47 protein-coding genes and 2 pseudogenes are annotated in these 43503 nt (G+C 41.2%); 26 read left to right on the top strand and 23 right to left on the bottom strand.

Features of this window, described 5'->3' with window-relative positions; all coding sequences use genetic code 11:
- Nucleotides 1-245: 245 nt before the first annotated feature.
- From B4F91_RS06645 to B4F91_RS06620, 6 genes and pseudogenes are all read left to right on the top strand, one after another.
- A pseudogene (locus tag B4F91_RS06645) lies at nucleotides 246-485 on the top strand (GNAT family N-acetyltransferase); the annotation flags it as partial.
- Between the two features lie 163 nt (nucleotides 486-648).
- Nucleotides 649-852, top strand: a pseudogene (locus B4F91_RS06640) (GNAT family N-acetyltransferase); the annotation flags it as partial.
- A 56-nt stretch (nucleotides 853-908) separates the two neighbouring features.
- The gene (locus B4F91_RS06635) at nucleotides 909-1328 is read left to right on the top strand and encodes a GNAT family N-acetyltransferase (RefSeq protein WP_286936234.1); all 420 of its coding nucleotides are present in this window, start codon (nucleotides 909-911) and stop codon (nucleotides 1326-1328) included.
- Between the two features lie 612 nt (nucleotides 1329-1940).
- A complete protein-coding gene (locus tag B4F91_RS06630) occupies nucleotides 1941-2264 on the top strand; it encodes a thioredoxin family protein (protein ID WP_054982009.1) in 324 nt (107 codons plus the stop codon).
- Between the two features lie 19 nt (nucleotides 2265-2283).
- Complete coding sequence (trxB, locus tag B4F91_RS06625; protein ID WP_286936232.1) at nucleotides 2284-3234, top strand: thioredoxin-disulfide reductase; 951 nt, start codon at nucleotides 2284-2286, stop codon at nucleotides 3232-3234.
- Nucleotides 3235-3360: 126 nt separating this feature from the next.
- Entirely contained in the window at nucleotides 3361-3951 is a 591-nt protein-coding gene (locus B4F91_RS06620; RefSeq protein ID WP_054982011.1) for a TetR/AcrR family transcriptional regulator, read from the top strand.
- A 128-nt stretch (nucleotides 3952-4079) separates the two neighbouring features.
- On the opposite strand, the gene B4F91_RS06615 is transcribed toward B4F91_RS06620, so the two are convergent.
- Together B4F91_RS06615 and B4F91_RS06610 are read right to left on the bottom strand one after the other, a co-directional pair.
- Nucleotides 4080-4490, bottom strand: a complete 411-nt coding sequence (locus B4F91_RS06615; RefSeq protein WP_286936230.1) for a hypothetical protein — start codon at nucleotides 4488-4490, stop codon at nucleotides 4080-4082.
- A 21-nt stretch (nucleotides 4491-4511) separates the two neighbouring features.
- Complete coding sequence (locus B4F91_RS06610) at nucleotides 4512-4994, bottom strand: DUF2938 domain-containing protein (RefSeq protein ID WP_282448124.1); 483 nt, start codon at nucleotides 4992-4994, stop codon at nucleotides 4512-4514.
- A gap of 166 nt (nucleotides 4995-5160) precedes the next feature.
- Here B4F91_RS06610 and B4F91_RS06605 point away from each other — a divergent pair, with 166 nt between their 5' ends.
- Nucleotides 5161-6045: a LysR family transcriptional regulator gene (locus B4F91_RS06605; RefSeq protein WP_286936228.1), complete on the top strand. Its 885-nt coding sequence runs from the start codon at nucleotides 5161-5163 to the stop codon at nucleotides 6043-6045.
- A 251-nt stretch (nucleotides 6046-6296) separates the two neighbouring features.
- Here B4F91_RS06605 and B4F91_RS06600 read toward each other — a convergent pair whose 3' ends face one another.
- Nucleotides 6297-6881, bottom strand: coding sequence for a TetR/AcrR family transcriptional regulator (locus B4F91_RS06600; RefSeq protein ID WP_054982015.1), 585 nt, complete (start codon nucleotides 6879-6881; stop codon nucleotides 6297-6299).
- Between the two features lie 300 nt (nucleotides 6882-7181).
- Here B4F91_RS06600 and B4F91_RS06595 point away from each other — a divergent pair, with 300 nt between their 5' ends.
- The 3 genes from B4F91_RS06595 (at nucleotide 7182) to B4F91_RS06585 (ending at nucleotide 9008) form a co-directional block, all read left to right on the top strand.
- On the top strand, nucleotides 7182-7733 hold the full coding sequence (locus B4F91_RS06595) for a carboxymuconolactone decarboxylase family protein (protein ID WP_054982016.1): 552 nt from the start codon (nucleotides 7182-7184) through the stop codon (nucleotides 7731-7733).
- Nucleotides 7734-7842: 109 nt separating this feature from the next.
- On the top strand, nucleotides 7843-8574 hold the full coding sequence (locus B4F91_RS06590) for an SDR family oxidoreductase (RefSeq protein ID WP_054982017.1): 732 nt from the start codon (nucleotides 7843-7845) through the stop codon (nucleotides 8572-8574).
- Nucleotides 8575-8765: 191 nt separating this feature from the next.
- Nucleotides 8766-9008, top strand: coding sequence for a hypothetical protein (locus B4F91_RS06585; protein ID WP_054982018.1), 243 nt, complete (start codon nucleotides 8766-8768; stop codon nucleotides 9006-9008).
- A 119-nt stretch (nucleotides 9009-9127) separates the two neighbouring features.
- On the opposite strand, the gene B4F91_RS06580 is transcribed toward B4F91_RS06585, so the two are convergent.
- Entirely contained in the window at nucleotides 9128-10036 is a 909-nt protein-coding gene (locus B4F91_RS06580) for a LysR family transcriptional regulator (RefSeq protein WP_054982019.1), read from the bottom strand.
- 108 nt (nucleotides 10037-10144) lie between these two features.
- Between B4F91_RS06580 and B4F91_RS06575 the strand changes: the two genes are divergently transcribed.
- Nucleotides 10145-10387 carry a hypothetical protein gene (locus B4F91_RS06575; protein WP_054982020.1) on the top strand — a complete coding sequence of 81 codons (243 nt, stop codon included), beginning with the start codon at nucleotides 10145-10147 and terminating at the stop codon, nucleotides 10385-10387.
- Between the two features lie 27 nt (nucleotides 10388-10414).
- Entirely contained in the window at nucleotides 10415-10933 is a 519-nt protein-coding gene (locus B4F91_RS06570; RefSeq protein ID WP_054982021.1) for a hypothetical protein, read from the top strand.
- 117 nt (nucleotides 10934-11050) lie between these two features.
- Here B4F91_RS06570 and B4F91_RS06565 read toward each other — a convergent pair whose 3' ends face one another.
- From B4F91_RS06565 to B4F91_RS06555, 3 genes are all read right to left on the bottom strand, one after another.
- On the bottom strand, nucleotides 11051-12154 hold the full coding sequence (locus B4F91_RS06565; protein ID WP_286936224.1) for a flavin monoamine oxidase family protein: 1104 nt from the start codon (nucleotides 12152-12154) through the stop codon (nucleotides 11051-11053).
- A gap of 3 nt (nucleotides 12155-12157) precedes the next feature.
- Nucleotides 12158-12796: a cupin domain-containing protein gene (locus B4F91_RS06560; RefSeq protein ID WP_286936223.1), complete on the bottom strand. Its 639-nt coding sequence runs from the start codon at nucleotides 12794-12796 to the stop codon at nucleotides 12158-12160.
- Between the two features lie 120 nt (nucleotides 12797-12916).
- Nucleotides 12917-13690, bottom strand: coding sequence for an SDR family NAD(P)-dependent oxidoreductase (locus B4F91_RS06555; RefSeq protein WP_286936221.1), 774 nt, complete (start codon nucleotides 13688-13690; stop codon nucleotides 12917-12919).
- Nucleotides 13691-13859: 169 nt separating this feature from the next.
- Between B4F91_RS06555 and gcvA the strand changes: the two genes are divergently transcribed.
- The 3 genes from gcvA (at nucleotide 13860) to B4F91_RS06540 (ending at nucleotide 16753) form a co-directional block, all read left to right on the top strand.
- A complete protein-coding gene (gcvA, locus tag B4F91_RS06550) occupies nucleotides 13860-14789 on the top strand; it encodes a transcriptional regulator GcvA (protein WP_096042630.1) in 930 nt (309 codons plus the stop codon).
- A 155-nt stretch (nucleotides 14790-14944) separates the two neighbouring features.
- Entirely contained in the window at nucleotides 14945-15466 is a 522-nt protein-coding gene (locus B4F91_RS06545) for a carboxymuconolactone decarboxylase family protein (protein WP_096042631.1), read from the top strand.
- A 57-nt stretch (nucleotides 15467-15523) separates the two neighbouring features.
- Nucleotides 15524-16753, top strand: a complete 1230-nt coding sequence (locus B4F91_RS06540) for an MFS transporter (RefSeq protein WP_096042632.1) — start codon at nucleotides 15524-15526, stop codon at nucleotides 16751-16753.
- A gap of 363 nt (nucleotides 16754-17116) precedes the next feature.
- On the opposite strand, the gene B4F91_RS06535 is transcribed toward B4F91_RS06540, so the two are convergent.
- Nucleotides 17117-18091: a transposase gene (locus B4F91_RS06535; protein ID WP_055254288.1), complete on the bottom strand. Its 975-nt coding sequence runs from the start codon at nucleotides 18089-18091 to the stop codon at nucleotides 17117-17119.
- 172 nt (nucleotides 18092-18263) lie between these two features.
- Here B4F91_RS06535 and B4F91_RS06530 point away from each other — a divergent pair, with 172 nt between their 5' ends.
- Nucleotides 18264-18596, top strand: coding sequence for a gamma-glutamylcyclotransferase family protein (locus B4F91_RS06530; RefSeq protein ID WP_004586271.1), 333 nt, complete (start codon nucleotides 18264-18266; stop codon nucleotides 18594-18596).
- 44 nt (nucleotides 18597-18640) lie between these two features.
- Here the strand turns inward: B4F91_RS06530 and B4F91_RS06525 are convergent, their stop codons facing one another.
- Nucleotides 18641-19312, bottom strand: a complete 672-nt coding sequence (locus tag B4F91_RS06525; RefSeq protein WP_096042633.1) for a hypothetical protein — start codon at nucleotides 19310-19312, stop codon at nucleotides 18641-18643.
- Between the two features lie 107 nt (nucleotides 19313-19419).
- Between B4F91_RS06525 and B4F91_RS06520 the strand changes: the two genes are divergently transcribed.
- On the top strand, nucleotides 19420-20295 hold the full coding sequence (locus tag B4F91_RS06520) for a LysR family transcriptional regulator (protein WP_096042634.1): 876 nt from the start codon (nucleotides 19420-19422) through the stop codon (nucleotides 20293-20295).
- 77 nt (nucleotides 20296-20372) lie between these two features.
- Here B4F91_RS06520 and B4F91_RS06515 read toward each other — a convergent pair whose 3' ends face one another.
- Nucleotides 20373-22454 (bottom strand): TonB-dependent siderophore receptor, encoded by a 2082-nt coding sequence (locus B4F91_RS06515; protein WP_286936288.1) that lies wholly within the window; start codon nucleotides 22452-22454, stop codon nucleotides 20373-20375.
- Between the two features lie 168 nt (nucleotides 22455-22622).
- On the opposite strand from B4F91_RS06515, the gene B4F91_RS06510 reads away from it, so the two are divergent.
- The 5 genes from B4F91_RS06510 (at nucleotide 22623) to B4F91_RS06490 (ending at nucleotide 26849) form a co-directional block, all read left to right on the top strand.
- Nucleotides 22623-23246, top strand: coding sequence for a fused MFS/spermidine synthase (locus B4F91_RS06510; RefSeq protein ID WP_004586267.1), 624 nt, complete (start codon nucleotides 22623-22625; stop codon nucleotides 23244-23246).
- On the top strand, nucleotides 23239-24123 hold the full coding sequence (locus B4F91_RS06505; RefSeq protein WP_286936287.1) for a spermidine synthase: 885 nt from the start codon (nucleotides 23239-23241) through the stop codon (nucleotides 24121-24123). Before B4F91_RS06510 ends, B4F91_RS06505 begins: the two co-directional genes overlap by 8 nt.
- Nucleotides 24124-24242: 119 nt before the next feature.
- Nucleotides 24243-24716, top strand: a complete 474-nt coding sequence (locus tag B4F91_RS06500; protein ID WP_248444255.1) for a MarR family transcriptional regulator — start codon at nucleotides 24243-24245, stop codon at nucleotides 24714-24716.
- A gap of 8 nt (nucleotides 24717-24724) precedes the next feature.
- Complete coding sequence (locus B4F91_RS06495) at nucleotides 24725-25789, top strand: HlyD family secretion protein (protein WP_286936285.1); 1065 nt, start codon at nucleotides 24725-24727, stop codon at nucleotides 25787-25789.
- Between the two features lie 10 nt (nucleotides 25790-25799).
- The gene (locus B4F91_RS06490; protein ID WP_286936283.1) at nucleotides 25800-26849 is read left to right on the top strand and encodes a DUF2955 domain-containing protein; all 1050 of its coding nucleotides are present in this window, start codon (nucleotides 25800-25802) and stop codon (nucleotides 26847-26849) included.
- A gap of 81 nt (nucleotides 26850-26930) precedes the next feature.
- Here B4F91_RS06490 and arfB read toward each other — a convergent pair whose 3' ends face one another.
- Nucleotides 26931-27344 (bottom strand): alternative ribosome rescue aminoacyl-tRNA hydrolase ArfB, encoded by a 414-nt coding sequence (gene arfB / locus B4F91_RS06485; protein WP_024033019.1) that lies wholly within the window; start codon nucleotides 27342-27344, stop codon nucleotides 26931-26933.
- A 193-nt stretch (nucleotides 27345-27537) separates the two neighbouring features.
- Here arfB and B4F91_RS06480 point away from each other — a divergent pair, with 193 nt between their 5' ends.
- Nucleotides 27538-28110, top strand: a complete 573-nt coding sequence (locus B4F91_RS06480; RefSeq protein ID WP_004586261.1) for a hypothetical protein — start codon at nucleotides 27538-27540, stop codon at nucleotides 28108-28110.
- Between the two features lie 89 nt (nucleotides 28111-28199).
- Here the strand turns inward: B4F91_RS06480 and B4F91_RS06475 are convergent, their stop codons facing one another.
- From B4F91_RS06475 to B4F91_RS06455, 5 genes are read right to left on the bottom strand one after another with little or no spacing between them, the layout of a single operon-like run.
- Nucleotides 28200-28946, bottom strand: coding sequence for an SDR family oxidoreductase (locus B4F91_RS06475; RefSeq protein WP_171036111.1), 747 nt, complete (start codon nucleotides 28944-28946; stop codon nucleotides 28200-28202).
- A 10-nt stretch (nucleotides 28947-28956) separates the two neighbouring features.
- Nucleotides 28957-29661 carry a histidine phosphatase family protein gene (locus tag B4F91_RS06470; protein WP_024033017.1) on the bottom strand — a complete coding sequence of 235 codons (705 nt, stop codon included), beginning with the start codon at nucleotides 29659-29661 and terminating at the stop codon, nucleotides 28957-28959.
- A complete protein-coding gene (locus B4F91_RS06465) occupies nucleotides 29661-30734 on the bottom strand; it encodes a phosphotransferase family protein (RefSeq protein WP_286936281.1) in 1074 nt (357 codons plus the stop codon). Before B4F91_RS06465 ends, B4F91_RS06470 begins: the two co-directional genes overlap by 1 nt.
- 12 nt (nucleotides 30735-30746) lie before the next feature.
- Nucleotides 30747-31568 (bottom strand): SDR family oxidoreductase, encoded by an 822-nt coding sequence (locus B4F91_RS06460; RefSeq protein ID WP_286936280.1) that lies wholly within the window; start codon nucleotides 31566-31568, stop codon nucleotides 30747-30749.
- Nucleotides 31569-31577: 9 nt separating this feature from the next.
- Nucleotides 31578-32798, bottom strand: coding sequence for an acyl-CoA dehydrogenase family protein (locus B4F91_RS06455; RefSeq protein ID WP_273609893.1), 1221 nt, complete (start codon nucleotides 32796-32798; stop codon nucleotides 31578-31580).
- 115 nt (nucleotides 32799-32913) lie between these two features.
- Between B4F91_RS06455 and B4F91_RS06450 the strand changes: the two genes are divergently transcribed.
- Nucleotides 32914-33822 carry a LysR family transcriptional regulator gene (locus B4F91_RS06450; protein WP_039037314.1) on the top strand — a complete coding sequence of 303 codons (909 nt, stop codon included), beginning with the start codon at nucleotides 32914-32916 and terminating at the stop codon, nucleotides 33820-33822.
- Between the two features lie 55 nt (nucleotides 33823-33877).
- Here B4F91_RS06450 and B4F91_RS06445 read toward each other — a convergent pair whose 3' ends face one another.
- The 3 genes from B4F91_RS06445 to B4F91_RS06435 form a co-directional block, all read right to left on the bottom strand.
- Entirely contained in the window at nucleotides 33878-34750 is an 873-nt protein-coding gene (locus B4F91_RS06445; protein WP_121638607.1) for a bile acid:sodium symporter family protein, read from the bottom strand.
- A 1-nt stretch (nucleotide 34751) separates the two neighbouring features.
- A complete protein-coding gene (locus B4F91_RS06440; protein ID WP_286936277.1) occupies nucleotides 34752-36737 on the bottom strand; it encodes an AMP-binding protein in 1986 nt (661 codons plus the stop codon).
- Nucleotides 36738-36864: 127 nt separating this feature from the next.
- Complete coding sequence (locus B4F91_RS06435; RefSeq protein ID WP_286936276.1) at nucleotides 36865-37671, bottom strand: class II aldolase/adducin family protein; 807 nt, start codon at nucleotides 37669-37671, stop codon at nucleotides 36865-36867.
- Between the two features lie 90 nt (nucleotides 37672-37761).
- Between B4F91_RS06435 and B4F91_RS06430 the strand changes: the two genes are divergently transcribed.
- A complete protein-coding gene (locus B4F91_RS06430; protein ID WP_024033009.1) occupies nucleotides 37762-38691 on the top strand; it encodes a LysR family transcriptional regulator in 930 nt (309 codons plus the stop codon).
- On the opposite strand, the gene B4F91_RS06425 is transcribed toward B4F91_RS06430, so the two are convergent.
- The 4 genes from B4F91_RS06425 to B4F91_RS06410 all read right to left on the bottom strand — a co-directional run bounded on the left by B4F91_RS06425 (nucleotide 38675) and on the right by B4F91_RS06410 (nucleotide 43054).
- Nucleotides 38675-41059 (bottom strand): TonB-dependent receptor, encoded by a 2385-nt coding sequence (locus B4F91_RS06425; protein WP_288635442.1) that lies wholly within the window; start codon nucleotides 41057-41059, stop codon nucleotides 38675-38677. The two genes, B4F91_RS06430 and B4F91_RS06425, sit on opposite strands and share 17 nt — an antisense overlap.
- A 163-nt stretch (nucleotides 41060-41222) precedes the next feature.
- Nucleotides 41223-41960, bottom strand: coding sequence for a phytanoyl-CoA dioxygenase family protein (locus B4F91_RS06420; protein ID WP_096042645.1), 738 nt, complete (start codon nucleotides 41958-41960; stop codon nucleotides 41223-41225).
- The gene (locus B4F91_RS06415; protein ID WP_024033006.1) at nucleotides 41957-42547 is read right to left on the bottom strand and encodes a uracil-DNA glycosylase family protein; all 591 of its coding nucleotides are present in this window, start codon (nucleotides 42545-42547) and stop codon (nucleotides 41957-41959) included. The genes B4F91_RS06420 and B4F91_RS06415 overlap by 4 nt, the downstream gene beginning before the upstream one ends.
- Nucleotides 42548-42697: 150 nt before the next feature.
- A complete protein-coding gene (locus tag B4F91_RS06410; RefSeq protein ID WP_004588278.1) occupies nucleotides 42698-43054 on the bottom strand; it encodes a VOC family protein in 357 nt (118 codons plus the stop codon).
- A 222-nt stretch (nucleotides 43055-43276) separates the two neighbouring features.
- Here B4F91_RS06410 and B4F91_RS06405 point away from each other — a divergent pair.
- On the top strand, nucleotides 43277-43503 hold a 227-nt coding region (locus tag B4F91_RS06405), incomplete at its 3' end, for a hypothetical protein (RefSeq protein WP_288635438.1).

The following is a 43503-nucleotide window of genomic DNA, read 5'->3' as shown; positions in this document are numbered from 1 at the left end:
TTACAGCCACAGCTACGAGCTTATTTACAGCGCAGGCGCTTATTAAACGTAGCTCGTTTAAAAAAGTTTAGCTAAAAACAAAGGCCGCAGTATTTATTTACTGCGGCCTTTTTGTTTTAAATAGACTTGTAGATTATTAATTTGGCTAATATTGGGTGTATAAAAATCAATATCTTCATTTGATTGATTATAGGTACATACACTGATAGCTTACTAATTGCACAAAGTTGTTCTAAAGGAAAAACATGAATCTGTCACTGGAAGACATCACCGCCGATAACTATGAAGCCATATGCGAATTGGATGTTACTAAAACGCAAGAAGAATACGTAGCGTGTAATATGTGGTCGTTAGTTGAGGCGCACTACAATAGCGGGTATACCTGTAAAGCGATTTACCTAAATGCTCTGCCAGTAGGCTTTTTTATGTGGGTACAAGAAACCCCTACAAAGGTTTCTATTTGGCGCTTTATAGTAGATCAATCTTATACCAACTCCAATAAATAGCTGATCTATTTTACTTGCTAAAACAACCCATTTCTTTGTTTTAAATTTCGTAAAGGGAGCAACCATTTACAGCAATTTACGCCTAGAACTGAATTGTTTTTTCGGCGTAAAATTTAGAACACATACTTAATGGAGTTGGTATTATCAAAATAAAGGCATTGGGCGCAAAGCACTGGCTATGGCAATTGAAGAGATTAAAACAATTTCTAAGCTTGAACAAATCGAGATTTGTTATAACCCGCAAAATCCTGTTGCTAAAAACTTTTATTCAAGCTTCGGGTTCGAGGAAGTGGGCCTCGATGAGGATGACGACGATATGTTAGCGGTAATTAAAATTAGCCGTTAACTCATTTATAAGTAAGCGCTAATTTTAAAGAATGATAATAGTTTTAAGGAAATACTGTGATCATAAGGCCATTTGCAGAGAACGACTTTTTAGCCGTTCAAAACATATATCAGCAAGGTATTGATACCGGCAACGCGACCTTTCAAACTAAAGCTAAAAATTGGGAACAATGGAATAGTTCTATGCTTAACTGTTGCCGTCTTGTTGCAGTTGAGGATGAAAAGGTGCTTGGCTGGGCCGGGTTATCTGCGGTTTCAAGCCGTGAGGTTTACTCGGGCGTTGCCGAGGTAAGTGTATATATTGCAAACCAAGCCCAAGGTAAAGGCTTGGGGCACGCATTACTTTGTGCACTCATTAATGAATCAGAAAGCAACGGTATATGGATGCTACAAGCCAGTATATTCCCTGAAAACATAAGCAGTATTACACTACATACTCGTAATGGTTTTGGCAAGTTGGAAACCGAGAAAAATTAGGACAGCTGCATGGCGTATGGCGCAATGTAACTTTAATGGAAAGGCGCAGCGCCGTCGTAGGCCTCTAAACCTTCAAACAGCATAATAAATACAATGTGCGTTCATTATTATGCTTTTAAATCGCATTTATTATTGAAATTATTTAAGAAAAACTCACAACCTCAGAATGTATATTGCTCACCTTCCCTACTCTTTTCTCAAAAACCATAAATTAATTATTTTAAATTTCAGCTCCTAGCTGCGTTGTTTTTTTACTTTATAACCTATTGCTTTAATTTAAAAAATAAAAACAAAGTCGCTTCAAAATAATTTATGAGTGCGGCTTTTTGAGTGTTAATTTTACTTATTTGTGGAATGAGTGTTCTATAAGTTGTTGACACTCGCGATTCTTGAGTGTAAGTTTTGGATCAATCGATCCACAAGTGTTATGGGTAATGTGTTTTAAGTTGATATTTTTAAGAGTTTGTTCCTCTTATTTTAAATAGCATCTTTTTAAAACACGTTTATAGCTCTGATATTTATTATGCGTAGTTTGCATATATAAATGACCTGTTAGGCGAAATATAGGTGTGCCACTGTGGGTCGATTTTTACTTTTAACTAGGAGCCAAAAATGACTAACCAAGTAATTAAATTAAATGATGAAAACTTTGAATCGCTAAACAAAAAAGACGCCAAATTAGTTGTAAGACTATGGGCTGAGTGGTGTGCTCCATGCCAAATGATGTCGCCTATTTACGAGCAAGTAGCCGATAACCTCGCTGATGAAAATATTATTATGGGTGAGCTTAATATTGATGATTTTCCATCAGTTGCAGCCAAATTAGCGGTAAGAAGTATTCCTACTGTTGTTGTATTTAAAAACGGTAAAGAAATAAATCGCTCTGTAGGTATGATGCCTGCGCCAGAGCTACAAGCGCTAATTTTAAAAGATTAGTACGCCAAAGAGGTGATAAATGAGCACACATCGAAAGTTGATAATTTTGGGTTCAGGGCCTGCTGGTTACACTGCAGCTATTTATGCAGCTAGAGCAAACCTTGAACCATTACTAATTACTGGCCTTGAAGTGGGTGGGCAACTCACAACAACGACTGATGTTGAAAATTGGCCAGGATACCCAACGGGTATTCAGGGGCCACAACTGATGAGGCAGTTTAAAGATCATGCCGAAAATTTTGATACCGAAATAATGCATGACTACATCACACATGTTGACCTGCAGCAAAGGCCATTTGTGCTTAAAGGGCAGCAAACTTACACAGCTGATGCGTTAATTATTTCTACGGGTGCATCGGCAAAGTACCTTGGCCTACAAAGTGAGACCGAGTTTAAAGGTAAGGGTGTATCGGCATGTGCAACCTGCGATGGCTTTTTTTATAAAAACCAAAGCGTAGCTGTGGTTGGCGGTGGTAATACCGCTGTTGAAGAGGCTTTATATTTAGCTAATATTGCCTCGCACGTTACGCTTATTCACCGTCGTGATTCACTCAGTGCCGAAAAGGTTTTACAACAGCGCCTATTTGATAAAGTAGCGCAAGGTAAAGTAACTATTAAGTGGAATAACCAAGTAGATGAAATAGTGGGTGACGCTAACGGCGTTACAGGAATTACTATTAAATCAACGTTACCGGAGCAAGATAGAGAAACACTGAGCGTTAATGGCGTGTTTATTGCCATTGGGCATCAGCCTAATACACATATTTTTAAAGATCAGCTTGATATGAGCGATGGCTACATTAATGTGTATTCTGGGTTTGAAAATGGTGAAACATTAACTAATATTCCCGGCGTATTTGCCGCAGGTGATGTAAGCGATAACCATTATAGGCAGGCAATTACATCTGCAGGTTCTGGGTGTAAAGCTGCACTAGATGTAGAGCAATACTTTACTCGCTTAGGTGCTTAGCACAGCAACTGTATTTAAAACTTATGATATGATCAGCACAATGCCCGACAATACTTAGTATTTCGGGCTTGAGTGTTTTAACTAACAATACACTTATTTAAAATTTACTTACTTGAGGTGATTTATATGGCCCGAACCGGACGCCCACGCCAGTTTAACCGTGAAGATGCAATAAAAAGTGCAATGGATTTGTTTTGGCAAAAAGGCTACGAATCCACTTCTTTAGCTGAGCTACGCAAAGTGTTAGGCAATATTTCATCTGCGAGTTTTTACGCAGCATTTGGCTCAAAGCAAGCTCTATACAGTGAATGTTTAGCACTTTATACCAGCACCTGTGGAGAGACCTTTTCGGAGCTAGAAAACGAGTCGGTTCCTGCAAAAGCAGCGATTAAAAACATGGTGTTTAAAACCATTCATATGCAAACCTCAACTAAGCAACCATCGGGCTGCATGATTGTTTTATCTGGCTTAAACTGCGGCGACGAAAATAAAGAAGTTGAGCAAATGGCACTGTCGGTACGCAACGATATTCGTAAAGCGCTTGTAAAATGCATAGAGCGCGGAACAGCCCAGCAAGAGTGGCAACAAGAAATGCCCGTAGAGCAATTTATGCTAATTTTAGATACCTTTATTAATGGCCTTTCTATTCAATCAAGAGACGGCATTGCACGGGAAAAGCTTTTAGAAGCCTGTGAGTTATTTTTAGATAGGTGGTAATAAGTAGATTGCTTTAAGCGCGTAGAAAAAACAGATTTAACGTAACTAAATTAAATTTATATATAAAAAAACAAGGCGCACTTTTAATAAAAAGTGCGCCTTGTTGGTTTTAGCTACGGTATTTAATGTTAAACCGTTTTAGCAGGTAACTTTGCGGCTGTTATTGCTAAATAAGTGAGCCCAATAATACCTGTTAGTGCACAGGCCGATAAAATATATGGGTCAACTAACAGGTTATCTTTAAATTCAAAGGTGCCTGCTGATATTTTTTTCCAGCCCATAAAGTGCTGATTAGCGGCCACTGTTGCGCCAAAAAAACCAATTACTAAAGCAAAATATTTGCCTATCCAGTGTGTAACCGCAGGCGTTATTAATAATAAGCCTAACAGGCCTATTACTGAGCGCTGCACTCTACAATAGGGGCACGCATACACAATGCCTAATAAATCTGTGCTCCACGCAGCTATTGAAATAACAATAGCTAATAAGCCCACTATTTTTATATGCGTAGAATAGGTGCTTAAATTTAAAATGTTCATAGTCTGCTTTCCTACTTAAAATTATGCTAAAACCAGTGCGGCTAAAAACATGCCTAAGCCAAATATGGTGTGCCCTACAAAGCTTTTTATGCGCGTAACGGTGGGGTTAGGTGTTTTTGCACCGGCCATACCCGCCCCCATGCCTGGCATCATAATAAAAAAGGGGGCAACTATGCCAAACCACGAAACAAGTAATGCAGGTAGTATGGTTGGCAAATCAAGCCACTGCGTGTTTACACACACCATTAATATTAACCCGTACGCTATGCCAATTAGGTAGTGTACAACCCAACCAATACCAAGCTCACCCGGTATTTTTTCGGCCTTAGGTAGTGCAGGCTGATAAAATTGCCCCGATTTCATATGGCCCACCCAGCGACCAACTAATCGCCAATTTGTGGCAGGTAAATCAAAAAACTTAGCGAGTAACCCCGCGTAAATATCTAACACTATTGTGCCCCCTATACCTATTAATATAAAAGTATAGATAGAGTCGCTAAACATAGGCTGTATCTCCTGGTAATACGTTAAATGCTAGGTGTTTTGCTGGTGCGTATACATAACACAACAGCAAAGTGCATAGACTTGAGTATGTAATGTGATAATATTACCAAAACACCATTATGAACACCAATGGTAAAAACTGGTTTTGGAATGAATATAAATCATAATGCTTGAACGTAATCATCTACACATTATTAAAGAGGTTAATCGCCTTAAAAGCGTGACCGCCGCGGCCGAGAGTTTAAACTTAAGCCAGTCGGCTGTGAGCCATACTATTGCTAAATTAGAGCGCCGATTTGGCGTAAAACTGTGGCACCGTAAAGGCAATACGCTGGTGTATTCTCAGGCGGGGCTTTATTTACTTTCACTTGCAGACAAAATGGTCACCGAGTTTGAGCACGCCGAGCGCGTATTACAAGAGTTTGCCCAAGGCCGGCGAGGAATCATGCGTATAGGCATGGAATGCCACCCGTGTGAGCAATGGTTAATGGGCAAAATTCAGCAATTTTTAAAAGCATGGCCAGAGGTAGACGTAGAAATAAAAAGTGCCTTTAGATTTGATGGCATAGCAGCACTCAAAGCCAACGAAATAGATGTGCTAATAACCCCCGACCCCATCAATACAGAGGGCTTAAACTTTAGGTCGGTGTTTAACTACAATTTATGTATTGTCGTGAGCGAGCAAAACCCGTTATACAACAAAGAATTTGTTACAGCACAAGATCTCGAAAACCAAATACTTTACACCGTGCCCGTAGGCTACAACCGCTTAGATGTATACACTCGATTTTTGGACCCCGCTAACGTGCAACCCAAACGCAGAGTACCCATAGAAAGCACTGAAATGATGCTGCAATTAGTGTCTGCCAATCGTGGCGTGGCAGCATTACCCGAGTGGCTAGTGTCATCGCACGAAAGCCGTTTAGGCATAAAAGGCATCCGCATAGGTAATAAAGGGCTGCAAAAAAGCGTGAATGTAGGCGTGCGCGATGACGACTTACAGCTTGATTATGTAAAAGGGTTTATAGAGTCAACCCGCTCAAATGTGTAAATGGCTTTGCTGTTAAATGTAAGGCGGTGAAGAGAATTAATAATTTGGGGGATTAACTTGAGCTGTTAGGTATATGCCAGTGTAGGTCGGATAAGCGAAGCGCCATCCGACACAGTAAAATACTTTGCCAATTATTACAGTATTTAATGTTGTTGAGTAGCTAGAGAGTGCCATTTTCAGAGGATCAGGAGCATGTTGTAGGCCGCCAAGGTTTGATCCTTTAGACCTATATGATTAACCCTTAACTCCTATTAAAAAGGATAATGCGTAAAAATATCGTCTATCATGGCACTAACCTTATTTTTGTCTTTATTAATTTTAGCAAAAGTACGTAAACCTGTTATTTGAATTTGTACATGGGTAGCAAGATCTTCAGCATTTTTATTTTTATCCACCTCACCTAATGTCTGTGCTTCTTCAATTAATTTGACCAATGCTGAGGATATATTAACTAGATGTGCTTTCGTTACATCAATTAAATCTTGATTCTCATCTGTTAATTCTGAAATAGTTTTTGACAGCATACAAATGCCATTTGGAGCACTATTTTGTGACTCTACTATTATTAACTTCATAAAGGCTTTTAGTGCATGAAGTGGCGAATCATGTTCGTCTTTACATTGCTGTAATAGTGACAGGCTCATATCAGCATAGTTAGCTAAGGCTTCCTTAAATAAACCATCTTTATTACCAAATGCTGAGTATATGCTACCGGGGCGAAGGTCTACCGCGTCTTGCAAGTTTCGCATTGATGTTGCATGAAAGCCTTTCTTCCAATAAAGATTGGTTGCCTTATCTATCACTTCTTGGCGATCAAATGTTGTGGTCTTTGCCATAACTTCACCTAAAAACATTAAATGAACAGTCGTTCAATTATAGTTATATTTTATCTTTAGGTAAAGTTAAACTCAGCAGAGGTGACTTCTAATAAAGCAAAAATATTTCAAGACAAATATCCATTTAAATACAATAGATTATATTTACATATTTAAAATAATTGAACGATCGCTCAAATATAGCTTGAACGATCGTTCAGGTGGGTATATAGTTCACTCCATCAACTAAGGGGCTTCAAGATTTATTCCCTTTTTATATAGGGACAACCCCTAAACAACCTATGTCATTGGAGATTAAAAATGAGCAAATTTACATTACACACAGTAGAAACAGCACCAGAAAAAAGCAAAGCAATTTTAGAGGGCGCTAAAAAGCAAATGGGTGTTGTTCCTGGCTTATATGCAGCAATGGCTGAATCACCAGAAATATTAAAAGCTTATACACAGCTACATCAGTTATTTACAGCAACATCATTCAACGCAGAAGAATTAACTGTAGTGTGGCAAACAATTAACGTTGAGCATGAGTGTCATTATTGTGTGCCAGCTCATACTGGTATTGCACACTCAATGAAAGTTGATGCCGCTTTAACTGAGGCGTTACGTAACCAAGAAGCGATGCCAACAGAGAAACTACAAGCGCTTCAAGATTTCACGCTAGCTATCGTACGCCAACGCGGCAACGTAACACCTGAACAAGTCGATGCTTTCTTTGCCGCAGGTTACGCGCAGCAACAAGTATTAGAAATCATTCTTGGGTTATCACAAAAAGTGATCAGCAACTATGTAAACCACATTGCTGAAACACCAGTAGATTCAATGTTTAATAAATTTGAATGGACTAAAAAGTAACGAGTTATAACTGCACAGTTATAGTAAATACTGTATTACAGCCTAATCAATTTTCCGTTGCGATAAAACTTTAGCAATCGCAACGGATACTAAACCAAAGGAATATCAAATGAGTTTTATCATTAAAGACAAAGTAGCTTTCGTTACCGGCGCAAATCGTGGCATAGGTAAAGCCATTGTTGAGTCACTTCTGCAACACGGTGCCAAAAAAGTATATCTTGGTGTGCGCAATCCTGAGTCAACTAAAGCATTAGAAAAGCAATACGGTGAAAAAGTAGCAACTATCCAGACGGATATTTCAAGCACCGACTCAGTTAACAAAGCGGCAGCTGAGGCTACTGATGTCGATCTTGTAGTTAACAACGCAGGTATAATGCTGTCGACTACACCTTTAGCAGAGAATATTTTTGAGTCTTTAGCTAGGGAAATAGACGTTAATGTTTATGGTTTAGTGCGTATCGCTAACGCCTTTGCAAAAGCGCTTGAACGTAATAAAGGTGCGTTAGTCCAACTGAATTCTGTGGTATCGATGAAAAACTTTCTTCAGGAAACCACTTACTCGGCATCTAAAGCTGCATCCTACTCAATCACACAAGGATTGAAAGACGCATTTGCCGAAAAAGGCGTTCAGGTACTTAGTGTTCACCCAGGCCCAATTGAAACAGATATGGGAAAAAGAGCTGGCTTTGATAACTTAGCAAGTGCTGAGTCTGTCTCTGAAGGCATTATAGACTCTCTTGAAAAAGGCGACTTTTTACTCTTCCCAGACGATATGGCTAAGATGATTGAAGGTGCTTACCAAAGCTACGCAGACAATATTATCTTGAAAGATTTTTCATAGTAAATCTTGAGCTAATAGCTAAGGGTTATACGGCTATCTACTCTCAAGCACTGTTATTTTTTTTTGTCGTTATAGCAGAGAAAGATAGAAGAAAATGGACCATGGCAAGCTTTGGTATTATTTCTGTATTAGGACTTAGCTATTTACTTTCTATTCAGTAAGCTGAATTTTAATGACACCTTGGAGCAAGCATGAAAAAAATTCCGCGTAAGTATCAATATCCACTTACTGTTTCTATGGTGTCATCTTCAATGTTGCTAGGAACGTCTGGGGTGATGGCCTATAAAACCCTGCCTGATGAGGCTTCGTTTATCAGTGCATGGATTAACTCTATTGAGCAAATTATCCCTTTTGCAATAATGCTATTATTAGTTGTCGCACCAACGATTAAACTCCTTGTGACGAAAATATTGTTAGAGCCAGAAGCAAAATGAGAAGTTGTACTGACTTTAAGCGCTTATTTTTATCAACGTCATCAATACTATAATAGCCAATAGCGGTCTATTAGACTTATCTTTTTAATGTATTTAGCACTTAATCTGTTCTAGCAAAACTAACTCACTATGGATTTAAATAAGTCTGATGGTTTATCCATTTTTTGAATTATTTTTTCTCTAAATGCGACCACCCTACTAGCAATCAACTGACGATCACTCCATACAATATAAGCTTTGCCTTTCGGGCACTCTACATCGGGCAATACCCTCTGTAGCACTGCGTCTTTTTCAAATTCTAACACTTCTTTCGGTATCAAGCCTATCCCTATGCCCGCTTTAACTGCATTAATCATTAAACGGAGGCTATTTATTGAATACTTAGCCATTACAGGTAGCTTTGTAGTTACACCTTGGTACTTAAATTCCCAAAAAGGTATAGTATTTCCTGCAAGTAAATTATGTTCAAGTAATGACTCTATATTATTGGGAATACCTTGAGCTTTAAGGTATTTGGGTGATGCAGCTAAGACTAGCTCAGTTTGAAATAAGGGTTTTTGAATTAATGTAGGTATATTGCTCGGTGTAGTAACAATCGCGAGATCAATACGTTCATCAATATAGTTTTCAGTGTCAGAAGAGAAACTAATGTGGATTTTAACACCGGGATGTTCTGTCATAAATTCGATTGCTAGATTCTGAAGAAAATAATCAGCGAAAGGCTCTGGACACGATACATAAATCTCACCCGTTAATGTTGCCTGTGTATTAGAAAGGTTGAGCCATTGTTCATCAACTTGTTTGAAAATAGGAGCAAAGCGTCGGTAATATTCTTCACCTGCATTAGTGAGTTGGAATTTTTTGGCATGTCGATGAATGAGTTTCTCACCTACTTTTTCTTCTAACTGACTCACAGCCCTAGAAAGCGTCGGGGCAGAGGCTGTAGCTAAAAGACTAGCCGGGGCGTAACCACCACACTCTACTGACAGGCAAAACCAATATAAATTGCCGAGCTCTTTTGCATCCATAATATCTAATCATTCAAATATGAATTTATAAATTTCAATAATAGCTATTTTTGAAATAAGGGCAAGGCTTTAAAATATGCCCTCTAAATTATTCAAGGTGTGACCAATATGAAAAAATTCCCTCAAAAATTTAAATATCCGCTAATAGCCTCAATGGTTTTACCTTCAATGCTTTTGGGCATGACGGCTATTATGGCCAGGAAAATGGTGTCTGACGATGTCTCATTTATGAGTGCATGGTCATACTCTATAGGAGAAGTTATTCCTTCTGCACTATTGCTTTTAGCTGTAGTTGCACCAACAGTTCGGCTTTTTGTTAGCAAAGTATTATTAGAATCTGAAGAGAAATAATTCACCATAAAATATAGGAAAAATGAAATGGGGAAACAATTATTACTAGAAGTATCACTAATATCGAGTGTATTCGTTATTGTCGGGTTAATGTGGCTGGCGTTACGCCATTCAGCGATGAACCCTTCGGCCATCATGCAAAAGCTATTAACCGGCTTGTTAGCTATTTTTTTAATTATGGCTGGCACAGTAAAGTTCTTTGAGCCGTTCAATACTATGTTTACTAAACAAATAGCTTTGAGTGGACTGCCATTACCCGAGATAGCTAGGTGGGCTGGTCAATTAGGTGAAATTTCAGCAGGTTTAGGGTTTTTGATTGTGCTTACTTTATCCAAGGTTCTAACAAAAAATATAATAAGAAAAGTATTTTATTGCTCATCACTATTAGCGCTATCTATTATGTTTGTCGCAGTGTATGTTCACATGATTCCAGAGGTAACTGCTGAGTTTTTACCATTACAATCAAAGCCTCCAATTCTAACATTAATTGTTATGTTGCTAATTGGGCTGAATGTGTGGATATTTAGGAAGTTTAAAAACGAATAAGTTAATCTGTTTAAATCACTATAATGATGGCTGTTTCTTGAACGCTCATAACCGCCCATCAGCTGCCGTTATGAGCTATCCATTAAAGCACTAAGCTCAAACCTCAGCCTCTACACATCACGCTTTAACATTTTTTAAATACAGCTCAACGCCTATGTTTGCTGCATCAACCGCACCAGCTACATAGCCCGGAAATTGCACCGACCATTCGCTGCCAATACCGACTAAATTTTGATGCCATGGGCCATTTTGCGCGGTTATGTAAGGTGCTGGTGCATGTGTATTCGCAGCATGTGTATCTAAATGTGTTGCTGTGAGTGGGTCTTGCGCCCAGTCTTTAATAATATCGGCTTTGGGTGTAGCGGCTTGTGTGCCAAAAAGCCTGACTAACTGCGCTCTGCAATGGGCGATTAAATCTTCATTACTAATGCGTTTTCGATCATCGGCGGGTATGCCAATAAAACCAAATAATGCGGCTTGGCCTTGTGGGTTTGATGCATCGTGTATTTCTGCCATTGGCCCAACGCTGCTGCGGGCGCTGCCCGAGAGCGTTTGCTTACGCCAAAATGGCGTATCGTACACTGCAATATACTTAGCGTGGGGTGCCATCCAGGTTGCGGTATTTTGCCACTGCGTTACTAAATCGCTTGGCAATGCGGGGGTAAATGTTATTTGGCTTGCGGCTAAGCGTGGTGGTAGCGCAAGCATTACGTGCTCAACGTTTACTTTATTATCGGTTGTGTTTGAGGTGCTAAAGCTAACTTCAATATTACCGTGTTGGTGGGTAATTGTTTTAACCAAAGCGCCGGTCACTATTTGTTTGTTGCTAAGCTTTGCATGTAAGGCATTAATAAGTGTGCCCATGCCACCCTTTAACCGCATAGACGTAGGCGCATGCGTATAACCGGGCATTGCTGTGGGCGGTTGTGTATGTGAGCGCTCTACTAACGTATTGCCTTGCTCGTACTGGGCAAATGTTTCTAGGTTTAGGGTTTTAATAATCGCATTTAATTGCGGCTGAAACTCTGGCCAAAACCACGTTGGGCCAAGGTCAAAGTTATTTGTTGTCGCTTGCGACAGGCTTGTAAAGTCCATAATACGGCCACCTAATTGGTCTCTGGCTTCAAGCAATATGTAATCGGTAATGCCGGATTGCTCTAACTGGTAAGCTGCATACACGCCGCTTAGCCCACCGCCTATAATCGCAATTTTTGTACGCATTATTTAGCCTCCACAGCCTATGTTTTTAAAATTACCTACTTTTAGGTAAATTGTAGCGCTGTTATTTCCCGCAGATATTAACGCTTTACTCGTGCTTGGCAGCCTTAGCCAGCTTCCTTTTGAATATTCTACCTCGTTGTGTATTACGCTGCCGCCCAGTACAAATAGCTCTAAGGCATTATGTGCTTTTAGGTTATCAAATAGGGGCTGTTGCGGGGTTAACTTTACCAGTTTAGTTACTTCGTTATCATCTTGATAAAGCGGGCATATTAGGCGATTATTTTGGGTTATCCACGTAGCCGGATCGTGTGTATTTATGCGCACTGGGGCGGTTTCTGTTACGCACATTTGCCACAGTTTTACAAAAATGGTTGCGCCACTTTTACTTTTAGGTGCATGTGAAGACCCTGGCGGGTTTCGTAAATAAAAGCCTTGTGGGTAGTCGCCCGACTCATCTGAAAAAGTGCCCGAAAGTACCATTATTTCTTCACCACCTGGGTGAGCATGACTTGGAAAAGTAGACTCAGGCGCGTAGCGCACTACGCTTGTTGCTCTGGCTTTTTCAGCGCCTATTCTGTCGAGCATTACCCGCTCAACACCCGCCTGAGGCGATGTTTGCCAACGATATTGAGTTGGCAGCATTAAAGCGTGTTGTGAAAAATCTGAATTGACTCGTATTTATCCAACCTAAATTAAACAAGAGCAATAACATACATTATTGCTCTATAAATTTGCGCCCATCGAGGGCTTTAAAATTACGTATTAATTACGACCAGCCATTACACCGCCGTCAACATCCCATACAGCACCCGTTACCCAAGCGGCTTTGTCGCTGAGTAAAAACGCAATGGTATTGGCGACATCTTCGCTTTTACCTACACGGCCAATTGGGTGGAAGCTGTTAAAGCCTTGTAGGGCATCGTTTATTTGTGCTTTAGGAATAAAACCTTCGTAAATTGGCGTTTGTACAACCGCTGGCGATACTGCATTAACGCGAATGTTGTGCGCGGCTAATTCCATTGCTAAATGTTGAGTTAGCGCATGTAAGCCCGCTTTAGCCATTGAATACGCTGACGATGGTGTAGCTGCAATAGCTTGCTTACCCCACATAGAACCCACATTTACAATGGCGCCTGCGCGTTTTGCTGCCACTAAATTAGCGGCTACTTTTTGTGTAATAAAAAATAGTGCGCGGTTAATTTGCATGTACTGATCGTAATCAGCCGCTTCGTGCTCTAAAAATGGTTTAGGGAAAAACACACCGGCCGCATTTACCAGTAAATCCACGTCTGCGTGGTCTTGTGAAAGTGTGTTAATTAAGTTTTGCACGCCTTCGTCGCTGGTTAAATCAGCGGTTAACACCTCAACAGTTCCTAAAGCTGATAACTGCTCTTTTGCTGCTTGGGCTTTTTCTTTACGGTGGCCAACAATAACAGCGTGGCCGCCTTGCTCTAAAATTAATCGAGCCGTGTCAAAACCCATTCCGCTAGTACCACCAATAACGAGTAATTTTTTACCTAAAAATTGCTTAGTCATGTTTATTGCTCCAAGCGCCACTAAGCGCTGTATTTGTTATATAAATAAAAAGTATTGGGTTGCCTAATAGCAAGTAACTTGCTGGTTGGCTTGGGCGGTATTTTTTACTTATTTACTTGCTTTAACAAACGAGATAATCTGAATCATCAGTAAAGAAAAAGTTTATCGTATGAAATCACCTATACACCTCAATGCATTAAAAGCGTTTGAAGCAAGCGCAAGGCACCAAAGTTTTTCAGCGGCAGCTGAAGAGCTAAATGTAACGCCTGCAGCCGTTGGGCAGCTGGTAAAAACATTAGAAGAGTGGCTCGACACGCCGCTGTTTCATAGAATGAGCTCAGGTAAAACACGGCTAGTAACCACCGAAACCGCGCAAAGTGCCCTGCCACTAATACGCGAAGGCTTTGATAAACTTGCCCAAGGGCTAGACATTTTAAAAGACAACGCCATAAGTGGCGCGTTAACAGTGGCAGTAAGCCCCGCATTTGCCGCCAAGTGGTTATTACCTAGGTTGCATTTCTTTCAAGAGATATGCTCGCAAACCAGTGTAAATTTAAATACTAATTTAAAACCTGTTGATTTTACTGAGCAGCGTATAGATATAGGCATACGCTTTGGTGTAGGCACTTGGCAAGGCTTGAACGCAGAAAAACTAATGGATGAAGAGGTATACCCGGTATGCTCACCTAAGTTTTTAGAAGACTCAAACCGCTTAAACACCATAGATAAATTATTGAACGAAACCCTAATACACGATCAATCAATGGATGACCATACGGGGTTTCCGTCTTGGTCGGCGTGGTTAAAAAAAGCCGGAGTAACAGGCCCTTTAACCACTAAAAGCATTCAAATAAATAACTCAGCGGCTGTATTGCAATCAGCTATTGATGGTCACGGCGTGGCGTTAGCACGCAGTGTTATGGCTAAAGATGATCTAGCCGCAGGGCGATTGGTCAGGTTATTCCCTGATATTTATTTTGAATCGCCTTTGGCGTATTACGTTATTTACCGCCCCGAATGTGCTGAACTGCCAAGAATACACGCATTTAAAGAATGGCTGTTTAAAGAGGTAGGAAACCCGCGGGCTAAAAGAGATTAAAGCTCAGGAGTACTTTGATAAAATACAGCAATAAAGAAAATATTTACCATGGTAAAAGATAATCTCTGTGGTTAAGTACGTTCATTCCCCGTAAGCTTTCGCTCCAAGTTAGCCACTTTAATGACTAAAGTGGCGTTTAATTAGGAGTAAACATTATGTCACAAGTAAGAGTAACGCCATGGCAAGATGGCGAGCAAGCCCCAGCCGAACTACTAGCCGAAATGCAAGGTCGTCGTCCAAACGGTGAACTAATAGGCATAGATAGAGTACTACTAAAAAGCTTTCCTTTAGCTAAAGGCTGGAATGAGCTGTTAGGGCGCGTTAGAGCAAACTTTGGCTTATCGCTTGAGTATCGCGAACTTATTATGCTGCGTGTAGCGGTATTAAACAAAGCCGATTTTGAATGGAATGTGCACTACCCTGCATACATACAGGCTGGCGGTAGCGATGAAAAAGCAACGGCTCTTAAAAGTGTGGTAGTAAATGCTGAGTTATTCTCTGAGCAGGAGCTGGCTTTGCTTGAGCTTACTGAGCAATCAACCACTAAAGTAAATGTTGATGGCGACGTTATTGAACGTTTAAAAGCACTATTTGGCGAAACGCAAACAGTAGAAGCGGTAGCAACGGTTGCTGCTTACAACATGGTATCGCGCTTTTTAGTGGCGTTAGACATTTAAATACCTCAACCATAAATCGCTTTTAAGCGCCTTCAATACTTTTAGAAAAGTGAAATCATGGAAAAATTAAACGCTATAGACTCAGATAGGCTTGAGCAAAGCGACCCTCAAGTTCAAACAGCTAACTTATGGCGTTTAATGTTAGCCCAGGCACTTTCTGGGGCTAATAGCGTTGTGCTATATGCAACAGGTGCGGTAGTGGGCAGCTTGCTTGCTCCTACTGCACTTTTAGCCACTTTACCTGTTTCTATTTTTGTTTTAGGAATGGCGTTGTGTGTTTTACCCGCCGGTGAATTAGCACGAAAATATGGCCGGCGTGCAGCCTTTATGGCAGGCACTAGCGCGGGTGTTTTAACCGGACTATTAGCGACTATTGCGTTGTATATAGACAGCTTTTGGTTGTACTGTTTGTCTGCGCTTTTGGGCGGCGCTTATGCGGCAGTGGCCTTGTCATTTCGGTTTGCTGCAACCGATGGTGTGCCCGAAAATAAACGCCCGCAAGCGCTTTCTATGGTTATGGCAGGTGGCGTAGCTGCAGGTATTATTGGCTCGCAGTTAGTAACGCATACCATGCACCTGTGGTCAGACAAAATGTTTGCTGCCACATTTATTGCGCAAGCCATTGGCGCGGCTCTCGCTGGTGTTATTTTGTTTGGCGTTAAATTGGCTAAGCCTTTAGCAAATCAAGCATATTCAGGAAGACCATTGAGAACAATTGCTTTGCAACCACGATTTATAAGCGCGGTTATTTGTGGTGCAGCATCGTATATGGTGATGAACTTTTTAATGACATCGGCACCTTTGGCAATGCATATGCACGGGCATAGCCAAGAGTCAGCAAACTTAGGAATGCAGTGGCATGTTATTGCTATGTATGCACCTAGCTTTTTTACCGGTAAGCTCATTGCACGTTTTGGGGCTGCTCGTATTTCTGTTTTTGGTATTATTTTAACTGCAATTTCAGCAGCTATAGGCTTTTTAGGTGAAGGTGTATATCACTTTTACGCGCTATTAATTTTGTTAGGCATAGGTTGGAATTTTGGCTTTTTAGGGGCATCCGCATTAGTGCTAGAAACGCACAAGCCAGAAGAAAAAAACCGTGCTCAATCGTTTAGTGACTTTATAGTGTTTGGCTTAATGGCGGTAGGCTCTTTTTCATCAGGTGGGTTATTAAGAGCGTACGGTTGGCACACCGTTTTATGGGCGTCGTTTTTGCCTTTATTACTGGCCGTTATTGTTTTGATATTAACCAAAAAATACCAAGCCAATTTTAGCGAGCAAGCTTAAACACACTAACTGCCCTACAAGCCGCTTTTATTAGCAAGCTAAAGTTTATTAAGCTGCTGGCAAAATTGCCTTACTTTTAATTCTTGTAGCGAGGCTGTTTTATATGAAATATAAACTCAATTAAAATGACACCCATCTTAAATTCTTCACAAGAATATAATTTATTTAAGATGACACCCACTTTAACTATTTCAAAAAAACGACTTAATTAAATGCCTAATTTAAAAACACGTAAGCTCAAGGCATATTAAAAGGTATATACTGCGGTTATTTTAAAAATGTGCTGCTATTTATGTAGTTAACTAAATTTAGGGCACGCTGAAACCAGCATTTAGGCTGTTTTTTAAATGAAAGAAGGGTTTTTTAGGCTAGTAGCTTTTCGCAATTACTAAAATTAACTCGTCGCTTTTTATTTAAATGCTCGCAGTAACCTACATGTGATTGCGGCTTACCTACAGCGCCATGAAATACGCGTGTAAAGTCTTTAGTGAGTTTTAACCAATTCTCTGGTGCTACGTTTACTCTTTCTAATAAAGGGAGCTGTGTGTTTTCAATAAAACCTGGTTTGTCATCGCGAATAATACGGCCTGTCAGCTCAATTAATTCGAGGTAACATTTAAGCTCAAACGGTAAACCTTTAGGCATAAATTTACAGGGTTTACCTGCAAATTTTAAAAGTTGTTTGGGTTGTTTTGCGTTTTTAGCGCCCTGAATGCGCTTTTGCACGCTGGTGAAGTTTGAGCACTCGGGGGTTTTAGCTACTTTTGCTCTTATTGGGTTTAAATCAACGTAAGCCATGCAAGCTGCAAGGGCTGCTTCATCAAGGAGAGCTTGTGATTTAAATCGCCCTTCCCAAAATCGGCCAGTGCATTTATCTTCTTTATTTGCTTTACGAGCAATGTGTTCGTTTAAAACGCGCATAAACCAGCTAATGCTAGATAACCTTTCTCTGTATTGAATAATAGTTTGGCTTAAAAAGTATCGCTCTGTACTGCTAAGCTTCTCACCTTGTAAAAATTTTTGTGTAAGTGGTGTGCCTTTACATAGCTTATGCCAGCGTAGCAATATAGCTTTGTCATTTAACCTATTTGCTTTTTTATCATCAACATAAAGCACAATATGCGTGTGATTACTCATAACTGCATAAGCACATATATCAATACAAAATATTTTAGCGAGGCTAAATAGCTTTTGTTCTACCCAGCCCCTTCTGTGTTCGTAGGATTTACCCGTTAATGAATCCTCGCCGCATAAATAAGCATGACGTACACAGCGCGAAATACAGTGATAATATTTTGTATCTGCCAAACTGATTTGGCGTTTTCTTGCAATAGCCATGTAGCACCTAGTTTTTGATGAACCAATTAAAAAAGTAGATGCTTATTGCGTAAAGTGCAAAAATAAAGGTGGGTGTCATTGTAAGAGTAAAATTTCACTCGGGATTTTTTTCATACCTAGTTAAGCTTTAGCTTAGCTAAACATAATCATTAGCCTTAATTTAGGAGTTTATGTGTTAGAAGCGTTATTTGTTTATGGTACCTTGTGCCCAGGGCATCCGAACGAACATATTCTTGCCAATATTGGCGGTACGTTTGAGCAAGGCAGTGTAGTTGGCAATTTAATTAACGAGGGCTGGGGCGCCAAAATGGGCTTTCCTGCACTGGTATTAGACGAAACAGGCCAAGAGATAAAAGGCTATGTGTTTAGCTCAACTAATTTAAAAGATCACTGGCATGTGCTCGATGAATTTGAAGGCGATGCGTACTCACGCATTTTAACGCAAATAAAATTGTTAAACGGCGAATACGTTCAGGCAAATGTATATGCTCTTAACGTTAAGTAATTTATATAGCAGCGCTTTTTAAGCTAAAGCGCTGCTATAATTTTTTAATTAACTGCAAAATCGTGAGTTTCTAAATAGCTTGGTACGCTTTTAAAACAGGCCTTTAGCTTACTTGCAAGCGTTGTGGTTACTGGCGCATCACATTTTAACTGACCATTATATTTTCCGTTAGTTAGTGCTACTAAACTAAGTGAGTCATAGCTTGGTTTACTTTGTATTTTATGAATTACCACCCCCTGCTCTGCTGAAACCTTTATTAAATCAAACTCTTCTTTTTCAGGTTGTGTTATAGCGATCTTTTTTACATATAACGGATTTTTAAAGGTCAGCTTTGTCGAAAACAAAGCCTTACCTCCGCGCTCAAAATGGCCATTAAACACAGTAGTATTTAAAGTGGGTGTCAGCTTATTTATTAATAAATTTAAATCAAATTTGTTTGGTAAAATGGTGATCTGACTTTGTTTTTTTAGTGACTCGTTTAGTGCTTTTTTGATTATTTTAAGATGGGTGTCATTGGTAGTTACTTCATACACTATTTGGTAGTTGTGTGGGGGGGCGTATAAAGGCATGTGGCTGGCAAGTACTTTATCGCCGGCTAATATAAGCGCCATGCCATGAAAGCCATTATAGCTGTGGGTTTTGTGTGATTTGTGTTGAGGTGTATTTGAGTGCGCTGCACTCGATAATAAAATAAAAATTAGCAGTATGTGTTTCATGTTAATGCTCAAAAATAAATATAACGTCACTATAAGCTGATTTATATATATAAATAATCGATAATAAGTTGTTAGTTGTTTCCTTTTAATCAATACGGTTTGGCGCTATGCATTTAGATGACATTGAAAAAGTAATTCATATGGCGGGTTCGCAAAACCTGCACACAACCGCTAAGCATTTTAATATTACCCCAGGGGCGCTGTCTAAAACGCTAAAAAAGGTTGAGGCAAACTTAGCCACAGAGCTGTTTAATCGTGTGGGCAAAACCTTAGTACTTAATGATAAAGGCAAAGAGTTTGTTAAGCACAGTAGCGATTTAGTTCATAATTACCAGCAGCTTACTAGCCGCTTTAAAAGCGATAATCATAAATTTAATGCAGTTATTGCAGGCCCTGCAATTTTACTTAAAAGTGGCCTTAAAAAGTTACTTACCCCCCTGAGCAACCTGCCCTGTTCGGTACGTATTAATAATGTATTTGAAGGTGAAGCCATAAGCCAAGTTGCATCAGGCGCGGCGCATATTGCGCTAGTAACTCGCGAGGCATTAAATAACAGCTCACATACTAATTTAGTAGCGGTTGATGTATTTAATACTGGGTTTAGTGTGGCTGCGGCCGCCGGGCATCAGCTAGTACAAACTGGCTCTTTAACGCTTAATAAAAATCAATTACTAGAGCTTGCTTTTGCATGCCCATTGTTTTCACCCCTGTGCGGCCTTGAGCAAGGTATAGGTTCCGACGGCTGGCAAGATGATATTGCACCGCGCAATATTGTATTTAGATGTAGCGATTACAGTGCATTAATAGAGGTGGTACAAAGTGGCTTGGCCTTGGCGTATTTACCTAACTTTGTGATTGACGATTTAGGGCTTACAAAATTAACTGTAAAGGGGGTTAACAGTCACTACAGTGAAAGCATTGTAATGATATACAAACCTTCAAAGGCCGATGGTTGGCTTAATAAACTTATGCATTCTTTATAAAAAAGCGCTTAAAAATATAAAGCGCCTTAACCACTACATTAAGACGCTTTAGGATGAAAACTTTAATTTGCTAGCTATTAAAAGTTATACGCTAGCGACATTTTAAATTGAGTTGGCGCGCCTGGGTAAACCCATAAAGCGTTGTAGCTGCTTTCGGCGTAATCTTCATCAAAAATGTTATTAACACTTATATTAAGCTCGGTTTGCTCGGTTAAGTTAACGTTGCCAAACACGCCTACTAATTGGTAGCTCGGTAACCTAAAGCTTAAATCGGCGGCATCACCTAAACGGCTGCTGGTGTATTGGTAGCTTGCACCAAACTCAAGCTCTTTACCCATTAACGCTGTTTGGTGGCTAAGCGTAAGGTTTAAGTTATTTTTTGGTACATTAACCAGCGGGCTGCCTTTTTCAATTGGCACGCCCCAATCGGCATTAATAATGTCGTTTGCTGTGGTGGCGTCTATGTAGGCGTACGATAAGTTAAACGCCGTTGCATCAGTAATATAGGTATTTAAATCAAGCTCAAACCCTTTACTATCGGCTTTACCAATAGGCGCTGAAAAACCAACGTTTACAGGGTCTGCCACTAACATATTACTTTTAGACGCATCAAAAAATGCCACAGTACCGTTTATCCCTAAGTATTCAAACTTAGCGCCAACTTCAAACGAGTCGCTGTATTCAAAACCAAACGGGTCGCCGCTTGCATCTGTGCCGCTCAGTGGTAAAAAGCCTTCTGAGTAACTGCTGTAAAAAGTGATTGCGTTATTTAGCTCGTACACTACGCCAACACGAGGGCTTACTTGGCTTTCAGAGCTGGTCGAAAACACGCCGCTGTTGGTTTCTAAAATATCTTGGTCTACGCTGTCAAACCTTAGGCCCACTAATAGCTTAAATTTGTCGGTAATATCCATTTGGTCTTGAACATAAATACCGTACGCCTTTTGCTCTTCGTCGTTTTCGTAAAGCAGGCTTACTGCTGGGCGTTCTACATCGTAATTTGGCTCAAAAATATCAACGGTATAAGTGCCGTTACCGCCTCGATAGCGAGAAAGCGCTGTACGTAAATCGTACTTGTATGCATCGGCACCTATTAATAAATGATGCGTAATACCGGCTGTGTCTACACTGCCGCTTAGCTCAAACTTTACACTTAAATCTTCTACTTCGTAGTCGCGATAACGCTGCTGGCGAGTAAGTGTGCGGCCATCATCAAATAGCGATTGGCGCGATGGCGAAAGCTCTGCATCTGACGAAAACCCCGTTAACGTAGAGCTGCGGTAGTTTGCACCGGCCACTAACGACCATTCATCGTTAATATCGTGATTTAAAGTAATTTGGTGCCCGCGTGAATACACCTGCGTGTCGCCATCGTTTGGGTTACCTAAATAACGCGAGCTTGGTACGGTGTCAAAATCGTTATCAAGTACGACAACACCACGGTCAAATAACTGCGCTAAATCTACGTATTCAAACTCATAAGTCACACTGGTTGATGCGTTTATTTGATGATAAATAGACGGCGTAATTACCTTTTTATTGGTGTACACCTCATCGCGGTAGCTGTCGCTATCTTGCCACGCGCCATTTATTCTAAACGCGGTGGTGTCGTTTATGCCGTTTGTGTAATCGCTTTCAACGCGATTAAAACTGTCGCTGCCTAAGCTTAGTTTTAGCTCACCTTGCGGCTCAAACTGAGGTTTTTTAGTCACAATATTTACAGTACCGCCGGGCTCTGAGCGCCCATAAAGTGCTGAGCCAGGGCCTTTTAATACTTCAATGTAATCAATGTTAGATACATCACGCGGGCCGCTAAAACCACGCCCACCGCTAAAGCCATTAATTAAATAGCCTGATGGCATGTTTTCGTTACCCGAAAGGCCCCGAATAGAAAAGCTATCCCATAGTGCGCCACTGTTATTTTTGCGCGAAATACTGGCCGAAAAATCGAGCGCGTCTTGTAATTTAGTAATGCCTTTTTGATCAAGCGCAGCACTGCTAACACTTACAATAGATTGCGGCATTTGCTTTTGAGGAATATCGCCACGGTATGCTTGTTTATAAGTAACCGATATTTTTTCAATTTCGTCGTTTTGCTCTTGCGCCACTGTTTGCGCACTTATGCCTAAGCAGGCTAAATAAACTAAAGAATACTTCATGATAATAGGGAAATCGAAGGTGTTATATTATAACAATAAGTTTAACATGTGTTACTTTATAACAAAACAACTTTTTAAAAAATCACAGAGCGATTAATTAATGCACTAGCGACTGCCGAGCCATCACGTTAGTATGGAGATCTCTTTAGGTTACATAACGATAATTACATGAGTATAAAAACAAACGCGTTAATCTATTTTTTAGCCTTTTGCAGTGGCTTTTGCATTATGGGTATTGAGCTATTAGGCGGGCGTATTTTAGCGCCTTTTTTTGGCAGTAGTGTACACATTTGGGGCAGCATAATTACCGTATTTATGCTTAGCCTTTCTTTTGGGTATTTACTCGGCGGTAAGCTAAGTACTAAAAATGCATCGCTTACAAAATATGGCTTAATATTTTTAACTGCCAGTATTATGGTGGTGCCTATTGCGCTTTTTTCGCAGCCAATAATGGAGTTTATTTTTACCCACATCGAAGATACACGCTACGGCTCGTTACTTGCCTCTACGGCTTTGTTTTTTATTCCTACCGTTATTTTAGGCATGATCTCGCCTTACTCGGTGCGTTTATTAGTCACCGACAGCCATAAAAGTGGCCAAGTTGCGGGTATTTTATATTTTGTAAGCACGTTGGGTAGCGCCTTAGGGACTATTATTACCTCGTTTTACTTTGTACTGGCGTTTGATGTAAACACCATTATAAGTGCCTTTGCGTTAACCTTGGGCCTGTTAGGTGTGCTGGCAATTACTGTTAATAGCCTTGCTGGTAATAAGGAGCTTGCCCATGCGTAACTATTTATTATTTTTAGCGGTACTGTTTTCGGTTGCGGCGCACAGTAATGTAGTGCACGAGGAGCGTTCTTTATATCGCAATATTATTGTTGATGAAACACATGACCTTCGCTGCTTAAAATTTAATACAAAAAGTAGCCAAACCAGCCAAAGCTGTATGTACAAAAACAACCCCGACAAACTGGTTTTTAACTACACAAAACTTACGTTTGCCAGCCTTTTAGTAACCGATAACCCTAAAAATGTGCTTATTATTGGCCTAGGTGGCGGTACGCTTTCTAATGTCATTCATGCGCTTTACCCTGCAGCTAAAATTCATAATGTTGAAATAGATCCCGCTGTTTTAAAAGTAGCCCGTAACTATTTTAACTTTATAGAAAACGATGCGGTCACCTCAAGCGTGCAAGACGGGCGTATATTTATAAAGCGCGCAGCCATTAAAAAGCAAAAGTACGATTGGATTATTCTTGATGCGTTTAACGGCGATTATATTCCTGAGCACTTACTCACCAAAGAGTTTTTTGAAGAGGTAAAAAGCGTATTGGCCGAGGGCGGTGTTATTGCCGCTAATACGTTTTCGAGCAGTAAATTATACGAACATGAGTCGGCAACTTACCACGCCGTGTTTAGCGATTTTATTAACGTAAGCCGTGCTAATCGCTCTAACCGTATTATTTTAGCGGGTGTAAACTCTATGCCTACTGAGGCGCAAATTAATCAGCGTATTAAAGCACTTAACCCGCGTTTAAAAAAATACGATGTAGATTTAAAAGCAATTAGTACCTATATGCAAAGTACCAAAAACAAGCAAGATTGGCCTGCCAATACAAAAGTGCTTACCGATCAGTACTCCCCTGCTAACCTCCTTAATTTTTAAATCCACAAGTTTATTTAGCCCCAGCTTTGGGGCTTTTTTATTTGCAACCCCTCTCAATATTTACTTAGCACGCTAACTAATGCTAAAATACTTAGCATGCTAACTAATTTGAGGTGATTATGACTACTCAAAAACCTTTTCACGAAACGCTCGATTTAACCATTATTGGTAACATGGGGCGGGTTCATAGGCTGTGTCGCGAGGCCATCACTTTAGCTGTAGAACCTTTAGGGCTTACGCAATCGCGCTGGACGGCGCTAACCCATATAAATATGTTGGGCGAGGGCATAACGCAGCTTGAGCTTGCGCAGAGTTTAGGAATAGAAATGCCCTCGCTTACTCGCACATTAAAGCAATTAGAAGAGCAGCTATTAATTACCCGTAAAGTTGATGAGCACGATAAACGCAGTAAAAAAATTTACTTTACCGATCAAGGTGGCGCAATTTTACAGTCGCTAAACGAAAAACTCATTGATATTAAAAGCCAGCTATACAGCGGGCTAAGCACACAGCAACTCGATGCGCTTGCATATGGCATCGTCAATATGGAAAAAAACGCACTAAACTGTATTAAAAATCAAAGTAAAGAGTAAGAGAGACAATGACACCAGATCAAAAATTTACTCGTTATGTCAGGCTTTCGTTAGCGGGTTTTGTTGTTATATTTATTTACTATTTAATTGCCGACATGTTTATGCCGGTAACGCCGCAAGCGCGGGTTTATCATCCTGTGGTGCAAATTGCCCCGCAAATAAGTGGCCGTGTTACTAAGGTATTGGTTAATAATAATCAAACCGTAAAAGCTGGCGATGTATTGTTTGAAATAGACTCAGGCCCGTATAAATTAGCGCTAGAGCAGGCACAGCTTGCCCTTGACGACGCCAAATTACAAAACAAACGTTTAGATACCAATGTAAAAGCACTGGAGGCGCAAATTTCGGCGGCCAAGGCAAAGCTGCACGAACAGCAATTACTTAATAACCGTGGCGAAGCATTATTTAAGCAGCGCTCTATTTCAGAGCAAGAGCTTGAAAGCATTAAAGCTAACTTTGAAGCAAGTAAATCAAATGTCGCCTCATTAGAAGCGCAATTGGCAGAAGCCATACTTGCCCGCGGCGAAAGCGGCGCGCAAAACTTAGCGCTTCGCCATGCTGCAAACCAATTAGCACAAGCCGAGCTTAACTTATCGTACACCCAAGTGCGTGCGCTAAGCGCTGGTGTGGTTTCTAACTTACAACTACTAGATGGCGCATATGCGGTAACGGGTAGCCCGCTTTTAGCTATGGTGGCTAATAAGGCCGACCTTGTTGCCGATTTTAGAGAAAAATCATTACTAAATATGAAACCAGGTAGTTTGGCGCAAGTGGTATTTGATAGCCGCCCAGGTGAGGTTTACAACGCGCATATAAGCACGTTTGAGGCAGGCGTAAGCGATGGGCAACTCAGTGCAAATGGCTCGCTTAGTAGTACCGAAACTAGTAATCGTTGGGTGCGCGATGCTCAGCGCCAGCGTATTCATTTAGTGATGCCAGATAACGCTAAATTAATTGCTAATATGCCAAGTGGTGCCCGTGCCACTGTGCAACTATTGCCAGAGTCAACAATTGGGCAATGGTTAGCGTCGGCTCAAATTAGGTTTATTAGTTGGCTACACTACATTTATTAATGGAGGCCGTATGACTCAAGTTGTTAGCCAAGCACCGCAATTAGACTCAAACGGTTTACGCCAAGCGCTGCGCATAGCCGGTGGTTGCACCATAGGGTTTACTATTAGTAAATTAATGAACTGGCCATACGGTATATTTTTTACTGTTTACCCTATGTTGCTACTTGGTTTAGTACCGGTGTTAAATAAAAGCATTGTGCGCCAGTTTTTAGCCAGTGCCGCTATTAGTATTCCAATGGTTTTAATTATGCAGGGCTTGTTTTCGCACCTTCCGGTACTGATGACCATTATTGTATTTTTAGCGTTTTGCTTTTTGTTTTATCAAATGAGCTCAGGCGCAGCTTTTTTATTTGGCGCACTAGGCGTGGTTGGGTTGTCGATTCAGCTGCACTTTTCAAGCTATGTAACCGGTACAAGTAGTGTATACCCGCTTATTTTAAGTAATGGTTTGGCTACTGTTCTCTCTATTGTTATAGCGTTTGTTATGCATGGTGTTTTTCCTGATGTAACCGCGCGTGCCGTAAGGGCGGTACCCGCTAAAGCCAAAGAAAGCATTCGCCATGAGGTATTATTATGCGCAACGGTTGCTACGCTTTCGTTTGTGGCGTTTCAAGTTCTCGATTTACAAGATTCAATATCGGCGCAAGCCTCATCGGTATTAATTTTGTTTTCGCTGTGCTGGAAAGCCGCAGGTATGGCCGGTTGGCAGCGCGCTATTGGTACATTAATTGGCTGTAATGCTGCGTTGTTGGCGCAAGTGTTATTGTATAATCACTCTGACTTTTTATTGTTTCCGGTGCTTATACTGTGGACGTTATCGTTTGTATTTAGCCGTTTTCATATTATTGGCGGCGGCGCTCCGGGCATAGGGTTTGGTGTGTTAACCACGTTTGGTATTTTGTTTGGCAACTCACTAGGCCCCGGGCAAGACCTTGTTTATAGCGCCATGTATCGCTTTAGCTCTGTTGCGGTGGCTATTGTGGCAAGTTTATCTGCGGTGTATGTAATGCACCATATATTAAACCGCTTTAGTGCCACCCGCCATCATACCTACGAATAACCCACTCACGCCTACGGTTAACTATTAGCTGTAGGCGTAAATTAAGCATACTTTACTGTAAAGCCATATAAACTTAGTGAGTTATAACTTAATGTTACCGCGCAGGGCTTTGGTTTGCCCATGTTTGGTTTTTTTATCCATGCGCTTGCGCTGCGAGTTACGGCTTGGCTTGGTTGCGCGGCGGGCTTTATTTACCTTGGTTGCACTTAAAATTAAATCTTTTAAACGTTTTAGTGCATCTTCTCGGTTAAGCTCTTGGGTGCGAAAGCTTTGGGCTTTAATTACCACCACGCCCTCTTTGGTGATCCGAGAGTCGTTTAGCTTTAATAAACGTTCTTTGTAAAAATCGGGTAACTTTGAGCGGTTAATATCAAAGCGTAAATGAATGGCGCTGGCTACTTTGTTAACGTTTTGGCCACCGGCACCTTGCGAACGTATAGCAGTTAGCTCTAGTTCCCATTCATCTATAGTGACAGTATTTGAAATAGTTAACATTACGTTCAGCTCTTATCGACAAAAATGCAGTATAACATTTGTAACTATATTTGTGCTGAATCAGCTTAAGTTATAGAACTTTAAAGTATTTATACTACTTTATAGCCTAAATACACCTAATACTTTAGTTATGTATTGGCAAGCGCTTACATTTAGTTTTTAATGGCTTTAATTAAATAATAGGAAACGCCCAATGAAAAAAATAATTTTATCACTTAGCTTATTAGCAATGAGTTTTTCAAGCCTTGCTGAAGATATTAGCGAAGGCCAATTACAAAGCTACATGAAAGCACTGCCGGCTGTTTCTAGCTGGGCTAGCAGCCAAGATTCGTTAAAAAACCTAGATTTAGCAAGCATGCTAGGTGGCTCTGCTGATCAAAATGTTGAAGAGCAAAGCTCTCTTGCTAATAGCGCATTAAGCATGATTAAAGAGCAAGGTTTATATAAAAGCTTTGCCGATATTACTAACCGTTACGGTTTTTCGCCGGAAGAGTTAGTATCTGTTGGCTCAGAAGTATCTATGGCTTACATCGAAAACCTTAAGTCGGGTCTTTCAGCAGAAAACCAAGAAACAGCAAATAAAGTAATGGGTGGCCTGCAAAGCCTTAAAAGTGCTAAAAGCAGTGACGCTAGCTCGTTAATGGGCTCGTTTGGTAAGGCTTCAAGCGCGGCTGAAGAATCTACAGACCCACTAGTAAGCGAAAACAACCTTGAGCTTGTGAGCGAGTACATGCCACAGCTGCAAAAGATTTTTGCACTACTATAATTTTACAAATAACCTAAACCTAGGTTAAGTAAACACGTACATAAAGGGTGGCATTTGCCACCTTTTTTAATGCCTAAAATTTAAAAACCTTACGACATTTTACGAATTGTACTCAGCGGTGCTATTCGTAAAATCCAATGCAGGAATGCCCACGGCCAGCTTGGCACAAAGCTGTTGGCTTTTTCTTTATTTATTGCTTTTACCAGTGCTTTGCAGCCAGTTTCGGTATCAACAATAAACGGCACTGTTTTTACTTTTTCGTTTATTTCGCTTCTTATAAAACCTGGATGTACACAGCTTACTTTTATAGGCGTGTGCATTACATCTATGCGTATGCCTTCACTTAATGAGGTAATAGCCGCTTTAGTGGCGGCGTAAACGGTCATGGCGCGCCTAAAACCACGTACAGCACTAATAGATGAAATAGTCACTAAATGACCATGGTTTTGCGCTCTAAAAATTTCCATTGCGGCCTCAGCTTGCGCAAGTGCGGCCACAAAGTTAGTTTGTGCGGTTTGTTTGTTGGCATTAAAATAACCCGTACCAATAGAAGCCCCTTTGCCCATACCAGCGTTTATAATCACTCTATCAAGGCCGTTAAGCTCATCTTTAAAGGCGTTAAATACGCTAAATACTTGCTCGTGGTCGTTAACATCAAGCACTTTTATGCTAATGGTTATATTTGGGTTTATTTGTTCAAGCTCACTTTTTAGCTGCTCTAATAGCTCAAAGCGCCGAGCACATAAAGCAAGATTACAACCTTGTTTTGCAAACTCTTTTGCCATGCCTTTGCCTAAGCCTGAACTTGCACCTGTTATTAGTATGTTTTTGCGCATAATTAGATCCTTAGGTGTATGTAATTAATTTTTGTTGTGGGTGGCACTCTAAAAAGTGATGCTCGTTTAAACTACTTATCGTTAATTTTTGATTTTTTCCTTTGCCGCGCGCCACTACTTTGGTTACGCCTGCGTTTACTAAGCTCCAATTAATATCAATAAAGCGCTCGAGCTTTAGCCCCATTAAATGGCTGGTTATAATGCTAATAGGCCCGCCAGAGGTATAAATAAGTACCTTTTTACCGTGGTTTTCATTGGCTATTTGTTCAAGCGCGCCAAGTACACGCGCAGTAAATGCATTAAAGCTTTCGTTATATTGAGTGCTGTCGGGATTGAGCACCCATTGCTGTATGGCGCTAATAAATACCGTTTTAAAGTATTCCATAGGCTCGGCTTGCTTGCTAAGTGCCGCGCGAACTTGGCTTGGGGTGGCAAGCTGTGGGTTATAAACGGCTAAAATATGTTCGTGATCGTATTCGTTTAATCGCGCATCGTTTATTACCACTGGCGTATTATTAGCACTTGCTAAACTAAGCTCTGCGGTTTGATTATGGCGCAGCATACTGCCTGCAAATACAGCATCGGGCGTAAGCTGCTTTTGTGCTAAATATTCACCCAGTAGTGTGGCTTGCTGTTGCCCTTTTGTTGAGAGCGTATCGTAATTATCAGCCGAAAAGCTGGCCTGCCCGTGGCGTACTAAATATAAAATACACATTAGACTTTACCTTGGTTGTTAATGGCTTTTTTACAGCGCCATAAAAGGTAATGTACAAACACCCAAAAGTGTTTAAAGGCGGGGTTTTTAGTTTGCCCATGGTGGTAGCGGTAATAAATTTGCTGCACAATGCCGGCAAGTCTAAATAGCCCGTACACTTCGTAAAAGGTAAAGTCATCTACGGTTATATTCATTTTTTTACAGTAGTAGGCCACCACTTCTTTGCGCGTTAGCATACCCTCTAAGTGAGTGGGTTGGCGGCGCGTGGCTTGGGCTAAAAAGTCATCTCCTGGCTCTACCCAGTAAGCCAATGTATTGCCCAAATCCATAAGTGGGTCGCCAAGTGTGGCAAGTTCCCAATCTAAAATACCCAGTACGTTGGTGTAGTCGTTTGCATCAAGCACAACGTTATCAAACCTAAAATCGTTATGTGTTATGCAAATACGCTCGTTACTTGGCATGTTGTTTTCAAGCCACTTAATGACTTTTTTACCGCTGGGTACATTCCAGGTTTTGGCTTTAGTAAAGCGCTCGCTCCAGCCGCTAATTTGACGCTGGGTGTAGCCTTCGCCTTTGCCTAAATGGCTTAAATTGGCCTGTTTGTAATCTACTTTGTGTAGCTCTACTAGGCAGTCGAGTACGTTTTCGCACAGCTTTTTGGTGCGCTCGGGCGTGGGGGTTAATCCGCGTGGTAAATTTTTACGCGGAATTATCCCCGTAAGCTTTTCCATAACGTAAAAGTCGGTGCCGAGTATGTTTTCATCGTCGCAAAACGCCTCCATATTTGGCACATAGGTGTAAACTGGTTTTAGCGCTTGCTGCAGCTTATATTCACGGGCCATATCGTGTGCGCCTTTGGCTTTGGTGCCTTTGGGCGCACGGCGTAAAATAAGCGATTGCTCTGGGTACTCTAGGCAGTAGGTCCAGTTTGATGCCCCCCCTGCGTATTGAGTAACACTTGGCTCGCCAGTTAACTGTGTAAGGTGCTGTTTAAGCCAGGCATCTACTTTTTGTGTGTCGAGCTCTTCGCCTTGGCGTACGTTTTTGGCTTGATCTAATAATTGTGTGTTCATTGTTAGCCTTTATTATTTTGATTTTAAACGTTGCATAGAGCGTGTTTTTTTCAGCATGTTTTTAATGTACCACTCAACGGGGAGTAGTTTTTTCATTAAAAAGGCCTGTTTACCTAATTTATGGGTCAAAATTAAAAATGGGCGCTTAAGCGACTGCTGATAAATAATATCGGCAACTTGCTCTGCGTTTATGGGGGAGCGCTCAAAGGCACGGTTAAGCATGGTTTTCATGGCCGGCTCGCTGGTGCGCATGGATTCATCAAGATTGGTTTTAAAAAAGCTCGGGCACACAACACTTACATCTATATTATCGTGGGCGAGTTCGAGCTTTAGGGTTTCGCTAAAACCTATAACCGCCGCTTTTACGGCGTTATAACTGCTCATAAACGGAATAGGGGTAAGCCCTGCTTGTGAGGCTATATTAATAAAGTAGCCACCGCCTTGTTGCACAAAGGCGGGGTAAAATGTTTGGCACACCCGCACCATAGAGAGCAAATTAATATCCATAATCCACTGCCATTGCTCAAGCGATTCGCCCTCAAGCGAGCCGCCCGTGGCAACGCCTGCGTTATTTATAACAATATCTACGCCCTGCCACTTGGTTTGGATAATATCGTAAAGCCCCTTTACATCTGCTTGCTTGGTTACATCGCAGGCGTAAAAAAAGGCATCGCTTTTTAGTGCTTGCAGTTCACTAATGGTTGTGGCTGCACGCTCGGTGTTTATATCGGCGATACAAATTTGTAAGTTAGCGCCCAAATTACTTGCGTAACTCAGGGCTAACGCTTTACCCAGTCCTGTGGCTCCACCTGTTATTATTAGTCGTGTTTTCATGGTGTTGCCTTAGCGGTATTTGTTAAGTTCGAGGCGCGAAACCATGCCCATATGTACTTCGTCAGGGCCATCTGCAAGGCGTAAAATACGCCCCATTGCATTAAACGAGGCAATAGGAAAGTCGCTCGACACCCCAGCGCCACCAAATACTTGTATCGCCATATCTGAGACCATTTGCAGCATATTAGGCACTACTACTTTTATGCTCGATATTTCGGTCATGGCGTGTTTAACGCCTTGAGTATCTATTTTCCATGCCGCGTGTAGGGTTAATAATCGGGCTTGGTCTATTGCCATACGCGCTTGCGCAACGCGTTCTAAATTACCGCCTAATTTAAGTAAGGGTTTACCAAAAGCGCTGCGCGATAGCCCGCGTTTAATCATGAGCTCTAAACAGCGCTCTGCTGCGCCAATTGCGCGCATACAATGATGAATTCGCCCAGGCCCCAAGCGCCCTTGTGCAATGGCAAAGCCTTTGCCTAACCCTAAAATAAGATTTTGTTTTGGTACGCGTACGTTATTAAACTCCATTTCGCCGTGGCCGTAGGGGGCATCAAAATCGCCACAGGCACTTAGCATACGCTTAATGTTTACACCGGGTGTGTTTAGCGGCACAAGTACCATTGAATGCTGGCTGTGTTTATCGTTTTCGGGGTTAGAAAGCCCCATAAAAATAGCCACCTGTGCATTAGGATGACCAAGGCCGGTGGTCCACCATTTTTTGCCATTTAAAATAAGCTCGTCGCCATCCACATCTATGGTTGCTTGCATGTTTGTCGCATCTGATGAAGCTACATCGGGTTCGGTCATGGCAAATACTGAGCGAATATCGCCATTTAATAATGGGGTTAACCACTGCTGTTTTTGCTCATCGTTTGCAAAATGATAAAGCACTTCCATATTGCCGGTGTCTGGGGCGTTACAATTAAATATTTCTGATGCAAATAAACATTTACCCATTTGCTCTGCAATAGGGGCGTACTCTAAGCAGGTCAAGCCTTGTGCTAGTTCTGCATCGGGTAAAAATAAGTTCCACAGGCCAGCGGCTTTTGCTTTAGTTTTTAATGGCTCAATGTGCTCACTTAGTTGCCAAGTGGTCCAATCGTTTGAATTATTTTTAGCATGGTTATGCGCAACTACTGCTTGCTCAATAGGCAATACGTGCTCATCCATAAAGGCGGTTACCCGCTTTAGGTAGTCTTGGCTTTTTTGGCTTGGCTCAAAGTTCATTAGGGTTGCCTGTTTATTTTTTAGTTAACTCAGCATAAAACATTCGCCACAATGAATTAAATGAAATATATTACCAGTTAAGTGTGAATTACATTCATAGTTTGAGTGGGTAATAATGATTGAAGCTAAAAATATTCAGCAGTTAGATTTAAATTTACTTAAAATATTTGAATGTCTATACCGTGAAAAAAACATGAGCGAAACCGCAAAGGTGCTGTACATAACGCCCTCAGCAGTTAGCCATGCTATAAAACGTTTGCGCAGTGTATTAAACGATCCGTTATTTGAGCGCCAAGGGCAATTAATGCTCCCCACCCCTGCGTGCCAACGTATGGCACCCGAGCTAATAGATTTACTCGAAAAATTACGCCAAGTGCTACAAGCCTGCGGTGATTTTAATTTAGCGACCACTGCACAAACCTTTAAAATAGCCCTGCACGATGCAATAGAGCCTATTGTTTTGCCTAAATTGCAACTTGCACTGGCAAAACATGCTCCCAATGCAAGCTTAGCGAGCGTAAAATTAAGCCGTGAAGATATGCATAAGCAATTAGCTAATCATCAAATAGATATGGCAATTGATGTAGCACGGCCAATAAAAGCGCCCATTAGCCACGCTGTTCTCTCAAGTGATCACTTTTGTGTACTCATGAAAAAAAACCACCCGCTTAAAAACCAACTCAATATAGACAATTATTTAGCGGCTAAGCATGTTGCGGTATCTAACCGAGCAACCGGTACTGTTATTGAAGATATTGCGTTATTGCAATTGAGTTTTAATAGGCAGGTGGCTATACGTTGTCAAAATTATTTTGCTGCGAAAGAGGTAATAAAAGACGCGCCATTTTTGCTCACCCTGCCCTCTATGGTGGCAAGCCAACTGCTTGACGACACGCTAATAGCACGGCCTGTGCCCACCACTATGCCTGCTATTTATCAGCATTTATACTGGCATCAAAGTACTGATAAAGACGACGCTTTAGTATGGTTACGCGGACAAGTGCAGCATATTTTTAAACGTTAATAGCTATAAAAAAAGCGCCAAACTTAGAGAACTAAATTTGGCGCTTCGCGTTTTTTTAAGCGTTTACAAGATGTTTGTTTTTAAACTTAAGCCCAGCAATTAATAACAGCGGCCCAATAAACATGGCAAGGCCATATACACCGCCTGTTACTGCGTATTCGGGCTTATTTAAAAAGCTTATAGCAATTAAAATAGCCAACGATGCGTTTTGAATCCCTACCTCAATCCCAAGTGTTAGTGAATCGGTCAGGTTAAGGTTTGAAAGTTTAGCTATGAGCAAGCCAATGACCATTGAGCCAATATTTAATGCAAGGCAGGCCCAAAATACAGCATCAAACGAGCTTGCCAGTAAGGCGCGTTCTTTTATTACTAGCGCGGCTATCATGGCGAGCATAAAAAATAACGAAAAACGCCTAAAAAACGGCTCACTTTTAATCGCAAATTCGCTTTTAAAATGGCGCAGGCTTATCCCTATGGCAACAGGCACTAAGGTGATTACAAATAGCCCAAGCGATGTAGTTAATATAGAAAAATTAGCATCGTCTTGCGGTGCAAATTGGTGCATGGCAAAGCCAATAATAAACGGGGTGGTAATAATGCTAATAGCGGTTGAGGCAGCGGTTAAGCTTACCGAAAGCGCTAAATTAGCCTTTGCCAGCTGGCTCACTACGTTTGACATAGTACCACCCGGGCACGCGGCTAAAATCATTAACCCTATTGCTATAGGCGTAGGTAAATTAAGTAAATAACACAAACCTAAAGCCAGTAGCGGCATGGCAATAATTTGGCCTAGTAAGCCCATAGCAATTGCTAAGGGCTTTTTAAAAAGCCGCGTAAAGTCGCCAACTGTAAGCCCAAGCCCCATGCCAAACATAATAAGGGCAAGGGCGAGTGGGAGTATGATTTCTGTTAAAAATGATGCGTTCAAATTAGGCGGCCTCTGTTGTTTTTAATGCCAGCACTTCGTAGTTAAATGAGTACGGGGTTAGCAGCGTTTTTATCTGTTGTTGCAGCGCGTTTAACTCATCTTCATTAACTAAAATTGTGGCTTTTATGCCTAACTTTTTATCAGCAAACACATTTATTTGCACGGTTTTGTTGATTAATTGCTCGCTAAGAGCCTCTGTAATGGTTTGTTTTATTTCTATGCAAACCAGTTCGGGCTTATAAATTTTACCTACGGCAGTAAGCGGTATTTCATCAATTATATAAATAGCTTTTGGTATTGCTGCTCGCTCAGGTATGTTGGCGCTAACATACGCGGTTAGAGCGTCAAGTTTAAGCGTGCTATGTGGGCTAAGCGTTACGTAAAGTACGGGTACTTCGCCTGCGTAGCTGTCGGGGCGTGGCACGGCGGCTGCAAGTGTTACTTCGGGGTGGCTGGTTGCGGCATCTTCTATCATTTTGGGGTCTATATTGTGTCCGCCACGTATTATTAGCTCTTTTTGCCTACCACATAAAGATACATACCCGCTCTCATCTATTTTTCCTAAATCGCCGGTTCTAAAATACTGTTGGCCGTTTTCATCAACTACCCATGCGCCTTGGTTATGCGCATCTTCTACATAACCCGGAAATACGTTATTACCGGTTATTATTATTTCACCAACATCGAGTGTATCGCAAATTTTAACAAGCGTGCCTTGCTCGTTTATATCGGCAATTTTAAGCGTAATACCAGGTATTGGCAGCCCTACAGAAGCCTCTTTATTAATTGGGTTTACAGGCATTAACGTACTTACCGAGCTGCCCTCAGTTGAGCCATAACCCTCTACTAGTGGGGTGTTTGTGAGTTTAGTAAACAGGGCTTGTAAATCTGATGAAAGCGGCGCGGCCCCACAAATGGCAAACTTCATTTTAAGCGGTGGCACCGATATTTTTTGCGAGGTAATTTGCTCAACCATAGCAGCGTAAACCGTAGGTACGGCGGTCATAACGGCTACATCGTAATTATTAATTAGGGTGAGTAAGTTTTGAATGATGTTTTTACCTCTAAAGCCAGAAGGGCTTGCGAGTAAAATTTTACAGCCTTTCATTACCGAGGCTATGCCTGTGGCTACCGCCGCATTTACATGAAATATGGGCAAACCTACTAGCATGGTATCGCCTGCGTTTACTGGCGAAAGTAAATTAACCTGCCCTGCATTGGTGAGCTGGTTTAAGTGTAAGTGCTTGGCAAGTTTTGGTAGGCCGGTGGTACCACCCGTATGAAAATACGCGCACACATCGTTTTGCTCAGGCAAAGTAAAATTAGCTGCTTGCGTACTTTGCGCAGCGAGTAACTTTTTAAACCCATACACGGGTACTTTATTATTTTGCGAGCATGCTATGTCGTCACCAAATAAACTAATAACCGCTTTTAGGCCGGGTATATGCTCTTTAATTGCCATTACTTTTTGCCAAATATCGCTACCAGGAACTGGGCCTAGGGCAATGATTACTTTGGTATTGGCTGAGATCATAATTTCTTTCATTATGGACTCATCAAGCAAGGGGTTTATGGGGTTTGCAATGCCTGCGGCCTCTGCTGCCCAAAGCGATACATAGGTTTCAGGGAAGTTAGGTAATACCAGCGAGGTTACCTCGGTTTTTGTAATACCCAATGAGTGCAATGCATTACCAAGCCCTGTTACGTTTTTTGCGAGCGCTTTGTAACTCATTTTACGGTGCGGATTAGCAAAGCTTTTACCTTTAAAGGTCATTAAAATGCGGTGAATAAGCTTTTTTGCAAACGGAATTTGCGCTTCGCTAATGCAGTCGCCATCTAAAATGTATTCAATAGCGGTTGCATCACCAAAGTTTTTTGCCGATTGTAAAATGGCATGATAAGTCGAGCGAGGAAGTTGCTCTGGTGATATTTCAGCAAGGTCTAAATTGCCAATATCGGCGTGGTTTTTAATTGTTGTTATATTCATAAAACCCTCAACGTATCTTTATAATGTGTGTTTGCGTGTGAGTGCATAGTATTTAAACGCGGCTTTGGGGGTGTGGGCCATTACCGCGCAAAATTTAGTCTATCAAAATTAAGCTATTGCCAGTGCTTTAATCTAAAAAGCTGTTATCTTTTGCGGCAACAACCTGATACATGGGCTGAAAGTTCCCCCATGTAACTAGCTCTGAGCCATTGGCTTGTTTAGTGTGTAGCGCTACCTCGTGCGAGATAAGCTTAGGCTCGCCTGCGGCTTGCGCTAATAATTGGCTTTGGCAGCAGCTATCTAGCAATACAAAATTGGCAACTGCGGCATCAACCGACGAACCAACGGTAAGTAAACCATGGTTTTGCAAAATAACAGCGCAGTGATCAGCCAGTGATTTAGCTATCATGTCGCCCTCTTCGCTGTCGGCTACTACGCCGCTAAATACATCAAATACGCTATGGTTTTCGTAAAATACGCAGGCATCTTGCGAAATAGGTTTAAGTAGCTCACCTAATGCCGAAAACGCACGGCCATAACGTGTATGGGCATGGGCTACTGCGTTTACGTCGGGTCGCGCCATATGTATGCGTGAATGAATAGCAAACGCGGCATTATTAATCGGTGTGCTGCCTTCAATAATATTACCTTTATGATCAACCCGAATGAGATCTGACGCTTTAATATGCGAAAAATGCATACCCACAGGGTTTACCCAAAATGTATCGGGCTCAATGCAGTCGCGAAGTGTTATGTGCCCAGCAAGTCCTTCATCAAAACCGTACATGGCAAATACTCGAAACCCAGCGGCTAGGCGTTGTTTTTCGTAGCTGCGTTGCTCGTTTAGGGTGCTAAATTTAGGCGGCATAATAAGTTTAAATTTGTCGCTGCCTATGGTCATTTTTGCGGCTTGCTGCTTTAGTGTATTGCTCATAATAATCCTAAATTAAACTCTGTTGACTTTAGTTTAGTCTCGCTTAAGATAAATAGAAGTGATGTTAATTAATGGTTAAACATAAATACTATGCATGGAAAGATAGATTTAAACCTGTTTGTAATACTTAAAACGGTATATCAAGAGGGCAGTATTACCACTGCAGCGGATAAACTGCATTTAACGCAACCTGCTGTTAGCCATGCGCTTTCTCGCCTTAGAGAAAAGTTTGACGACCCATTATTTATTCGCCACGGTCGGCGTATGGTGCCCTCACCTTTTTGCCAAAAAATAATAGCGCAAGTTATTGAGTCGGTGCAGGTATTAGAGTCAACCTTAAATAACGAACGGCTTTTTGATATAGCCGCCTTTAAGCGCGAAATTAAATTTGGCTTTAGAGATATTTTAGAATCGATATTTTTTCCGCCGCTAATGAGCGACCTACTCACAAACACCCCCAATATCACGATTAACAGCCGTCAGGTGTCGCATGTTGATATGGAAAAATCACTCGAAAACCAAGAGCTCGATATAGTCATTGATGTACTTACCCCTACCAGTAACCACATAAAAAACACCTTTATTTGTAATGAGCATTTTTCGCTAATTTGTAGGCACGATCACCCAATATTAAATGACTTAACCGTACAAAATTACGCAAAGGCATCGCACGCGTTGGTGTCGTTAAAAGGTGCGCAGGTAGATATTATTGATATGGCGTTGGCAAAGCATGCACTTGCCCGTAATGTAGTGCTTAAATGTGAACATTATTTTGCGGCGACTAAAGTGATTAGCCAAAGCGACATGATAATGACAATGCCAAACGCGTACGCGCAGGTATTAAAAGAGCAAATGCCTGTGCATGTAACTAGCTTGCCGTTTGATGTGCCGTTAATGCCCGTGCACATGTATTGGCACGAACAAGCTGATGACGATTTAGTAAATAGTTGGATGCGAGAAAAGCTGCTAGGTTTAGCCCAGCAACTCATCCCTGCTGACAAACTTAAAAGCGGTAATTAAATTGTGCGTGATAACTGCGCCCACGCTCTGATAAAAAACGGTGTGCGTAGCTAATAACTGGCACATCGTTGGCCTGCGAAAAAGTTTGTTTATCGGTTAGGTTTTTAGCTAATAACGCCACCGACCAATCTCCTTCACTGCTACCTAGCTCTATGCGTAAATTTAGCTTTTCAAAAGCGCTTTGCTTGGCTATTGGGTCAAGATCTTGCTCTAAAAAGTAATCGTCACTAAAGTTAAGCGCTAAATTGCTACTTAAGGTAAGGTTTGAAAACACCTCGGTATTGTAATCAATCGCTATATTGCCTGAGTAATCGGGAGCAAACGCGCCAGTTTGCCCGGTTAAATCTTGAAACGCTTGGCCAAGTAGCTCGCTTTGCATAACCGTTGGCGATGCACTGGCGTATTGTTCGTATTCAAAATCAAGCACCGCAAGGTTTGCCGATAGCTGCCAACTTTGATTTATTGCCCAGCGCGAATCGAGCTCAATCCCTTTTACTTTGGTTTCGGCGGCATTTTTAACTACAAATGCATTACCATTAAATTCAGATACTTGTAAGTCATCGTACAGGGTGTAAAACAGTGTAGCATTTACTTGTAGAGTATTTTTAATTGGCTCGGCTTTTATGCCAAATTCAAAGTTTGTGGCTTTTTCGTCGTCAAACTCAAAGCCTGAGTTTTCATCAACCGTGTTACCTTGTGAGCCATTTAAGCCAGAGCCATCAAAACCACCGGCTTTGTAGCCTATGCCAGCGCTTGCAAATAACATGGTGTTGTTAAACCCTAAATATTGCACACTAATATTGGGTGATAAGTGCGATTCATCACGCTTAGCGTTAAGGTTATGTACCCCCGCGCCCGAAAGCTGCCCTGCAATAGTGGGCGCAGCGGCATTAGCAAATTGTTGTACGGCTTGCGGTGTGTTTGGCTCAAATACGCTATACACACTTTGTACGCTGCTTACTTCTTTTTCTTCTTTTTGATAACGCAGGCCAAAATTAGCGCGCCATTGCGCGTTTACATTCCAAGTAAGGGCGGTAAATGCGGAGTAGCTTTGTTGGTCTTGATCAAACAGCGCATTTACGCCCAATGATGTACCCACTAAATCAGGAATAAGTAACGATGCGCCAAATAATATATCGTTTGGGTGCTCAAGCTCACTGCTCATGTAAAAAATGCCCGCTACGTATTCAAGCGTGCGCCCTGTTGGCGAGCTTACTCTAAACTCTTGCGTAAACTGGTTATAGGTTTCTAAGTAGTCTTGTTTTATAAGCGGGATTTCTGAAAAGTCCGCGTCAAATGTTGAGTCCCAATCGTACTCGCTATACGTGGTTACAGAGGTAAATTCGTATTCGCCATAGTTATAGGTTAATTTAAGTGATGCGTTATCAAGCGTGGTTTTACTTTGCTCATTAAGCCCACCTGGGTGATCATCGCCCGATACCGAACTTGTGTAATCAAGACCCGAGTTGTCGCTTAATAAAAGTGAACGATACCCTACATTGCCTGGGTTAGTAGGGTCATTTGCTATTTGTAAATCTCGGTTGGGAGTATCAATAATGTATTGGTAGCGCGAGCCATGCGATTCAAACTCACCGTGTTCCCACTTAAACAATGCGTTTATATCATCGTTTATTTGCCAATCTATTGATAAACGTGCACCTGATGAGTCGTTAGATTGCTCATCACTTTGGCGCGCTTGGTTATATAAAAAGCCATCAACAGAATGGTCAAATGCGGCAATACGAATGGCTAAATCATCGCTAATAGGAATATTTATAACGCCGGTAAAACGCTTTTCGTTATCAGAGCCAAACTCTGCCGATACGTTACCTTCAAGTACATCGGTTGGCGAATTTGAAACCATACTAAAGGCACCTGCTGTGGCGTTTTTACCAAACATAACCGACTGCGGACCTTTTATAAGTTCAAGGCGCTGCATATCTAAAAATGGAAATTTAGCCTGATGCCCGCGTCCTAAATACACGCCATCTTTATACATAGCAACCGATTGCTCAAAGCCTGAGTTAGTACCCGAGCCAATGCCGCGTACAAAAATACGTTTGCTGCTTGAGGTTTCGGTTATATGCACGTTAGGTAGGTTTTCGCTTAGGGCGAGTAAATCATCAACACTGTTTTGCTCGAGGTAGTCGCCAGAAAGCGCTTGAATAGAGGTAGGAATATCTTGTAGCGATTGCACCCGCTTTTGCGAGGTGACGGTAATGGTTTCAAGCTCACTTTTATTTATTTTTTGCTCGCCAGCTTGTGCCATACCCACGCTTAATGCGCTGAGCGTAAATAAAGTCAGTGTTTTTTGTTTTAAAAAAGCAGGTTTTAAACGTGTGTGTGATTGTGTGTGTTCAGTTGTCATAGCTGCAACTCCATTATAGAGGTTATTTTTATTGGATAATTTTGCGTCTATTTCATACTGACGAGTCTTAAAATAAATAACAGTGATGTTTATTTATTCAACACTATTAGTAATATTTATAGTTAAGCGAAAAAGTGTTGTTTTAAATGGGGTTATAGCGGGTTTAAAGTAGATTAAAAAATACTTGTGGATTAGCGGTTTTATTTGCTACTGCCGAGCTTGGGGTGTTTGCTGCATTGATAAAGGCAGTAAGCTGTGGTGCATTTTCGCAAAAAATAATATCCAGTGCTAAACGGTTTTTGCCGTATAAGCCTCGGTGAATCATATTGGCTGAAAACAACAGTAAGTCACCCGCATTAAGTTTAATAACTTTGCCTGTAGTTAAGTTATCGCTTGGCAGCTTATTATTTTTTGCAAAACGTACATTTAGCTCCTCTGGTGTATCCCAATTTTTATGCGAGTGGGGCACAAGCTCTATACCTGGTTCGTCTTCAAGGGCTAACCGGCAGTGCACTACGTCGGGCCCGTTTAACGCAGCTTGTTGCTCTTGCACATTTAAATGGTATTGCATATCGCGATGCCAATAATTTTTTTGTGTAACATTAACGGGATTAAAAAATAACTGAGTATTTAAAAACAGTGGCTCACTAATCGCCTGTTTTACACGCTTAATTAATTTGTTATCAGCTATTAAACTAAATAAGGCTTCGTTTTGCTGCGCCGTTAAATACTCACTATTTGTTATGCCCGAGCTATTAATTGCACGGGATTGATAAAACTCATGGTTATTAGCCTTCCACTTTGTATGAAATGCATTAATTGCTGGCTTAATTTTATTTAGCTCTTCGGTGCTGTAAAGCCCCTTTACAAGCATATAACCGTTTGATTTATAGTTGTTCATTGTGGTTCTTTATTTAATATTGCAGCAACGCGCTCAGCAAGTTCTGGCAGTACATCTTGTGCAAACCATGGATTTTTTTTAAGCCAAATATTATTGCGTGGACTTGGGTGTGGTAGCACCAAATGCTCCGGCCAATACTCACGCCACGATTTTACTAACTCGGTTAAGGGCCTGTTTTTAGTATGCGGTAAATGATAAGCCTGCGCGTATTTACCGAGCACGATTGTAAGCTCTAAATTTGGCAGAGCGGCCAGTAATTGCGCTCTCCAAGCAGGTGCACATTCTTTACGCGGGGGTAAGTCGCCCGACTTACCTTTACCAGGGTAACAAAAGCCCATAGGTAAAATAGCTATTTTTTGCGGATCATAAAACTCATCAACACTTAGCCCAAGCCATTCGCGTAGGCGGTTTCCGCTGGCGTCGTTAAAGGGCTTGCCAGTTTCGTGTACTTTTATGCCCGGTGCTTGGCCGGCAATTAAAATACGCGCATTGGCATTAAATTGTATAACGGGGCGAGCACCTAACGGTAAATGAGGTTCACAGATCACGCATTTACTAACTTGCTCAATTAAATTGATTGGATCCATATAAATCTGGCCTTAAATGCTTAAATTTTGTTCTAAATGGCCATTTAGACCTAATGAGTTGGTAAAAAATCGGTTTATTTTACTCAAATTAGTTATTAGTTGGTAAAATCGTGATCTCACTTGAAAATAATAACTAATTATTTGATATATTTATTGTTTTTCTGACCATACGGCAAATTCGTTACCACTGGGCTCGGTAAAATGAAAGCGGCAGCCACCGGGGAACTCAAAAATAGGTTTTACTATTTTGCCGCCATATTGCGCTACTTTTTTAAAGGTTGCGTGAATGTCGTTACTGTAAAACACCAGCAGTGCGGCCCCATGTTGAGTAAGCGATTTAAGCGGTGCTTTAAAAAAGCCACCATCAAGCCCTTGGCCGCTAAATGCCGTATACTCTGGGCCATAGTCGGTAAATTGCCAGTTAAACACGTTAGTAAAAAAGCTTTTTGTAGCTGTTAAATCGCACGCGGGAAATTCTACATAATTTAGTTTTTCGTGGTTGCTCATTTTAAATTTACTCATTGGCTTGCCAGTATTGACCACTGTAAACCTTCGTTATTAGCTAAGCAATAACCCTAAAACGGCAGAGATCAGTATTTTACTAACATGCTAGGCACGAATGTTAAATTAACTAGAATATACAAATGAGAATCGCTATCTTTTGTATTTGTAAGCTTTATAATAACGCCTTATTTTTATCCTCGTATTTGAATAAGGGATTTGTTAATTATGCAGGCACCTCTGCACATAGCACCTTTTACCAAAACTAACCTAGCTGCGCTTCTAAAGGTGGCCCAAAGCTATAGAGTGTTAGTATTTTTGCGTTTTATTATTGCCATAGTGGGCGGCTATGCATTTACCTCAGCGTGTATTTCATTATTAAGTGTGCTGCTGCCCATTCCTAAGCAAGATGCCGTATTACTGTGTGTGTCTATCAGTATTTTAATTTACGCCGC

Origin of the sequence: Pseudoalteromonas sp. UBA6610 (assembly GCF_002433295.1) — a bacterium.
Taxonomy (GTDB): domain Bacteria; phylum Pseudomonadota; class Gammaproteobacteria; order Enterobacterales; family Alteromonadaceae; genus Pseudoalteromonas; species Pseudoalteromonas atlantica.
Note: the sequence above shows the minus strand (reverse complement) of the source record. Positions and strands in the feature narration are given on the sequence as shown.

What these genes read in the sequence shown, in the direction of transcription:
- B4F91_RS06500 (WP_248444255.1), top strand. Translation starts at nt 24,243, where the DNA reads ATGACTACTCAAAAACCTTTTCACGAAACGCTCGATTTAACCATTATT.
- B4F91_RS06450 (WP_039037314.1), top strand. Translation starts at nt 32,914, where the DNA reads ATGATTGAAGCTAAAAATATTCAGCAGTTAGATTTAAATTTACTTAAA.
- B4F91_RS06620 (WP_054982011.1), top strand. Translation starts at nt 3,361, where the DNA reads ATGGCCCGAACCGGACGCCCACGCCAGTTTAACCGTGAAGATGCAATA.
- B4F91_RS06520 (WP_096042634.1), top strand. Translation starts at nt 19,420, where the DNA reads ATGCATTTAGATGACATTGAAAAAGTAATTCATATGGCGGGTTCGCAA.
- B4F91_RS06455 (WP_273609893.1), bottom strand. Translation starts at nt 32,798, where the DNA reads ATGAACTTTGAGCCAAGCCAAAAAAGCCAAGACTACCTAAAGCGGGTA.
- B4F91_RS06515 (WP_286936288.1), bottom strand. Translation starts at nt 22,454, where the DNA reads ATGAAGTATTCTTTAGTTTATTTAGCCTGCTTAGGCATAAGTGCGCAA.
- B4F91_RS06415 (WP_024033006.1), bottom strand. Translation starts at nt 42,547, where the DNA reads ATGGATCCAATCAATTTAATTGAGCAAGTTAGTAAATGCGTGATCTGT.
- B4F91_RS06630 (WP_054982009.1), top strand. Translation starts at nt 1,941, where the DNA reads ATGACTAACCAAGTAATTAAATTAAATGATGAAAACTTTGAATCGCTA.
- B4F91_RS06510 (WP_004586267.1), top strand. Translation starts at nt 22,623, where the DNA reads ATGAGTATAAAAACAAACGCGTTAATCTATTTTTTAGCCTTTTGCAGT.
- B4F91_RS06580 (WP_054982019.1), bottom strand. Translation starts at nt 10,036, where the DNA reads ATGGATGCAAAAGAGCTCGGCAATTTATATTGGTTTTGCCTGTCAGTA.
- B4F91_RS06440 (WP_286936277.1), bottom strand. Translation starts at nt 36,737, where the DNA reads ATGAATATAACAACAATTAAAAACCACGCCGATATTGGCAATTTAGAC.
- B4F91_RS06505 (WP_286936287.1), top strand. Translation starts at nt 23,239, where the DNA reads ATGCGTAACTATTTATTATTTTTAGCGGTACTGTTTTCGGTTGCGGCG.
- B4F91_RS06540 (WP_096042632.1), top strand. Translation starts at nt 15,524, where the DNA reads ATGGAAAAATTAAACGCTATAGACTCAGATAGGCTTGAGCAAAGCGAC.
- B4F91_RS06430 (WP_024033009.1), top strand. Translation starts at nt 37,762, where the DNA reads ATGCATGGAAAGATAGATTTAAACCTGTTTGTAATACTTAAAACGGTA.
- B4F91_RS06595 (WP_054982016.1), top strand. Translation starts at nt 7,182, where the DNA reads ATGAGCAAATTTACATTACACACAGTAGAAACAGCACCAGAAAAAAGC.
- B4F91_RS06545 (WP_096042631.1), top strand. Translation starts at nt 14,945, where the DNA reads ATGTCACAAGTAAGAGTAACGCCATGGCAAGATGGCGAGCAAGCCCCA.
- B4F91_RS06480 (WP_004586261.1), top strand. Translation starts at nt 27,538, where the DNA reads ATGAAAAAAATAATTTTATCACTTAGCTTATTAGCAATGAGTTTTTCA.
- B4F91_RS06465 (WP_286936281.1), bottom strand. Translation starts at nt 30,734, where the DNA reads ATGAACACACAATTATTAGATCAAGCCAAAAACGTACGCCAAGGCGAA.
- B4F91_RS06495 (WP_286936285.1), top strand. Translation starts at nt 24,725, where the DNA reads ATGACACCAGATCAAAAATTTACTCGTTATGTCAGGCTTTCGTTAGCG.
- B4F91_RS06470 (WP_024033017.1), bottom strand. Translation starts at nt 29,661, where the DNA reads ATGTGTATTTTATATTTAGTACGCCACGGGCAGGCCAGCTTTTCGGCT.
- B4F91_RS06425 (WP_288635442.1), bottom strand. Translation starts at nt 41,059, where the DNA reads ATGACAACTGAACACACACAATCACACACACGTTTAAAACCTGCTTTT.
- B4F91_RS06460 (WP_286936280.1), bottom strand. Translation starts at nt 31,568, where the DNA reads ATGAAAACACGACTAATAATAACAGGTGGAGCCACAGGACTGGGTAAA.
- B4F91_RS06420 (WP_096042645.1), bottom strand. Translation starts at nt 41,960, where the DNA reads ATGAACAACTATAAATCAAACGGTTATATGCTTGTAAAGGGGCTTTAC.
- B4F91_RS06410 (WP_004588278.1), bottom strand. Translation starts at nt 43,054, where the DNA reads ATGAGCAACCACGAAAAACTAAATTATGTAGAATTTCCCGCGTGCGAT.
- B4F91_RS06585 (WP_054982018.1), top strand. Translation starts at nt 8,766, where the DNA reads ATGAAAAAAATTCCGCGTAAGTATCAATATCCACTTACTGTTTCTATG.
- B4F91_RS06615 (WP_286936230.1), bottom strand. Translation starts at nt 4,490, where the DNA reads ATGAACATTTTAAATTTAAGCACCTATTCTACGCATATAAAAATAGTG.
- B4F91_RS06535 (WP_055254288.1), bottom strand. Translation starts at nt 18,091, where the DNA reads ATGGCTATTGCAAGAAAACGCCAAATCAGTTTGGCAGATACAAAATAT.
- B4F91_RS06560 (WP_286936223.1), bottom strand. Translation starts at nt 12,796, where the DNA reads ATGCTGCCAACTCAATATCGTTGGCAAACATCGCCTCAGGCGGGTGTT.
- B4F91_RS06435 (WP_286936276.1), bottom strand. Translation starts at nt 37,671, where the DNA reads ATGAGCAATACACTAAAGCAGCAAGCCGCAAAAATGACCATAGGCAGC.
- B4F91_RS06525 (WP_096042633.1), bottom strand. Translation starts at nt 19,312, where the DNA reads ATGAAACACATACTGCTAATTTTTATTTTATTATCGAGTGCAGCGCAC.
- B4F91_RS06610 (WP_282448124.1), bottom strand. Translation starts at nt 4,994, where the DNA reads ATGTTTAGCGACTCTATCTATACTTTTATATTAATAGGTATAGGGGGC.
- B4F91_RS06605 (WP_286936228.1), top strand. Translation starts at nt 5,161, where the DNA reads ATGCTTGAACGTAATCATCTACACATTATTAAAGAGGTTAATCGCCTT.
- B4F91_RS06570 (WP_054982021.1), top strand. Translation starts at nt 10,415, where the DNA reads ATGGGGAAACAATTATTACTAGAAGTATCACTAATATCGAGTGTATTC.
- B4F91_RS06475 (WP_171036111.1), bottom strand. Translation starts at nt 28,946, where the DNA reads ATGCGCAAAAACATACTAATAACAGGTGCAAGTTCAGGCTTAGGCAAA.
- B4F91_RS06590 (WP_054982017.1), top strand. Translation starts at nt 7,843, where the DNA reads ATGAGTTTTATCATTAAAGACAAAGTAGCTTTCGTTACCGGCGCAAAT.
- B4F91_RS06565 (WP_286936224.1), bottom strand. Translation starts at nt 12,154, where the DNA reads ATGCGTACAAAAATTGCGATTATAGGCGGTGGGCTAAGCGGCGTGTAT.
- B4F91_RS06600 (WP_054982015.1), bottom strand. Translation starts at nt 6,881, where the DNA reads ATGGCAAAGACCACAACATTTGATCGCCAAGAAGTGATAGATAAGGCA.
- arfB (WP_024033019.1), bottom strand. Translation starts at nt 27,344, where the DNA reads ATGTTAACTATTTCAAATACTGTCACTATAGATGAATGGGAACTAGAG.
- B4F91_RS06555 (WP_286936221.1), bottom strand. Translation starts at nt 13,690, where the DNA reads ATGACTAAGCAATTTTTAGGTAAAAAATTACTCGTTATTGGTGGTACT.
- B4F91_RS06490 (WP_286936283.1), top strand. Translation starts at nt 25,800, where the DNA reads ATGACTCAAGTTGTTAGCCAAGCACCGCAATTAGACTCAAACGGTTTA.
- B4F91_RS06575 (WP_054982020.1), top strand. Translation starts at nt 10,145, where the DNA reads ATGAAAAAATTCCCTCAAAAATTTAAATATCCGCTAATAGCCTCAATG.
- gcvA (WP_096042630.1), top strand. Translation starts at nt 13,860, where the DNA reads ATGAAATCACCTATACACCTCAATGCATTAAAAGCGTTTGAAGCAAGC.
- trxB (WP_286936232.1), top strand. Translation starts at nt 2,284, where the DNA reads ATGAGCACACATCGAAAGTTGATAATTTTGGGTTCAGGGCCTGCTGGT.